Source organism: Cesiribacter sp. SM1 (assembly GCF_020178975.1).
Taxonomy (GTDB): Bacteria; Bacteroidota; Bacteroidia; order Cytophagales; family Cyclobacteriaceae; genus Cesiribacter.
Genome location: NZ_JAHXBU010000001.1, coordinates 1 through 57,671 on the forward strand (window position 1 = coordinate 1; position 57,671 = coordinate 57,671).

The 57,671-nt window shown below is 44.9% G+C and carries 47 protein-coding genes and 3 pseudogenes (1 of these 50 running past the window's edge); 20 read left to right on the forward strand and 30 right to left on the reverse strand.

From position 1 onward, the window contains the following. On the forward strand, nt 1-295 hold a 295-nt coding region (locus KWJ01_RS00005), incomplete at its 5' end, for a sensor histidine kinase (protein ID WP_255650966.1). Between the two features lie 166 nt (nt 296-461). Then, nucleotides 462-695, forward strand: a complete 234-nt coding sequence (locus KWJ01_RS00010) for a hypothetical protein (RefSeq protein ID WP_224994213.1) — start codon at nt 462-464, stop codon at nt 693-695. A 338-nt stretch (nt 696-1,033) separates the two neighbouring features. Here the strand turns inward: KWJ01_RS00010 and KWJ01_RS00015 are convergent, their stop codons facing one another. From KWJ01_RS00015 to KWJ01_RS00040, 6 genes are all read right to left on the reverse strand, one after another. Next, nucleotides 1,034-1,603 (reverse strand): GNAT family N-acetyltransferase, encoded by a 570-nt coding sequence (locus KWJ01_RS00015; RefSeq protein WP_224994214.1) that lies wholly within the window; start codon nt 1,601-1,603, stop codon nt 1,034-1,036. A 104-nt stretch (nt 1,604-1,707) separates the two neighbouring features. Beyond that, nucleotides 1,708-2,721 (reverse strand): helicase associated domain-containing protein, encoded by a 1,014-nt coding sequence (locus KWJ01_RS00020; RefSeq protein WP_224994215.1) that lies wholly within the window; start codon nt 2,719-2,721, stop codon nt 1,708-1,710. Nucleotides 2,722-2,921: 200 nt separating this feature from the next. Continuing rightward, nucleotides 2,922-3,557 carry a hypothetical protein gene (locus KWJ01_RS00025; RefSeq protein WP_224994216.1) on the reverse strand — a complete coding sequence of 212 codons (636 nt, stop codon included), beginning with the start codon at nt 3,555-3,557 and terminating at the stop codon, nt 2,922-2,924. Between the two features lie 3 nt (nt 3,558-3,560). Next, nucleotides 3,561-4,139 (reverse strand): hypothetical protein, encoded by a 579-nt coding sequence (locus tag KWJ01_RS00030; protein ID WP_224994217.1) that lies wholly within the window; start codon nt 4,137-4,139, stop codon nt 3,561-3,563. 22 nt (nt 4,140-4,161) lie between these two features. Then, a complete protein-coding gene (locus KWJ01_RS00035; protein WP_224994218.1) occupies nt 4,162-4,740 on the reverse strand; it encodes a hypothetical protein in 579 nt (192 codons plus the stop codon). 285 nt (nt 4,741-5,025) lie between these two features. Beyond that, nucleotides 5,026-5,856, reverse strand: a complete 831-nt coding sequence (locus KWJ01_RS00040; RefSeq protein ID WP_224994219.1) for an alpha/beta hydrolase — start codon at nt 5,854-5,856, stop codon at nt 5,026-5,028. Nucleotides 5,857-6,572: 716 nt separating this feature from the next. Between KWJ01_RS00040 and KWJ01_RS00045 the strand changes: the two genes are divergently transcribed. After that, nucleotides 6,573-7,631, forward strand: a complete 1,059-nt coding sequence (locus KWJ01_RS00045) for a TrkA family potassium uptake protein (RefSeq protein ID WP_224994220.1) — start codon at nt 6,573-6,575, stop codon at nt 7,629-7,631. 7 nt (nt 7,632-7,638) lie between these two features. Here the strand turns inward: KWJ01_RS00045 and KWJ01_RS00050 are convergent, their stop codons facing one another. The 7 genes from KWJ01_RS00050 to KWJ01_RS00080 all read right to left on the reverse strand — a co-directional run bounded on the left by KWJ01_RS00050 (nt 7,639) and on the right by KWJ01_RS00080 (nt 12,957). Beyond that, complete coding sequence (locus tag KWJ01_RS00050; protein ID WP_224994221.1) at nt 7,639-7,962, reverse strand: S-adenosylmethionine decarboxylase; 324 nt, start codon at nt 7,960-7,962, stop codon at nt 7,639-7,641. Between the two features lie 3 nt (nt 7,963-7,965). Continuing rightward, a complete protein-coding gene (locus KWJ01_RS00055) occupies nt 7,966-9,516 on the reverse strand; it encodes a polyamine aminopropyltransferase (protein ID WP_224994222.1) in 1,551 nt (516 codons plus the stop codon). Between the two features lie 13 nt (nt 9,517-9,529). Further along, nucleotides 9,530-10,378 (reverse strand): DUF350 domain-containing protein, encoded by an 849-nt coding sequence (locus KWJ01_RS00060; RefSeq protein WP_224994223.1) that lies wholly within the window; start codon nt 10,376-10,378, stop codon nt 9,530-9,532. A gap of 88 nt (nt 10,379-10,466) precedes the next feature. After that, a complete protein-coding gene (locus KWJ01_RS00065; protein ID WP_224994224.1) occupies nt 10,467-11,186 on the reverse strand; it encodes a hypothetical protein in 720 nt (239 codons plus the stop codon). Next, the gene (locus tag KWJ01_RS00070) at nt 11,183-11,743 is read right to left on the reverse strand and encodes a DUF4178 domain-containing protein (RefSeq protein ID WP_224994225.1); all 561 of its coding nucleotides are present in this window, start codon (nt 11,741-11,743) and stop codon (nt 11,183-11,185) included. Before KWJ01_RS00070 ends, KWJ01_RS00065 begins: the two co-directional genes overlap by 4 nt. An 8-nt stretch (nt 11,744-11,751) precedes the next feature. Next, nucleotides 11,752-12,459: a PspA/IM30 family protein gene (locus KWJ01_RS00075; protein WP_224994226.1), complete on the reverse strand. Its 708-nt coding sequence runs from the start codon at nt 12,457-12,459 to the stop codon at nt 11,752-11,754. 6 nt (nt 12,460-12,465) lie between these two features. Next, a complete protein-coding gene (locus KWJ01_RS00080) occupies nt 12,466-12,957 on the reverse strand; it encodes a YbjN domain-containing protein (RefSeq protein ID WP_224994227.1) in 492 nt (163 codons plus the stop codon). Nucleotides 12,958-13,638: 681 nt separating this feature from the next. Here KWJ01_RS00080 and KWJ01_RS00085 point away from each other — a divergent pair. Next, a complete protein-coding gene (locus tag KWJ01_RS00085) occupies nt 13,639-14,049 on the forward strand; it encodes a hypothetical protein (protein ID WP_224994228.1) in 411 nt (136 codons plus the stop codon). A gap of 92 nt (nt 14,050-14,141) precedes the next feature. Here the strand turns inward: KWJ01_RS00085 and KWJ01_RS00090 are convergent, their stop codons facing one another. The 4 genes and pseudogenes from KWJ01_RS00090 to KWJ01_RS00105 all read right to left on the reverse strand — a co-directional run bounded on the left by KWJ01_RS00090 (nt 14,142) and on the right by KWJ01_RS00105 (nt 17,935). Continuing rightward, nucleotides 14,142-14,549 carry a hypothetical protein gene (locus KWJ01_RS00090; RefSeq protein WP_224994229.1) on the reverse strand — a complete coding sequence of 136 codons (408 nt, stop codon included), beginning with the start codon at nt 14,547-14,549 and terminating at the stop codon, nt 14,142-14,144. Nucleotides 14,550-14,722: 173 nt separating this feature from the next. Next, nucleotides 14,723-15,873, reverse strand: a pseudogene (locus tag KWJ01_RS00095) (IS3 family transposase). 37 nt (nt 15,874-15,910) lie between these two features. Beyond that, nucleotides 15,911-16,237: an alcohol dehydrogenase catalytic domain-containing protein gene (locus tag KWJ01_RS00100; protein WP_370634608.1), complete on the reverse strand. Its 327-nt coding sequence runs from the start codon at nt 16,235-16,237 to the stop codon at nt 15,911-15,913. A gap of 717 nt (nt 16,238-16,954) precedes the next feature. After that, on the reverse strand, nt 16,955-17,935 hold the full coding sequence (locus tag KWJ01_RS00105; RefSeq protein WP_224994230.1) for a YihY/virulence factor BrkB family protein: 981 nt from the start codon (nt 17,933-17,935) through the stop codon (nt 16,955-16,957). A 624-nt stretch (nt 17,936-18,559) separates the two neighbouring features. On the opposite strand from KWJ01_RS00105, the gene KWJ01_RS00110 reads away from it, so the two are divergent. The 3 genes from KWJ01_RS00110 to KWJ01_RS00120 are packed head-to-tail and all read left to right on the forward strand — an operon-like array spanning nt 18,560 to nt 22,329. Continuing rightward, entirely contained in the window at nt 18,560-20,134 is a 1,575-nt protein-coding gene (locus tag KWJ01_RS00110; protein ID WP_224994231.1) for a PAS domain-containing protein, read from the forward strand. Beyond that, on the forward strand, nt 20,074-21,867 hold the full coding sequence (locus KWJ01_RS00115) for a PAS domain-containing sensor histidine kinase (protein ID WP_255650967.1): 1,794 nt from the start codon (nt 20,074-20,076) through the stop codon (nt 21,865-21,867). Before KWJ01_RS00110 ends, KWJ01_RS00115 begins: the two co-directional genes overlap by 61 nt. A gap of 51 nt (nt 21,868-21,918) precedes the next feature. Further along, a complete protein-coding gene (locus tag KWJ01_RS00120) occupies nt 21,919-22,329 on the forward strand; it encodes a response regulator (RefSeq protein ID WP_224994232.1) in 411 nt (136 codons plus the stop codon). A gap of 494 nt (nt 22,330-22,823) precedes the next feature. Here KWJ01_RS00120 and KWJ01_RS00125 read toward each other — a convergent pair whose 3' ends face one another. Further along, entirely contained in the window at nt 22,824-23,222 is a 399-nt protein-coding gene (locus KWJ01_RS00125; protein WP_224994233.1) for a PRC-barrel domain-containing protein, read from the reverse strand. 398 nt (nt 23,223-23,620) lie between these two features. Here KWJ01_RS00125 and KWJ01_RS00130 point away from each other — a divergent pair, with 398 nt between their 5' ends. Beyond that, nucleotides 23,621-24,814, forward strand: a complete 1,194-nt coding sequence (locus KWJ01_RS00130; protein WP_224994234.1) for a PAS domain-containing sensor histidine kinase — start codon at nt 23,621-23,623, stop codon at nt 24,812-24,814. Nucleotides 24,815-24,856: 42 nt separating this feature from the next. Here the strand turns inward: KWJ01_RS00130 and KWJ01_RS00135 are convergent, their stop codons facing one another. After that, a complete protein-coding gene (locus tag KWJ01_RS00135) occupies nt 24,857-25,279 on the reverse strand; it encodes a response regulator (protein ID WP_224994235.1) in 423 nt (140 codons plus the stop codon). A gap of 519 nt (nt 25,280-25,798) precedes the next feature. On the opposite strand from KWJ01_RS00135, the gene KWJ01_RS28160 reads away from it, so the two are divergent. Together KWJ01_RS28160 and KWJ01_RS00145 are read left to right on the forward strand one after the other, a co-directional pair. Beyond that, nucleotides 25,799-27,085, forward strand: a complete 1,287-nt coding sequence (locus KWJ01_RS28160; RefSeq protein WP_224994236.1) for a paraquat-inducible protein A — start codon at nt 25,799-25,801, stop codon at nt 27,083-27,085. Nucleotides 27,086-27,570: 485 nt separating this feature from the next. Next, the gene (locus KWJ01_RS00145; RefSeq protein ID WP_224994237.1) at nt 27,571-28,686 is read left to right on the forward strand and encodes an acyl-CoA desaturase; all 1,116 of its coding nucleotides are present in this window, start codon (nt 27,571-27,573) and stop codon (nt 28,684-28,686) included. Nucleotides 28,687-28,909: 223 nt separating this feature from the next. Here the strand turns inward: KWJ01_RS00145 and KWJ01_RS00150 are convergent, their stop codons facing one another. After that, nucleotides 28,910-29,065, reverse strand: a complete 156-nt coding sequence (locus KWJ01_RS00150; protein WP_224994238.1) for a hypothetical protein — start codon at nt 29,063-29,065, stop codon at nt 28,910-28,912. Between the two features lie 45 nt (nt 29,066-29,110). Continuing rightward, entirely contained in the window at nt 29,111-29,527 is a 417-nt protein-coding gene (locus tag KWJ01_RS00155) for a cyclase family protein (protein WP_224994239.1), read from the reverse strand. A gap of 236 nt (nt 29,528-29,763) precedes the next feature. Here KWJ01_RS00155 and KWJ01_RS00160 point away from each other — a divergent pair, with 236 nt between their 5' ends. The 6 genes from KWJ01_RS00160 (at nt 29,764) to KWJ01_RS00185 (ending at nt 34,879) form a co-directional block, all read left to right on the forward strand. Further along, nucleotides 29,764-30,198, forward strand: a complete 435-nt coding sequence (locus KWJ01_RS00160) for a helix-turn-helix domain-containing protein (RefSeq protein WP_224994240.1) — start codon at nt 29,764-29,766, stop codon at nt 30,196-30,198. Nucleotides 30,199-30,252: 54 nt separating this feature from the next. Then, nucleotides 30,253-30,924 (forward strand): transposase, encoded by a 672-nt coding sequence (locus KWJ01_RS00165; protein WP_224994241.1) that lies wholly within the window; start codon nt 30,253-30,255, stop codon nt 30,922-30,924. A gap of 423 nt (nt 30,925-31,347) precedes the next feature. Next, nucleotides 31,348-31,806 (forward strand): helix-turn-helix domain-containing protein, encoded by a 459-nt coding sequence (locus tag KWJ01_RS00170; RefSeq protein WP_224994242.1) that lies wholly within the window; start codon nt 31,348-31,350, stop codon nt 31,804-31,806. After that, a complete protein-coding gene (locus tag KWJ01_RS00175) occupies nt 31,803-32,375 on the forward strand; it encodes a PIN domain-containing protein (RefSeq protein ID WP_224994243.1) in 573 nt (190 codons plus the stop codon). Before KWJ01_RS00170 ends, KWJ01_RS00175 begins: the two co-directional genes overlap by 4 nt. A 1,215-nt stretch (nt 32,376-33,590) precedes the next feature. Next, nucleotides 33,591-34,061, forward strand: a complete 471-nt coding sequence (locus tag KWJ01_RS00180) for a hypothetical protein (RefSeq protein WP_224994244.1) — start codon at nt 33,591-33,593, stop codon at nt 34,059-34,061. Then, nucleotides 34,028-34,879 (forward strand): tyrosine-type recombinase/integrase, encoded by an 852-nt coding sequence (locus KWJ01_RS00185; RefSeq protein WP_224994246.1) that lies wholly within the window; start codon nt 34,028-34,030, stop codon nt 34,877-34,879. Before KWJ01_RS00180 ends, KWJ01_RS00185 begins: the two co-directional genes overlap by 34 nt. Nucleotides 34,880-34,995: 116 nt before the next feature. On the opposite strand, the pseudogene KWJ01_RS00190 reads toward KWJ01_RS00185, so the two are convergent. From KWJ01_RS00190 to KWJ01_RS00225, 8 genes and pseudogenes are all read right to left on the reverse strand, one after another. Further along, a pseudogene (locus tag KWJ01_RS00190) lies at nt 34,996-35,228 on the reverse strand (sodium/glucose cotransporter); the annotation flags it as partial. Between the two features lie 225 nt (nt 35,229-35,453). Next, on the reverse strand, nt 35,454-37,856 hold the full coding sequence (locus KWJ01_RS00195) for a glycoside hydrolase family 2 protein (RefSeq protein ID WP_224994247.1): 2,403 nt from the start codon (nt 37,854-37,856) through the stop codon (nt 35,454-35,456). A gap of 79 nt (nt 37,857-37,935) precedes the next feature. Continuing rightward, nucleotides 37,936-40,539, reverse strand: coding sequence for a cellulase family glycosylhydrolase (locus tag KWJ01_RS00200; protein WP_224994248.1), 2,604 nt, complete (start codon nt 40,537-40,539; stop codon nt 37,936-37,938). A 196-nt stretch (nt 40,540-40,735) separates the two neighbouring features. Further along, the gene (locus KWJ01_RS00205) at nt 40,736-42,220 is read right to left on the reverse strand and encodes a RagB/SusD family nutrient uptake outer membrane protein (protein ID WP_224994249.1); all 1,485 of its coding nucleotides are present in this window, start codon (nt 42,218-42,220) and stop codon (nt 40,736-40,738) included. Nucleotides 42,221-42,311: 91 nt separating this feature from the next. Continuing rightward, a complete protein-coding gene (locus tag KWJ01_RS00210; RefSeq protein ID WP_224994250.1) occupies nt 42,312-45,308 on the reverse strand; it encodes a SusC/RagA family TonB-linked outer membrane protein in 2,997 nt (998 codons plus the stop codon). A gap of 615 nt (nt 45,309-45,923) precedes the next feature. Further along, on the reverse strand, nt 45,924-49,991 hold the full coding sequence (locus KWJ01_RS00215; RefSeq protein ID WP_224994252.1) for a two-component regulator propeller domain-containing protein: 4,068 nt from the start codon (nt 49,989-49,991) through the stop codon (nt 45,924-45,926). Nucleotides 49,992-50,306: 315 nt separating this feature from the next. Continuing rightward, nucleotides 50,307-50,522, reverse strand: a pseudogene (locus tag KWJ01_RS00220) (transposase); the annotation flags it as partial. 16 nt (nt 50,523-50,538) lie between these two features. Further along, nucleotides 50,539-50,838, reverse strand: a complete 300-nt coding sequence (locus KWJ01_RS00225; protein ID WP_224994254.1) for a transposase — start codon at nt 50,836-50,838, stop codon at nt 50,539-50,541. A gap of 942 nt (nt 50,839-51,780) precedes the next feature. Between KWJ01_RS00225 and KWJ01_RS28165 the strand changes: the two genes are divergently transcribed. The 4 genes from KWJ01_RS28165 to KWJ01_RS00245 all read left to right on the forward strand — a co-directional run bounded on the left by KWJ01_RS28165 (nt 51,781) and on the right by KWJ01_RS00245 (nt 53,628). Further along, nucleotides 51,781-52,035: a transposase gene (locus tag KWJ01_RS28165; RefSeq protein ID WP_224994255.1), complete on the forward strand. Its 255-nt coding sequence runs from the start codon at nt 51,781-51,783 to the stop codon at nt 52,033-52,035. Nucleotides 52,036-52,174: 139 nt separating this feature from the next. Then, nucleotides 52,175-52,699 carry a transposase gene (locus tag KWJ01_RS00235; RefSeq protein WP_224994256.1) on the forward strand — a complete coding sequence of 175 codons (525 nt, stop codon included), beginning with the start codon at nt 52,175-52,177 and terminating at the stop codon, nt 52,697-52,699. Between the two features lie 87 nt (nt 52,700-52,786). Continuing rightward, entirely contained in the window at nt 52,787-53,251 is a 465-nt protein-coding gene (locus tag KWJ01_RS00240; RefSeq protein WP_224994257.1) for a hypothetical protein, read from the forward strand. An 11-nt stretch (nt 53,252-53,262) separates the two neighbouring features. Continuing rightward, on the forward strand, nt 53,263-53,628 hold the full coding sequence (locus tag KWJ01_RS00245; protein WP_224994265.1) for a transposase: 366 nt from the start codon (nt 53,263-53,265) through the stop codon (nt 53,626-53,628). 187 nt (nt 53,629-53,815) lie between these two features. Here KWJ01_RS00245 and KWJ01_RS00250 read toward each other — a convergent pair whose 3' ends face one another. Next, nucleotides 53,816-57,671 carry the 3' portion of an Ig-like domain-containing protein gene (locus KWJ01_RS00250; protein ID WP_224994258.1) on the reverse strand. Its footprint extends 134 nt past the window's final position, so the window shows 3,856 of its 3,990 coding nt (coding positions 135-3,990); its start codon lies off the right edge, out of view — the gene reads right to left on this strand; its stop codon occupies nt 53,816-53,818.

The following is a 57,671-nucleotide window of genomic DNA, read 5'->3' on the forward strand; positions in this document are numbered from 1 at the left end:
TCGCATTGTGCAGGAGCTGGTCAACAACATCATTAAGCATGCCGAGGCCAGCCATGCCCTGGTGCAGTTAAGCCAGCACGAGCAGGTGTTATCCATTACTGTTGAGGATAACGGCAGGGGGTTTAACATGACCGATGGTAAGGGCATGGGGCTGCACAACCTAAAAACCCGCGTGCAGGATATTGGCGGACAGCTAAACATCGAATCATCCGAAGGCAATGGCACTACCGTTTACCTGGAATTCGACATCAACCCATTCCTCGAAAAACAAATTTTTCTTTCCACAGCAGTATAAACCCATACTCATATGCCCATTCAAGTTATTGGTCGCTATGCTGTGGCAGTGAGTTCATTTAAACCCTTGGGAACTGGCCTTATGAAGGTGTAACATGATAAAATATTTTACTCTTTTGACGTTTTTGTTAAGCTACCGGTTAGATTGAAAAAGTGAATTGAATCCTATGTTGTGCTTAATCAACATTACTGATAATAAATTAGCAGACTGGATGTTTGGTAATGATTTACAGCAGCTCATTAAAAAAACCGAGCTTCAGCTTTTTATGGAGGAGAGCCCTGAAAACCAAGCAGAACTCCGAGAGCTCATTCACAAACTATCAACTTTGGTATATCCTGAATCGGGTAAGATGAGATTAACAAGTCATTTCTACTTAATTGCCGATGATATAGATGAGTAGACTAAATATATTTTCGTGCCTGTACCATTTTTCTTCAAAGACGTAAAATGTTTTTCTCAACAGTCAGCGTTATAGCATAAATGTTATCCGTATTTAGGTAGACATAAAGGGGCGGCTGTTTCAGCTTCCCTTTTTACTTTGATGGTTATCAAAGGGTACTGTAAACTTGGCGGTTAAAACTCAGTATAAATGAAGCGGATTCTCGAATACACTGAATTGCATTAGTATTCGTCAAATTATGTGGGATACTGTGCTGAAGATTAAATTTGCGGGAGAGTGAGTCCTAATAATTGATGAGACCATCCTTAAGAGGTATTTGTCAGGGATGAGTAGTTGCCTCAGCTAATCGGATCATTTTTATCTGCCGCTTTAAATTCTCTTTTTAGCATGCTGTAGATATAAAGATCAGCAAAACCAGATACCAGCAGCTCACCATCCCGCTCCACTCCTTCTAATAAAAAGCCCAGCCTTTTAGCAACACCAATACTGGCTTGGTTGCCTTTGGCAATTTTTAGCTGAACTCTGTTCAACGCCAGTTCCTCAAAGCTATATTTCAGGAGCCTGTAAAGTGCTTTGGTGATAATGCCTTTTTTCTGGTGTTGGCGGGAGAGCCAGTAACCTATCTCTGCCTTCTTGTTTTCCCTGTCCATACTTTTGAAACCAATTAAACCAACAAAATTCTGCGCTACATGAATACCCAGTACAAGTTCACCGGCCTCTGCCGGTTTGCTTAAGCACTGGGCAATATATGCCTGTACATCTTCTACAGACTGGATATGGTCCACAAAAGGGAGCCAATCTCTGAAATAGCCCCTTTCAGTATCGATCGCATCAAAGAATTGTTGTGAATCGCTGTACCTTAATGCCCGCAGGCTTACATTATCAGAAATGATAAACTCAAGCATCATTGAATATCTTAAAAACTAACTTCATTATTGTATGAGTGATGCAAAAGTGCCCTAACACCCTATTTGATTGAAGAAATCATCAGAGGTAAGAGGTGTATAGATGGTTACTTCTGTAGGGGAATAGTTGACTTAATCTCCTCTATAATCAGCTTTTGCCAGGATTCCAGGTCTTTTTTAAACAGCTGTTTATGCCACCATTTTCTTAAGTTAGCACCAATCCCGCTGATAGTTCCTTGCTCTTTGAGATGAGTCTTTAACTCATTAGCTAATCTAAGCCAGGATTGCTGACGCTCTGTTTTCAGGTCTTCGCTAAACTTAAAGCCAAGGGATTTCAGGCTTGTTCTTCTCTCCCTGGAGAGTTTGGTCTTTAAGAAGCGTTGTGATCTCACCCAATTAGCGAGTTCTCTATTTTGATGGGAGGAAGGCACATCAACGTGGCCGTGCTCCTGCTTAAACTGCTTTAATTTTTCAAGGTTACGCTTCCACTGGGTATCCCGCAGGTCGGCCATTTGTTCCTTATAGAGGAATGCAACTTCTGACAACTTCTGCTTTTGATACTCTGATAAGCTATCCTCCAGGCTTCGCTGGTTGATGACCCAGCGTGCGAGCTTTTTGTCCTTATATGTAGAAGGAACCTGGCTGTTCCCCTGCTTTTGATGGTATTCACGTAGTTTTTCAAGGTTTTTCTCCCACTCATGAAGGCGGTGAGTTTCCAGGTCATCACTGAATTCAAAACCTGATTCATGGAGCAGCTTCAACTGCCATGGCTTGAGTTTATCTTTTGCTGATCGCTGGCGGGATACCCAGGCACCGAGGCGGGGCTGCTCCTGATGGCGATGGGGAACATTACAGTGTCCGTGTGCTTTTTGGAAGTTCTTGAGTTCTTCGTAGAAATACATCCACCTGGCACGGTGGGGATTTAATTTCCAGTCAAACCCCAGCGCATCGAATTTCTGAATAAGGCTTATATCCAGTTCGTTCTTTGCTTTACGCAAAGCTGCCAGTTCATTGAACAGGTCCTTGTGGGGAGCAAAAGGAGAAACATACACGTGTCCCCGCCTTGCTTTATATTCTGCTAAGCGTTCATATACATTATGTACATCTTGCGGGTAAACCACGGGAACGGGAGTGTTGTAGCATTCAATAGTTCTATTTATGGAATTAATGTAGCGAATCCAAATAACAACTAATCAAATACTTAAACGCCACTCGAGCCCCCTCATCAACAAATCTTATGTGTATAAATGTATCTTTAAAATTCCCCTATGAAAGTTGTATGGGGTAACTGCAGGTACTCTTCATGCTGCTGTGCTTCATCTCATCTGAAATTATAGCGAAGGCCAATAAGCTGATAGTCATTCCAGGTATCGAGATTGCTTTTGACAATACCTGTGATGTTGTAGCGGTACAGCAAATTAAAATACCTGTTCAGATAGATTTCTGTCCCCAGGTAGCCTATTCCACCGGCCCTGAGAGCAGCATCTTTTCTTCTGACAATTTTAGGATCAGGCTCATGCCTTTGCTCACGCGCTACATAGCGATCATAATCAATTGTGTAGCTGTTGTAGCCTTCTAATTCCTTAAAACGTTGTACTGCTACGCCAGGTCCAAGGCCTGCATTCAAATATATATACTTGCCAATTCTTAGGAAGCTGAACTTTAGCGAGGCGTAAAGTGCATATGTTTCTGTTTTATAGTGATTGTTAAAGTTGTAGTACTGATAGCTTTGAGAATAGTTGTAGCTGGAAGTGGCATACTCTCCATTGAACATTAACTGCCATTTTCTGCCAATGAACTTGCTGTAGCCAGCAGAATAACGAGCATCAGAATCTTTGGCGATCGGTGCAGTAATGTCCATTTCAAGAAATGCTCCCTGTAATCCTTTGTAGTGAAATTGGGCATAGGTGTTCCTGGCTGCTATCAGCAGCAACAGGAACAGAAGTGCCTTTTTCATATGCTAATTTGTTCTTTCGAAAACGATGGTTACGTTGGCTTTTTCCTCTACCATGCCTGCTGATTCTTCAGGAATGATGATTGCATTAATCACGACCTTACTTTCTGTTACTTCTTTGAATTCCCAGGTGTGAGTGAATGTTGAGAATTCCAAGTAACTGTCTTCAGCAATGCCAAAAAGTTTCTGCATAGCCTCTCCTTCAATCTCTACCTCTGCTTTAGAAAAGTCACTTGTGAAGCTAAGGAACATTCCTAGATCGACATAATCCTGTTCGTTGACAGAGCATGAGGTTGTGCCTTCATCGATTGCCACAGTTGTTACTGAAACTCCAATGTCTCCGAATAAGTAGATATTATCAGTTCTGCAGGCAGCCAATTGAGTAAACCAGCTTTTAGATTTTGTATCGTTTATTACCCGCTCTACATCTGCCTCCATCTTCGTCATTAGCCACTTAGAGTTCCCATTGAAAACTCTCTCTTTTAGAAATACTTCTCTTTCTGCTGGTGATGGAGGATTTACTTCTTCCTTTTCGCACGAGAACATGAACACCAGAGGTAAAAAAAGTGGGAGGATCTTTTTCATCGCTGTTTTGTAGTTTGAAAGATTAATTATTAGCAAGTGCCTGAAGCCGCAGATGCTGCTTTAATTTTTTTTCTGCTACAGTTCGTTGTACATCCCTCTTTGCTTCCTTAGACACTGCAAAAAGGCTGTCGCTCTTTTCCATAAACTCAATGGAATAGGCCATGTACTTTTCTGCCAGACGCTGAGCCTGGATACGCTGCAAGTCGGTCATGGTAAAGCGCTTCTCTTTCAGCACAGCTTTGTTCAGTTCCATTGCTTTCAGCCTGTATGTATCTGCCCATTTTCTGTATATCTGGGAAGCAGTGAGCAACCGCTTATCAAAGTATTCGTTCAGGGAGAACAAGAACTGCTGCCGTTGTTTTGCTTCCTGCTGCATGGTGTTGTAATCAGCAGGTAATGTTTGCCCCCTTCGTGTGTAGTTAAGGATTCGGTACAGCTCTTCCGCGCCACTGGATACATCTGTTTCCTGGATGATATGCTCGAACCTTACAGCATAGGGATTTTCAGCTGAATAGTCTGCATAGGAGACAAGACCCTCCCTGAATTCCCGCAACTCGGGCAGTTCGTCCTCAACCTTAGCTATCTGCGGTTCTGGCGTCATAATAGGGATACATGGTATTGGGTTGCACGGACAATCTTAAAGCATTTATTTTCCTGAAAAGGGGTGCATTACCTGGCTCATAAAAAGACAGCTAAAGATTTATGCTGACCCAACATTGCTGAAAAGAAACTTAAAAACTCAAAAATAGATTTATTGCCGCACGCTTATGGATTTGCAGCAGGCGGTGAGGTAGCCGCTGTTTATGCTTACCACATCATACTAGCATTGTTGTGCTTTTGGAAGCGCCTAATCAGTATCATCCATCGCATATATGCATGCAATAGGTTATTTTTCCTTCCTTTTCTCCTCCTTGATACGTTGTACTTCCTTTAACAACAGGGGAAAAGCAGGTTCTGTCATTCCATGGCCGTACCCATCAAGTTCATATAGCTTTGTTTCTTGATGCCCTGATATTTTCATCATTCGCATCATATAAGCATTTTCCTCATATCTGCCCAGGAGCTCCAGTTCTCTGTCCCCTGTTATCAACAACAGGGGTGGTGCATCAGCTCTTACATGATATAAGGGAGCAAGCTCGTCTATAATGGGTTGTTTGCCATCAATGCCCCTTTCCTCTCTGATGGTGAAATGAGTAATCGTATGACCACTAAAAGGAATCAAACCTGCAATTTTATTAGCATCTATCTTAAAGTTATTAAGCCAGCGTTTATCCAGACCAACCATACTTGCCAGATACCCACCGGCGGAATGCCCAGAGACAAAAATCAATTCAGCATCACCGCCAAAAGATTCGATATGATCAAAAACCCAGGCAACGGCAGCAGCCGCATCTTCAATATATTTCGGTGATTTTACTTTAGGATAAAACCTGTAGTTCACCGCTACCACTGCAACACCCTGTTCCTTTAAGGCTGCGGGTATCTCTTTATTCCCTGAAGTCAATCCACCACCATGAAACCAAATGATTGTTGCAAAGTTCTTCGATTTAGCTGGATAATAGATGTCCAAAACACAGCGATCATTGATGTATATGTCTGATTTGTTGATGGCATCATCATAATAATGTATGTTTTCCTGTAAGGCGTATTCTGATATTTGTGCAGTAACCTGAAGGGAGAACAGGAATATCACTAATAGACATTTGATTTTCTTCATGATAAATGAATGTTGCTTTAGGTAACAGACTGCATGGAGCCCTTTGCAGGGTCGTGTCCAAAGGTGAAAAGTTAGCTGTTTAGCAACTTCTGAACAACTGTGCAGGCACGATATTAGGACGAATATGTATCTCCTACTGTTGACCACACTTCCCTGAAAGGTCTTCTGCTGCAAGGGAAGAAAGTTTCAAGGCTAATAACAAAAAAGAAAAGGACATGGTAGTAAGCGGAGAAATATCCACAATCGAATAATGTTTCTACATAGTCTTAATGCTTTTTAATGACCGGGAGTGTTTCAAACTGGGTTGCATCCTTTTTTCCGCACGAAGGGCCAGTCTTCAAAACATGGAGCATGTCTGTCCAGGATTACTCGAAGCACCCGAGGCGGTGCCATACCTTATTCATTTCCATGGAATGGAATTCGATACAATTGCGGTAGGACATGGCTGCCAGGCTAATCCGCACTTTGCACATGAGTAGTATATATATGAAATAGAGAAGCGATTTACCAGCTGTAACAGCTTTCCCCAATGAGCAGGCCGTGATACCGAGAAGCACCTGCTGGAGAAATTATAGTATACTTAGCCCATGCTATTTCATGAGAAAGTTGAGCAGAAATCATTTTAATATGGCAGCTGTAAAACTCACCACACCTGTCGCTTTCTTGCCAATGGTATTTTAGACTTTTATCGCTTAGTTTCCTATTTTGCCAACAGTATGAAGGTAAAAAAAATATACCTCTTTGTTGCGGCGCTCCTGCTACTGGCATATGTTCTTAATACGCTGCTGATCCATTTTGAGTCTGCCAGTGAAAATAGTTCCATCACCAGTATGTGGCAGGCCATGTGGTATATGTTTGTTACCCTTACCACTGTTGGCTATGGCGACCTATATCCGGTAACGCCGGCAGGTAAAATCATAGGCTACATTTATGTTTTCTCCAGCCTGGGAGTCCTAGGCTTTCTTTTTAGTGCTATTTCAAATAAAATTTATTCGATTTTGGAAAACAGAAAATTGGGCTTCCATGGCACAGACTTTAAAGACCACATTCTTTTTGTAGGCTGGAATGATTTTAGCCGGCTGGTAGCAGATGAGGTGTACCACAGCGAAAAAAGAATGGCTGTTATCACTAACCGGAAAGACGACATAGATCTGATCTACTCACAGTACAGCAAAGAGCAGGTGTTTGTGCTGTTCAACGAGTTTAGCAATTTTGATGCCCTGGAAAAGGTGAATGCACAGGAAGCTGCTGCCCTGTTTATCAGTTTCGACGATGATTCCGAGGCCCTGCTGTATGTGATCAATTTTAAAAAGCTTTATCCCAAGCCCGAAATTGTAGTAAGCCTGCAAAAGCTGCAGCTAAAAGAAACCTTCAAGGCGGCTGGGGTAACGTATGTGATCACTAAAAACGAAATAGCTTCTAAGCTTGTAGCCAGCTATATTTTCGAACCCGATGTGGCAGACATGAACCTGGATCTGCTAAGCTCCGCCCGTAAGGAAGATGATTTTGACATACAGCAGTATAAGGTACTGAGCAGCAATCCATTTTTGAACAAAGACAGTGAGGCGGTTTTTCATGAGCTGAAATCCAAACACAATGCTGTTTTGCTGGGGGTGAGTAAAATGAAGGAAGGCAGGAGGATGCTAATCAAGAACCCACCGGCAGGCACCTTCATAGAGGTAGATGATTATTTGATCCTGATGTGCAGCGGACGTTCCAGGGTCGAATTAAGGAAGCTGTTCAATACCAATGAAGGCAAGGTTTCGCGTGGTTAAGATTCTGTCAGCTAGGGGCCTGTACAGAGGCAAAGTGGGCAGTTAGCAATGATTGAAACTGCTGGTTTTTTACAGCATTGCAGCTTGTTAGCTCAACATAGCATACATTCTTTTCCGGAAAGGTATGAATGGCCAGGTGGCTCTCGCCCAGCAACCAGAGGCAGGTGTAGCCATGGGGCGTAAAATGGTGCTCTGCAATATTCAGCATCTGAAAACAACATTGCTCCAGCCATTGGGACATCAGGCTTCTAAGTGTTTTGGGCGTGGTTTCAGGTACCCATGTTTTGTAGTTTTCAATCAGGGTAAACGTATCTGTTGCCGTTAATTCCATAGTCTAATACAAATCCCAGTTACCGTTTAAATAATAGCGGTACAGCACAGGGTCATTTACTTTGTTTATTTCTATACTGTCGGTGCTGACGTCATAAATATCTTTACCGAAAGAGCTGAGCAGCGACATAGCCTCTCCATTGATCCAGCGGGTTTCTACATCTTCAAACTTTAGACGGGTAAGGGCTTTCTTTAGCTGCAGGGGCGAAGCGACTTCCTTTTTCATACCCAGCACCCAGCCCCACTCACCCATAGTGATAATCTGGTTATGCATGGGAACTGTAGAAAATCCGGCTTCCTGAATGGTAAGGTCTATGCACCTGAATGCCCGTGTGGCAAAGTAGGGGCTGCCGGCTTGTGTAATGATTACGCCATATTGCTGCAGCCTGCGGTGCACCATGCTGTAAAACTCATGGCTGTACAGCTTTGCAAGCTCAGCATTGTTTGGATCGGGAAAATCCATGATCACCACATCATAGAACGCCGTATCTTTTTGCAGAAAAACAAAGCCATCGGCATTGATGATCTTTACCTTTTTATCAGAGAGTGCTCCTTTGTTTAGGTTTTTCAGTACCGGATGGCTGGTACCCAGCTCGGTCATAAGTGGATCCAGGTCTACCAGCGTAATGGTTTCTACGGAAGGGTATTTTAAGATTTCCCGAACAGCGCAACCATCGCCCCCACCCAGTACAAGCACCTTGCGGGGATTTTGCTGTAATTGCATGGCAGGGTGAACCAGGGGCTCGTGGTACATGGTTTCGTCGAGTGTGCTTAGCTGCTGATTGCCATTGATGTACAGCCAGAAATCGTTCTGCCATTGTGTAATCACTATTTTCTGGTATTTACTCTGAGCAGAATACACAATTTTATCTTTATACCGACGCTGCTCCCCATGCAGCACAATAGGCTGGGCCAGCATAATGCCTGCAAAGAGTAGCGCAGCCACACCACCCAGCATAGTGCCATACTGCAGGCGCATGCGTGGTAATATTCCCCGCCACACTAGCCACACCATGGCCACGGTTACGCTAAAGTTGATAAAAGCCAGCACAAAAGGAGTGTAGGTAAGACCCAGGAAGGGCAGGCCCACAAAAGCAAAGAAGATACCCCCTAACAGGCTGCCATAATAATCTTTCTCCAGAATGGAAGATACATTAACCCGCAGGCTCTCAAACTCATCATTTAGCCTGATCACCAGCGGAATTTCCATACCAATCAGCAGTCCTATGATAATGCTGAAGCTGTAAATGATCAAGCCGGTATACTCTGTGTAGGCGGCAGCAGTAAAAGCAGCCAGTGATGAGAGCGAGGTAAAGATGGTGAGGAGCAGCTCTATGATGATGAACTTCTGCAGCAGGTCATGTTCAAAATATTTCGAAAGCCTGCTTCCAAAGCCCATCGAAAATAGCATGGTAGATATGATGAGCGCCCACTGTACAGTAGAATCACCAATAAAATAGGAGGCCAGGGTAGAAAGAACATATTCCGCCACCACACCGGAGAGCCCTGTGGCAAACAGGGCTGCTTTCAACACAAAGGAACTAACGTTCTTCACAAATAAAGGATAATTATATACTCCAGGTAATCAGCACCGATCCGCCTATGTAGGCAAAAGCTTCTATAAAAGCCACTCCAATGTTAGGATTTGCCTGAGCCACCAGCTCATCGTTAAAGTTTCGGCCAGGCAGGAGCAGCTTATCGGCTACCACCCTCACCACCGGCAAAAACACCAGGCCTACGGCTATCTCTATGCCTACATTGCTAAGGTTCTCCTGCCAGGATTCAAACTCGCCCGAAAGCCCATAGCGAATCAGGTTGGCAATAGCAATCAAAGCACCGGCAAAGGCCACGCCAACTGCAACATTTCCCCTTTGCAGTTGTTCCTGCAGGTTAATTTTGGTGAAAGCTGAATAAAACAATGCCGTTACGATAAGCATTAGCTGTCCGATGGCCCAAAAGGCCAGGGCTGTGACAACAGACCCCCCTTCGCCGGAAACACTGCCCAGCAGCACAAGGCCTGTTGCTACGGCTATGGCCGCTTCTGCTACACCTACTGCAACATTGCGCTTGACTGTTATTTCATCGCGGATAGAAAAACGACGCAGAATAACCTTGTCATTGATGATGAGGGAAATGTTCAGCAACAGGATAGAGAGCAATCCATAAATACTGATGTCGATAACATCCTGTACCAGTCCGTGAGAGGGGCCGATAATGGCACTGCCAATGGCCAGCAGCATGCCCAGGTAGTATCCAACATGGGCTATGATAAAAGCAAAGTTATCGTGCTCTACCAGCTCTTTGTTAATCTCGATCTTTCTGTGAAACAGCCCGAATACCAGCCTGCCCACAACGAAAAGCACAAAGCACAAAGCCAGGTAAATAAGAGAGGTGATCAATGCATCGAGGAAATCCATGATGTTGGGGGATGGGGTGTGAGATTACTTGTATCGGGTGTTGTAGCTAAAGAACTCCTACTTCATTGGTTGGTGTTTAATGCCGGGCTTATTTTCCAAACCCGCCTCCACGAGAACGGGTGCTGCTGGAGCCATTATAGCGCGTGCCTGAGCGGCTTACGCTGTTGCGCACCTTGTCTTTAAATGAGCTGCTCTGCCGGTTCCAGCTGCTGCCACTATAAACCTGGCGGGTGTAACTGCCGCCGGTGCCAAAAATACGACCACCAGATCCGGTAGAACCATAATATGGCTTTCTGCCCCAGTAGTCAGTGCGGTAAGTGTCGTAGTAGGAGCGTCTAACAGGATAGGTGGCCAGGTTAAACATGCTGTTGAGGAACATATACTGCCCGTAAAATTCCCAGAAAGAGGTGCCGTTCCTTTCTACCCATTGTCCATACTGCTCATTGCCAACAAAATTGTTGTAGCCGGGAGGAGCCGCTGTTTTAGTAAGCTTGCCATCTTCGCTTTTGCTCACCAACTCCATGCCCATATCGTCTATGTGCTTACTGAATAATGCTTCCGGAACCTGCACCCAGTCGGTAAGCCGCTTTTCCGGTGCTTCACCTTTTTTTATTTCAATGATTTCGTACTGGTGGTAATAATCCTCAAAAACAGTACCTTCTACATTCATATCATGCAGAATGATGGAGTAGGCGGGCACATCAGACAAATCTCTAATAAGGTTATCGAGCGGGCTTTTTTCAAAGTCATTACCACACGATGTCAATACAAAGGCAAGGAGGGTGAATACTGCTAATTTTCGAATCATGTAGCCGCTTGTTTTGCAGGAATAATATTACTAATCTCAAAGACTCTCAATACCTTGCCAACAGATGCCTCAAACTCACGCTCGCCCCACTGCTCAATGTTCAGGGTGTGGGTTTCGGTTTCGTCGTAATAGGTCCAGGAGATGTGCTCCACCCACTGGTCGGGCGTGTCTTCTTCATTAAAATAGCCAGGGCTTTCTCCTTCCAGGTGATATTCAATTCCTTTGAATACAATTTTTTTGGGCGGTTGCCCATGCTTGCTGATGTAATCCGACAGCTCGGGGTCTACAGAAGTTGGTTTTACCTTTTCGCAAAGCTGCAGCTCCAGTTCATCATCTTCTTCTACATGCAGAAAGCGAGTTTCCCTGCCATTAAAGACTTTGTACTCACGGGTAAAAAAATGATTGCCCCAATCGTAATTGTACACTTCTTTTACCTCCCAGGAGCTGAGGTCATAATCAAAGATATATCCCTTTTTCATTTTAGCTACGCTTAGGTTCAGGGGGTCTATCTCTTCCCGATTTTCTTTTTTACCGAACAGATTATCAAAAAAACCCATAGTGCTGCTTATTTTTTATCCTGTGCCATTTTTGCTTTGAGTGCTGCCAGGGCATCAGATTGTGTGCCACTACCTGCTGCCAAGGCAGCATCAATTTCACTGTCCAGACTTCTGGACTCGTTGGCAATCTGTCCATAGCTTTCTGCCATAGCTTCTTCCTGAGCCACCCTTTCTTTCATGCGCTCCAGCATGCTCACAGTGCCGGAGGCGTCAACCTGCGCCAGTTGCTTATTCAGGTTAATGGTTGCCTTGTTTACCTTGTCTCTTGCCTTCAGGGTTTTCAGCTCGTTTTCGTAGGTGCTGATGGTGGAGCGCAGCTGGCGTGTTTTAGTTTCAATCTGTGCTACTGATTGATCGAACTGCTCTTTATCTCGCAAGGAGCTTGCGTAGAGCTCTTCAGACTCACTTTTTCGCTGCAGGGCTTCTGCTGCCAGACGGTCTGCTTCTGCGGCATTAAGCTCGCCCCGCTGTGCTTTTTGCAACAGCTTAATGGCTTTGTTTTCATAATCTGCTGCCTGGCTTTTGTACCTGTGCATGTCGTTGTTGGCACGTATGGCCATGGCTTTCACCTCGGCTAGGGCTTCCAGGCTTCTGTTCAAATCTACCTTCAGGTCTTTGATGCCCTGTTCGGTGAGTTTGATGGGATCTTCGAGGTTATTGATGGCAGCGTGTGCCTCTGCCTGGCCTATTTTGAATAATCTGCTTAAAAGTCCCATGATGTTTTAGTTTTTAGAGAATTCAAGTAACTGATCGGTGTATTCGATCATCAGCAACTCCAGTGCCTGTAATGTTCCCTGGAGCTCGTTCAGGTCCAGGTTTTCCAGTTGTAGAGTGTCCCTGAAGATTACCTGCTTCCCTGTATCATCGAGTGCAAAAGCACCATGAACCATCTCTCTGTTCTTCTTCAAAAGTTCCTTGAAGGTGGTTAAGTTGTCGCTGTTCATGGCGAATAGGTGCTGTTCCATGATTAGGATAGGATCCGTGCAGATCAGCACCAGGTTTTTGATGCCAGCCTCTTCTTTGTCGGCTACCAGTACATTGTCATCCGGAAACTCTTTGATAATGGCAATATCGAGGTCCAGTAAATAGTCTTTAACTTTTGTATAATAGGGATCCATAATGGCTGCTATCAGAAAATAGATGAGAGTGTCACATTGAATCTGCTGCTGTTGCTGTAGAGCAGTCTGCTCTCCAAATTCTTCCCATATTATCATATGTTAAGGAAAGCTCCAAAACTGATAAAGTAAACTTTGTTAAAAAACAGGGGAATGGTTCAATGAGTTGTTGTTATGCAACAGCCACAACAGAATAAAGTAAGGGGCTTTCAACGCTTTTTTTCATTGAACAACATAACAGATATTTTACGTCCATCAAGTATTGGCGGCGAGCAGCCCCTGCTATATTTTAATCAGGTTGTGTCTGATGAGTCAAGCGAGAGGGTGTTCTTTTGCAGTTTCTCTAAATGAGAAGATATGAGCTATCAGTTGAACAGTGGGAGAAAATAGGTAGTTTATATCCAGATAGTAAAGGTAAGCCTGGAAGTCAATGGAGGGACCATCACATGGTATTGCACGGGATGTTCTGGGTGTTCAATAGCGGGATCTTCCGGAACACTATGATAAGTGGAAAATAGCATATGATTGGTTTAGGCAGTGTCGTATAGACGAATTCTATAATAAGCTACTGGCATGGCTTTAGCTAGAGCGAAAGAGGAAAGTCTGATAGATTAGAATTCATGGCAGGTTGACTCCATCGCAGTAAGAGCGCAGAAGTCAGCTGCTGGCGCTGGCCTAAAACGAGGTTCATGCCCGACGAATATCATCTAAGAGAGCAGGAACCATAGATCACGATGTGAGTACATTGGAAAGGAGCAAGTTAGCAGCTAGTAGCGACACTTGCTCGAGAAATATGGCTCAGGAACGGCTCCACTGCCGACCCCGCTCGATCTATACCGGGAGCTGCTAACGGCAACGTCAGATTCACTCCAACACCTGCTGCACGACATTTTCGCGGCACACACCTTTTGGGAACTCGAAACGAATAAAGCTACTGCCAGACAAAATAATGCAGGAAAATGTGAAGTGGACCTCGATGTGAAGGCAAGTAAGGTGGTGGTGGATATGAATGGTTTGGAGGCCCTTGTCCCGATGAATGACTGGATAGAGATTAGGGAATTTGCTCCCGCTGAGAAGGGTTTAGCGTCCGACAAACCAATCTACTTGCAGAAATATGGCATCCACTCTGGTGCGCAGACAACTGTGGTGACGGTGCTGAGCAAACTTGTACACGCTGCCATCAATTCTTAGTATCTGCTAATTGATTTTGAGATTGGCATAACCTGGTGGAAGTCACGAGAGTGAGATATAATCTATGACAATACTGTCCTACATCCCGAATACTAGTCAAACTTCCTGAAGGGTATTAAAGCCAGGGATACGCTGTTGATGTCTACTGAAATATCGTTTGTAGGATGCATGTTGGATATTGAATGAAAGTATCTAAGGGTCACGCCCCCTGTCAGCTTCCAAATAGGTCTGTACACGCCTACCCCACCCCAAAAGCCATGTTCATTATCAGAAAGTGCTAAGGCTTCTCCCTCACTCTTTTGAACAATATTTTGGTAAACCATTTCGCTTTCCCTTCTGGTGCTGGTGTGGAGGTAACGACTGAAGTAGCCTCCTGCATTAAAAAATATTGTGCTTTTTCTTCTAAAGAAGGAATATCGCAGCGATACAGGTATCAGCAAGCTCGAAAGATCGATATAGGTGTTGTGATAGTGTTGTCTGAACCCCTCATCAACGATCACAAAATTTGAAAAGCAGATTAAATTTAAGGCAAGTGGACACTACCGGCTTGATTGTAAACTTGTAACGGTTGCAGCGGTGGCTTGTAAGCTCCCCCTTTTTAGGACTATCTAGAAGTAGAGAATTCTACTCATTTTCAAATAAAGGTCGATAGCTACTACTATCGTTATGGGTGTTAATTGTGGGTAACTCCGCAGGGGTTATCCACAATTAACACCCTGGTTGCTCTATGGGCATACTCCACTGGACTCATTCCATTTAGACTGTCATGAGGCCTGAAGTGGTTGTAATCCTGCATCCATTTTTCGGTGATTGCCCGTACTTCATCTAAGGTATCGAAGATATAAACATCCAGTACATTTCTTCTGTAGGTTCCGTTGAATCGTTCTACAAAAGCATTCTGCGTTGGCTTGCCAGGCTGAATATAGCAGAACTCGATACCATGCATTTTGCTCCATTCCTCCATGAGTGAGGCGATAAACTCTGGTCCATTATCCATTCTGATTTTTCTGGGCTTTTGCCTTCTTCTGATCAGGTGGTTGAGCACCCAGACCACTCTGTTGCTCTTCAGGGAATAGTCGATTTCGATATGCAGTGCTTCTCTATTGAAGTCATCCATCACATTAAAAGATCTGAACTTGCGGCCATTATCCAGTGCATCACTCATAAAGTCAATCGACCAAGTGTCATTAAGCTTTGAGGGAACCTCCAGAGGCTCTTTCACCCGCTGGGGAAGCCTTTTCTTCACTTTCCTTCTGATGCTTAAGCCAAAGCTCTTATAGATCCTATACACCTTTTTGTGGTTCCATGGATTTCCTTCTTTGCGCAGCCTATCGTAGGCTTTCCGCGCGGCGGCCGCCAGAATCCCTCCCTTGGAAAGTCTTCAGCTTTCTGCCGCAGCGCATCCTGCACAGGGACATCATCTTTTTGGCTCTGATAGTAGTAAACTGACTTGCTTAGATTCAATACACGGCATGCCCTGCTGATACCGCACTGGCTTTCTTTGACGACCTCTTCTGCTATTTGTTTCTTTTGGCAGGGCGCTAGAGCTTTTTTTCGATGATCTCCTTGGCAATCTTTAGATCCAGCGCCAACTCAGCATACATCTTTTTAAGCCTGGTATTTTCCTCCTCCAGTTCCTTGAGGCGTTTCATCTCTTTAGCATCCATGCCGCCGTAGCGTTCCCGCCACTTGTAGAAGGCAGCTTGACTTACGCCATGCTCTCGGCTGATCTCTGCTGCACTCTTCCCTGTCGCACCGGCGCCCCGGCTCAAACTCCTTGAGGATCTTGGAAATCTGTTCGGGGGTAAAGGTCTTTCTTTTCATAGTCTACAGTTTAAAGTTAAGGTGATTTCCTCTACTTTTAAACTGTCCTATTTTCAGGGGAGCTTACACCATCTCTAGTAAGATCTCCTGCATAAAATACCCTATCACCTTTTTTAAAGAGTGCAACATCATCGCCCTTAGCCTCTACTATGCCGATTGCATCCCATCCGATTACCTTCGGAGTATCCTGTTGTTTATCTTTAAGGCTGTTTTTTCTTATTTTATAATCAACAGGGTTGACCGATATAGCTTCAACTTTTACCAAAAGGTCTTTTCCTTTGGCCGTCGGTATCTCTTTATCAAACTCAATAAAGCTATCAGCTTCATCAATGGGTAATGACGTTTTAAATCCAATTGCTTTCATAAATCTGTTCCTTTGCATTTGTAGTCTTTCTAAAAACTGCTTCCATCAACTCTTGTGACCTGTATTGATGGATCGTTTAGGAAACTGTCGTTATAAATTTACGGAAGTCTCTTGAGGAGAAAAATGTTTCCAAAACTGATCCTGTACATATTCCATCAGGAGATTATTCAGCGATATTTACTTGTTCCATAATTCAATAAGCCTGATTTCTTGATTTTACAGCGGTCCTAAATCTAGGAGGGGGTCAGACTACAAGTAAGCTATTTATTATTGCTCCTATCCTTCTACCACAGTTGCTTTTACTATCTCTACTCCCCTAAACCCACACAGTTGATTGAGGAGAACACAAAGGCCCATAATTATGAAAAAAGGTCAAATGAACTATAGGAAAAGCCGTGAAATTATGAATAATTTTTGTACCCCATTTGTACCACAACCCGTAATTGCAATATACATTCTCCTGATATACAATGATATATCAAAATATGTTACATTCTGTATCGGTAAATAAATTGTACTATTATATGATTTCGTAATTAAAAGCACGTAATAAATAGTAGTGTATATGGGAAAGAGCCCCCTCATAAAATTGTTCTAAATTCGGTAAGGAGACTTTCTGATTCTATTCAGAACTAGCCTTACCTTAAGTGGAACAGGGACCAAGGAGTTATTGCTAACAGCAGGTTAGGACTGGTTTAGCAGCTTATTTTTTTATATTTACCGCCTTTTATCATCTCCTCTATCTTCTCCGGCAACATGATCGGCATGATAGCCGCCACGCTGTCCCATGGGTTTATCTTCACCGGTTGTAGTATCCCGGCTGGTTTGATGTTCCATTTCAGAATTGATTTCCGCACCGAGGAGGATAACAAATGCTGTAAGATAGAACCATAACATAAGTATGATTACTGCCGCAAAACTGCCATAGGTTGCATCAAAGCTGCCAAAGTTTTTTACATAGAGGGTAAAAAGCAGCGATCCTGCAAGCCATAATACTGTAGCTATTATAGCTCCCCAGCTGGTCCATTTAAATTCAGGACTTTCACGATAGGGTGCCACTTTATAAACCACAGCCAACGCAGATATTACTATCAGTGCCAGTATGGGCCATCGTACTAATTGAACAATCGTTTCTAATGTTGAGGGCAAACCGATCATATCGATAACAGCGGGAAAAACCACAATCATTGCAATAGCAAGAAAGCCTATAATAATGCCACATATAGTAAACAGTAGTGTAAGGGCGTTTAACTTAATAAAGCCGCGTTCATCTTTTTCATTATAGGTAATATTAACTCCTTCAAAAACTGCCTTTGTACCTTTATTGGCACTCCAAAGACTGATCAGTATACTCAAAACTAAACTCCAGCCTAGAGATGATCCTGACTTTTCGGATTGCTGTTCTAAAATTTTGCTAACCATTTGGTGTGCCTGCTCAGGAAGGGCATTTGCAAGCTGGCTCATCTGCTGCTCTACCTGTGCCGGCTCCATTAGCAGCCCATAAATAGATAAAGCAGCTGCAATAGTGGGAAAAATTGCCAGGAAAAAATAAAATGCAATTCCTGCTGAAATGATAGTTACATGATCCTTTGTCAGCTGATCCTTTACTCGTGAGGCAATATCTTTCCAGCCTTTCTTTGGTATTTGTGTCGGCTTTTTGGCGTTGCGACCTCTATTTTCTGCTGATGTATTGCCCATAATAATATTACTACCTGCTAAGATTAAAAGATAATGACCGAAAGAGATAAAAAATTTAATCTGCTCCAGTCAGATATACTTAAAAAAACAGGATGTTACATTAAATGTTCGATGATTGTCTACCTGTGATGCTCAGCAGTATTTAAGGTGGCACCTATAATACGGGCATTATTCAATTCCTATTCAAACAGTGTTCACCTATAAACCAGCTACGCCAGTGGTCAGGCATGCCTCCTGATGCTAAAATTGAGGAGGAAGCTGGAGCATTTCTTTAGAAATCACACAAATGAAGATGCGGAAGTTAAAGATGTAGCGCAGAGATTCAGAGCTGCAGTCGTTTATGAAACAGAACTTACAGGGTGTGAAAGTCTAAAAGCTAGGAGTGCGGAAGCTGACTGCATTCTATCATAAAAAAAATTCCACTGGAAGCTTCCTGTTTATGTTGGAGAAATCTGCCTTTGGGTTACTCCTCTCCTATTTTTTTGTGAGTCGGCACATCTAAATCTTTTCCCCTAGTGAAACATCTACAGGCAAGTAGCTAATCTGAACCTATGATTCATGTAATGGTTATTAAGAATTAGCTTGAAAAGCTCTATATTACTCAATTAGCCAATCCAATACCTCATGTCCAGGAAGATAAGCATCAATGACGATCAGCTCAAGATATTTGAAACTGTTCCTGACCTTTATTTGATTCTCTCACCTGAACTACACATTCTCACTGCCAGTGATGCATACCTGGAAGCTACATTCACTCTTCGGGAGGAAATAGTAGGCAAGTTTATATTTGATGCCTTTCCTGATAATCCTAATACACACCAGGCAAATGCTGTTTCCAATGTGTATGATTCTTTGAAGAAGGTATTAGCTACTGGAAAGCCAGACAAGATGGCACTGCAGCGATATGACGTTCCCAAACCTGATACAAAGGAAGGATTTGAAAAGAAATACTGGCAGCCAATACATACGCCTGTTCTCGATAAGCAAAAAAACGTGCTGTACATTATTCAAAAGGTAAACGATGTAACCCAGCAGGTAGAACGTAAAGCCAGGATTGAAATACTTGAAGAGCAGCAACAACAAGACAGGGAGAAACTTGAACAGCAGCATAACTTGCTAAAGATGTTGCTCGAACAAGCTCCTGTTGGGATTAGTCTATTCCAGGGAGAGGATTTGGTGATCACTTCGGCAAACGCTATGATCTGTGATATGTGGGGACATAGCGCCGAACAGACCCTTGGTAAGCCACTGCTGGTCGCAATTCCTGAACTAAGGGGACAGGGTTTTGATGCCTTGCTTCAAAACGTACTGCGTTCAGGCATACCCTATCATGGAAGAGAGCAGGCTGCGCAGCTGCTGACAAACGGTAAGCTGGAAACCAAATATTTCAACTTTTCTTACCTGGCCCTTAAAGACCGGAATGGTGCAAAAATAGGTATTTTAACTGTTGCCGCTGAGGTTACTCAGCAGGTACTGGCGCGTCAGCAGCTTGAGCAGAGTTTCAAAAAGGAGCAAAAACTTAATGAAGAACTAGCGGCTCTCAACGAAGAGCTCAGAGCTACAAATGAAGAATTGGCCTGGGCAACGAAAGCACTAGAAAAACTTAATACTGAGCTGGAGGAACGGGTTCATGGAAGAACTAAAGAGCTAAAGCTTGCCCAGCAGGAAACGGAACGCCAACGAAAAGTATTACACGATCTTTTTATGAATGCTCCGGCTCCCATTGTTATTCTTGATGGAGAGGAGATGGTTTATGAACTCGTTAATCCGGCCTATCAGCAAATCTTTCCGGGAAGGGAGCTTTTAGGAAAAACACTGCTGGAGGCACTGCCTGAATTATCAGAAACCCAGATTCCAGCTATGCTGGATCATGTTTTTACTACCGGTGAGACCCTTGTTGCTAATGAGCTGCTCCTAATGCTGGTTCGATATGAAGGGGCACCACTAGAGGAGATTTACTGGACCTTCACTTGCCAGGCTCGCCGCAATCAACAGGGGGAAGTGAATGGCATTATAGTGTTTGCTCACGAGGTTACCGACTATGTACTAGCCCGCAAAAAACAGAAGAAAGCGAGCAACAGCTGCGTTCCATTATTGAAAGCTCTCCTTTCCCCATTGGTGTTTTCTTTGGAAAAGAAATGCGCATACAATTTGCCAATAAGGCTATTCAGGATAGCTGGACTAAAGGTCCGGATGTGATTGGTAAACGATACAGAGATGTGTTGCCTGAGCTGGAGAATCAGGCAGTGTTCGAACACTTAGATCGGGTATTTGAGACAGGTATTCCTTATCATAGCAGAAACAATCCGCTATACCTGCTTATAAATGGAAGGCCGCAAACGTTTTACTATAACTATAGTTTCACGCCTCTTTTTAATGATGCTGATGAAGTGTATGGCATTATCAATTCCGGTGCAGATAATACAGAATTGATACTTGCCCAGCAAAGAGTGAAAGAAAGCGAATCCCGCTACCGCAGCATGATTGAACAAATACCGGTAGCCATTGCCCTTACCCGTGGCAATGATCATGTGTTTGAAGATATGAACCCTCCAATGCTACGCACTATAGGGAGGGAACATAAAGGGGAGGTGATCGGAAAGAAGGTAATTGAGGTAATGCCAGAGATCAAAGGCCAGGCAGTGGTGAAGACTTACCAGGATGTTCTGGAAACAGGTGAGGCTTATACTGGAAATGAAGTGCCTGTTACCCTTAGGCAAGGAGATAAGCTGAAGCAGCACTACTTAAATATTTCTTATACACCCCTTCTGGAAGAGGGCAAGGTTACAGGTCTTATACATGCAGCCGTTGATGTTACAGAACAGGTAGAAGTCCGTAAAAAGATAGAAGAAAGTCAGAAAGAGCTGAAGCGGTTTAAATTCATGGCCGACCAGGCCCATGATTTATTTGTTCTTATGCAGGAAGATGGATCTTTTGCCTACCTCAATAAAAAAGCTTTATGGGCATGGGGGTATAGTGAAGAAGAAATTCAGCACTTACGGGTACCTGATGTAGATCCTATCTTGAATCAAAAAGCTTTTTTACAACTCTTCGCAAAGGCACAAAAAGAAAGTATTCTACAATTTGAAACCCAGCATAAAACTAAGGAAGGGCACATTTTCCCCGTAGAGGTTAACGCGGTTGGGTTGACCATTGGCGAGAAACCTTACCTGTTTGCAGTAGCAAGAGATATCTCTCATCGCAAACAATCAGAAGAAGAGATAAAAGAAAAAAACGCACAATTAGTCAGGATCAATAACGATCTGGATAACTTCATCTATACAGCTTCACATGACTTAAAAGCACCTATCTCCAACATTGAAGCGCTTCTTAATGCTTTGCTTAGAACGCTCCCCCCGGAAAGTTTATCTCTGGAGCGCCCCAAGCGCATCACTTCTATGATGCAGGAGTCGGTGGAACGCTTCAAAAAGACCATTGCTAACCTCACGGAGGTAGTAAAACTCCAGAAGGAAAATAACGGGGAGGCGGTAATGGTAGAGCTTTCGGAGGTGATTAAGGATGTACGACTGGATCTGGAGCAGTTAATACAAAGCGCGGGTGCTGAAATAGAAGTAGATGTAGCTGACTGCCCTTGTATTCACTTCTCGGAGAAAAACCTGCGATCAGTGGTATACAACCTGCTCTCTAACGCAATTAAGTATCGTGCACCAGAGCGGGTGCCACGGGTGCAAATCACTTGCAAAAGTATTTCTGACTATAATGTGCTCTCGGTGAAAGATAATGGCCTGGGCATGGAACCAAGCCGTATCGACCAGCTCTTTACCATGTTCAAACGCTTCCATTCCCATGTAGAGGGCACCGGCATCGGTCTTTATATGATCAAGAAGATGGTAGAGAATGCCGGAGGGAGAATTGAAGTGGAAAGCCAACTTGGAGAAGGAACTACTTTCCATGTTTACTTTAAATGTTAATGCCCTTTCCTTATTTACCCAACCTTCTACCTACACAAATTACCCTGTTCAATGAATAAGCTTAGCTGCATCCTATTAGTGGATGATGATGATACAACAAACTTTATAAATCAATTGCTGCTGGAAGACCTACAGGTGACTGAGCAGGTGCTGATTGCTACTAATGGTTGGGAAGCACTCCAGTTGATAAAGCTGCAATGGAGAGATGGTGACTGCCCACAACTGATCCTGTTGGACCTTAACATGCCTGAAATGGATGGTTTGGAATTTCTAAAAGCCTATGAAGAGCTTGAATTTGACCAGAAGCAGGCCGTGGTGATTGTGGTTCTTACCACATCAGAAAATCCGGGAGATGTAGAGCGACTTCAAAAATCACCCATCAAAGGCGTTATTAATAAGCCTCTTACTGAAAAAAAGGTACAGGATCTCCTACGGCTGTACTTCAATGAGGAGATTGGCTAAATCAAGAATTGAATTAGCGGATCTGCCTTGATTTTATGTATAAATTTTGTACCTCATTTGTACCTCAAGCATATTAAATACCAATTAAAGTGCTATTATACAGCTGCTTATGTAAGATTATTACATTCTGTATCGGTAAATAGTTATAATATTTATTTATTTATTCATATATAACAATTCAGAGTTTGTTTTTGAGAAAAGATTGTCAACTGGTGGCAGGGTTTGAACCGTGCCTATAGCGCAAAAAAGCCATTTCGGCATCAGGAGGTCATTTTTTTAAGCCCTAAAAGATTCTTCTGAAAGCTGCCAGTTCATATAGGAGAAATCTAGCTTTGAGTTGTCACTCTCCTATTTTTCGGTGAGTAATTTCTAATGATGAATAGTTAACTAACTTGGATTTTTCAGCAATTGGTTGATTAAAACAAGTTTGAAGTTTCTGGCAATCCTTTAAAAGCTTAGCTCTATTTTCAAGGAAGCTTACAATTTTATTAAAACTAATTTCTGTCCCAATATTCGTTCACATCTTTTAGGTACAGCCCGATATCATCAGGCCAATGGTTTTGATGATAAAAAGGGGCATCAGTAAGCGTTTCAAGACCAACTGGCAGGAAAGTAACGTTACTGGGATTTTCTGTATTAAATTTACCCCATGGAAGAAAATAATTTTTTTCACCTAACCCAAAAATGCGGTCAAACTGAAAAACAACATAGTCTATTATTCTTGTTTCTGAGTTTGTGACTACAGATTTTATTTCCCCTATTTTTTGGCCGGTTGTTGAATAAACGTCACTCAGCCCAGCACTCATGCGATACATCCCGAAAGTATTCAGTTGTATATTATTCAAATCCTGCTCAGGCCTGAAAATGCTGTTGTTATTATCGTATCCGTTCATAATGTTGTAATTAATTTCAAAAATTTCACCCTCAATTTAATAAGCCTGAAACCGAAGATATTCAGATAGTCAATATTTTAATCAACACCTAACAAGCATTACTAATGTTTAAATGTAGTCTGATTACAAGTCTCTTTCATTACATAATCTTTGATATGAGTTACATAAATCCCACATCATTATAATTATATATTGACCTATTATGCGATAATTGTCCGTCTTCGAGCGCCAAACTCTCATTAAGCAGTGATCTTATAACCCTTTACAGCAGTGGCTAAAAAAGTAAAGGAAGAACGCATTCTCCTTTATTGTTTCAATGCAAATTTTTAATACTAACTATGTGTCTTAAATTGTGAAAGGGAACAGCACCTTTTATCAGAACAAGGTATACTCTGGCTATGGAAGCAAGCAATCCCGATAGGGAAAGACAGTTAGAATTAGAAATTCAGAAGTTAAAAAAGGAAATCTCCTCCTGTAAAGCGTTAGTTGAGAAAAATAAAGTTCTGGAAGAGAAACATACGCAAAGCCAAATCCGGTTTAAAACAATATTTGAGCAGTCGCAATTAGGAAATAAAATCTTAGGCCCTGATTTAAAAATTCTTGAAGTCAATGATGCTTTTATTGCATTGTTGGGTTATGCTGATAAAAACGCTCTAATCAACAGGAGGGTAATTGAGTTTGCACATCCCGATTTCGTTCAGCACTGGCATGCGCTTCAGGTAAAGCTATGGGAGGAAAAGATCCCCTCCTTTTCACTGGATACCTGCCTGGTGAGGAAAGATAAATCGATCGTTTGGTGCCATGTTACCTCCATTCTTTTCGAAGACGATGAACGAACGCTAGGCTATACCATACTAGAAGATATCACCGAAAGAAAAATTTTAGAGAACAGAGCCAAAAGGCTGTATGAGGCACAGGAGCTGGTCATGAATACAGTGGCCCATGATTTAAAAAGCCCGTTAAACACTATACAGCTATTAAGTGGCATTATCAGAAGTAACATAGAAGCACAGGAAGCAGACAAAGCTTTGCTACACCTGTCGCTGCTTGATAAAACCTGCAGGCGAAATGAAGTTATCATCAATGACCTGCTGTTAATTGGCGAACTGGAGCTGGAAGACGGATCTTTGCAGAAGTCAACTGTTAATGTGGTCGAAATTGCCAATACCATTGTTGAGCAACTTGGTGCAGCAGCACAAAAGAAAAACCTTGTGCTTGTACAGAGATCGCCAGAGCCTGTAGTGTTTGCACATGTTGATAGAGAAAAGCTGTCGCGGGTAGTAGAAAATCTAGTATCTAATGCCATAAAATTCACAAAATCCGCTGGCCAGGTAATAGTATCTGTAAAGGAGGAAGAGGAGCATATGCTTTTGCAGGTTGAGGACCAAGGCATTGGCATTCCTGAATCTATACAGGCTTCCATCTTTAATAAGTTTACAAAAGCTAAGCGAAAGGGTACCCAGGGAGAACAAACCACAGGCCTGGGACTCTTCATCGCAAAACGAATCATAGATATGCATGAAGGAAAAATCTGGTTTGTAAGCACTGAGAATTCAGGTACTACCTTTTGTGTGCGTATCCCTTTGTATTGATTAGAATGGTTCCTTGATAACAGGTTACCTTTTAAGCTTATGCTAAGAAGCCTGTTTGTGATAGGCCTCCATTACACTCTTCAGCTTATGCTCAGTCAAAGGCTTTTGTACATAGGCCAGCACACCGAGTTTATTGGCTCTTTCTACATCCCTAGGATGTATTGATGAAGTATACATAATAATGCGCTGAGCACATAACTCCCCTACTCTTTCAAGCTGCTTTACTTTTTCAAGCAGCTCAAAGCCATTCATGATGGGCATATTAATATCTAAAAGGATCAGATCAGGCCCGCTCTCGTCATAGGAGCCGCCTGAACAAAGATTCTTTAAATAGGTGAAGGCTTCATCAGCATTAAGCAAGCATTCCACATCTTCTGTTACCTGCATTTCCTCCAGGAATATCTTGTTAAGATAGCAGGTAGTTTCATCATCGTCTATGATTAGAATTTTCTTGAGTATACTCATGGCTATACTGCCTCTCCAACAATTGTAGATGTAGGAAATTTAATTATACGTATAACACCCGCTAATAACTGACCACATAAACTTAAATAGTTTCTTTTATTTATTGGTATACGTCAGCCAACCTGCGTGGGGCCTGCTCCACAAGGATTTTGGAAGGAGCCTATTACTCACAGCTTCTTTACATCCAGGCTTTACACGGGTATCATTTACCCTTCTGATAGGCTTTCAGTTAATTAATCAAAAGAATAACAGCGAATTGCGTTTGTTTGCAGTTTTAAAACGTTTAACAAAAGGATAGCCCAGGCAGCATAACAAATTTACAGTTCCCTTTTACAAGCTGTTTATAAAATGACCTGGGAAAAGGCAGAAGCTCCTCTCTAATTCATCTCCATTATTTTCTCTTTTCAGGCATTTCCCGGCTGTTAATTATCAGTTGAAAAGCCACTATTTACCGTTCTTAATAAACATAGCTTACTGATTAACAGCCTTTATATGCCACATATTCTTCAACGCATCCTCGTGATACTTTTTGCTGGCGCCTTACTGCTCATTGCTGGCTGGAGTAGCTTTCAGGTATATACTCATTCCAGCAGGCGAGCAGCAATAAAAAAGGATTACAGTGAAGTCAACAGCATTACCTATGGGCTTCTCTCGGTCAACACCTGGCGTGATCACCTGACGAACATTGCCATGAAGCGAATCAGCGACTTTGAATTTACCCCTGAACAGGAAGAGGTCTTAAAACTTCAGGTGGGCGGACTTTTGAATGCCGGTATTGATAAAGCAGATAGCCTTGTAAATCTGAAACAAAAGACCGTTAAAGGCAAGCTAAAGAAGTTTGTGGTGAGGGCGCTGGTAAAAGAAGAAAGTATCCGTGAAATGGTGCCGGTGTTTTCTGAAACCATCGTAAAAGAAATTCTAAAGCCAGAGAACAAGGAGGCCCTAAAAGAACTTGTCAGCAGCAAGATAGGGGAATACAGCGATCTAACTCATGCTGACGCACCCGAAGCCCTGCTTGTAGATTCACTGTACAGTAAATACGGGGCAGCCAGCCTGGCAGATTTCAACCAGAAAATAGCGAAGCAGCTCCAGGGCCTACAGGCTACAACCTACTTCTATACCTACATTATACTGGCCGTAATCCTGGCATTCTTGCTCCTTTGGCTGATTCTAAGGAATCAAAAGGCAGTGCAAAAATCCCTCTTTATGATATCTGTTATACTGGCACTGGTGATCCTTGCTGCAGGCATTACAGCGCCGATGATAGAGATTGATGCCCGTTTTCAGGAAGTAAGCTTTTTGCTGGTAGGAGAAAAAATAGCTTTTAATGATCAAGTGATATTCTTCCAGAGTAAAAGCATCATAGATGTCGTTATAATTCTTTTAGAGACCCGACAGGTGGATTCTGTATTGGTTGGAATTCTAATCCTGGTGTTCAGTGTAGTCTTTCCGCTTGCTAAGCTGCTTTCTACCCAAATTTACCTTGCCGGCGGTGAGCGGACCAGGAAAAATAAGGTGTTGAGCTTTTTTGCTTTTAAATCTGGCAAATGGAGTATGGCCGATGTATACGTAATCGCTGTTTTTATGGCTTATATAGGCTTTCAGGGAATCCTTGATAACCAGTTATCTATTCTAAATGTAGAAACCGAATCGCTAATTAGTATATCTACTAATAAAACTTCGCTGCAGCCAGGGTATATACTCTTTATCGCCTTTGTTTTATTTAGTCTGCTCTTATCCCTGATCCTTCAGAAGATAACAGCAAGTACTCAAAAAGTAGTAGCCCCTGTTGGTACACTCCTATAGTCCAATATCCACTATCCGATTACATATACATACAGGCACTGGAGCGTTTCAGGGTAAGCACCTCTTTTAGAAGAACTCTTTCAGAGACACAGGCGTTGTTATATAAACAGCAGAAGCAAGTTTAGACTGATAGTTGACAGTTATGGGGTAAGCCACCATGCTGGCGTACCGTTCAAGGCATTGCAAAAACAGAAGCAAATTTATTATTATAATAAAGCAGGTTACAGGCTGCTGTTTCATGCTGAACTGAAAATGAAATAAATCATTAACATCCGTGGGCTTAGTTTGATACTCACTGCAAGGAAGCCCACTTTATCGTCAAGGTAGTAGTACCCTACCCTCTCTTCAATACTTGTACAAGGACTCTGGTGGTACTTTATTTCCTTCCTGATTCGTGTTATTACAGTGACTGAGGCCCTGGAATTTCAAAATCAACAAGAAGTATTCCGGTAATTATTCACCTCAGCCGAAAACACACGACAAACATGAGACAGAAGTTAAAATTTATAAATAAAGACCAATCAGCTTTCTTCGCAACAGTGCGTAAAAGGGTTGATTCCTATTTTAAAGAACAGGGAATTTCCAAACATGCCAATAGTCTGATGTGGGTCAAAACAGGGGTTAACCTACTGGCCTATTTCTCACTCTACGGCCTGATTATCTCTGGTTTCTTTGGTAGCTGGGCGATCTTGGGCATGGCTATGTTGCTAGGGGTATTTGCAGCCTTTATCGGTTTTAATGTATGCCACGATGCCATTCATGGTTCTTTTACTAAAAATGCCAGGTTGAATAGAGGCCTAAGTACAATTTTCCACCTTATTGGTGCAAACCCTTATCTGTGGGATATATCACATAATGTGGTGCACCATACCTATACCAACATACCCGGTCATGATGAGGATATTGAAATAGCTCCTGGACTGATCCGTTTGGACGAAAGTGAAAAGGTAAATAAGATACAGCGTTACCAGCATTTTTACGCTTTCTTACTCTATGGATTTGCCTCGCTTTCCTGGGTGTTGCGCAAAGACTATATAAAGTTCTTTCAGAAACAGATTGGTCAGCATCAGGCAAAGCATCCTCGGAAAGAGTACTTCAACCTTTTTTTCTTTAAGTTTCTGTATTACTTCCTGTTTATTGGCTTACCTATACTACTATTGCCCTTTAGCTGGTGGCAGGTATTGATTGGTTTTCTACTCATGCACATGGCCGAAGGTTTTGTAATAGGCCTTGTCTTTCAGTTGGCACATGTGGTAGAGGGTACAGATTTTCCAGTGCCCAATGAAGAGGGTAATGTAGAGGAAGCCTGGGCTGAGCATCAAATGAGAACAACGGCCAATTTTGCACCTAAAAGTGCAGTGGCAAGCTTTCTGCTGGGTGGGCTTAACCGACAGATTGAACATCACCTTTTTCCAAAGGTATGTCACGTACATTACCCGGCCATTTCAGAAATAGTAAAACAAACGGCTAAAGAATTTAACCTTCCTTACCTGGAGTGTTCAAGTTTCTTTTCTGCACTGCAGTCGCATTACCGAACCCTAAGAAAGATGGGTAAAGATGCCTATCATGCTAAAAAACGTATGCTGGCGTTGCAGGCTTAATATAGACTTCAATAGCTAGGGCACTGTATTGTCCTAATAAAAGAGATTCCGGCAGTGTTGATTACTGCCGGAATCTCTTTTTTATTGCCATTCATGTACGTCAATCGGTATATTACACTGTTTGTTACGATAGGTGCTGATGCTCTTATTTATCGTACTCACGCACAAGTGTTTGAATAGTCTTTTCAGCAGATTATTTATTAAATGCGGTGAAAACTATCCATTATAAGCGGCTGGCCATCTGCTGAAATCCTTTAATCAGCATAATATTTTTGATGCGTTTCAGCATTACTCTGGCAGGAGAAGAAACAGCATTTTCAATGTTCAGAGGACAGCAAATCATTTTGTAATATCCTTCTTCCACAGCGCTGAGATCCATGCCCTCTATCAACCAAATGCCTCTGCTAAAAAAGGAGTGATATACTTACTGTTCCTCATTGCCTCCGCTAATGGCACCTGCTTCGGCGCCCACCAGCGATACCCCTTTTTCTGCCAGCCAGTCTGCAGTATCAACTGAAAAACGAGCTCCTTTTTCTGAATGGTTTGTTCTCAGTAGTACCCTTGCTCCTGTTTCAATCCCACCAAACCGCTCTTCCAGTGCTTCAAGAGACTCTCTATTTATTTCTTTAGGAATATTGGCAACTAATACCCTGCCTGTTAAAAGCTTGATAGGGAAATCAGTAATACCCTTAGCATTGCTTAATAGTAAACGCGGTGACAGGAGCTGAGTACCATAACGGGCACCTTCATTTTGTGCCAGCTTTTGTATCATTCCTTGCCTGAGCACCTGACTTACTTCCAGCCAGGTATATTTTTGTTTTGACTTTAATTGCTTTTCCATTAGGTTTCGTTTGTTTAAGTCTTTTCGGATCCGTGAAAGTTTAGCCACCCATACTGCACAGGTGATGTTTACTCACAAACCCTATAAATTCATTTTGCCTGCTTTTCTATTTTACTGCATGGTAGTATAACAAAAGAAAATTTATGGCCTCTCCCCAAAAAACAGCTAGTGTTTCTCCAAAATAGATATTAGAACTAAAGTGTGAGGTTTTGCCTTTTCCTAAAAAAGGAGGCAAGATGGGTAAGCTATTAGAAAAGATAGAGTTAAGTACAGCTGAGCAAAGGGAGCTTAATGAGCTAATAAGCAAAGGGAAGCATTCCTCTCGCAAGATTAGGCGAGCGCAGATATTACTGAAGATGCACCAAGGCAAGGAATATGGTACTATAGCAGAAGATACAGGTGTAAGCATGGCTACAGTGTATAATATTCATCACAGCTATGTTAAGGGCAAACTAAATGCACTGGAAGAAAAGCCCCGTCCTGGACAACCACGGAAAGTTACTCCCCAGGTAGAAGCAGCTGTAACTTCTATAGCCTGCAGCGATGCTCCTGAAGGAACCTCTCGCTGGACAGTATCTCTCATTAACGAAAAGATAGTGGAGATGGGCTATCAGGTACATGATGAATCTGTGCGGCTGATTTTAAAAAAAGCAGGCTTAAGCCTTGGCTAAAGCAGCAATGGTGCATTGGTACCATAGATGGTCAGTACCTGGCCAACATGGAGGATGTTCTGGATTTATATGCTCAGGGGCCCTGGCAAGGAAAGGCAAGAATCTGCTTTGATCGCGGCGGTGAACCGTGAAAGACCCTGCCAGTTGCTCGATGAAGTCATTGCTCCCCTGCCAATGAAGAAAGGAAAACCTAGAAGAGAAGATTATGAATGTGAACGTAAAGGTACAGCAGTAGTGCTCTTAGCTTATGATATGGATACTGGACAGCGATATGTTCAGGTGAGAAAACAACGTACCAAAAAAGATTATGCTCAGTTTATGCACTGGCTAATCACAGAGCACTATGCTCATGTAGAGCAAGTAGAACTGGTGCAGGATAATCTTAACACTCACAGCTATGGCTCTTTTTACGAGCATCTACCCGCAGAAGAAGCCAGAGGTCTTGCTAAAAAAGTCAACTTCCACTTTACTCCAAAACACGGCTCCTGGCTTAATATGGCAGAAATAGAATTTTCCTCATTGGCCAGAGAGTGTTTAGCCAGAGAGTGTTTAGATAGAAGAATTGACACAATAGATAAACTGCAAAATGAAGTCCTAGCTTGGAGTAAAAAGCGAAATGAACGAAATGTAAAGATCCACTGGAGCTTTACCGTTGACACCGCAAGAGAAAAACTATCACGACAGTATCAATCTGTAAACCAAGAAAATAGCATTTATAGTAATTAAATTGGAGAAACACTAGTTACTTTTCATAATATTATAAGCAGTGAAATTTATGAAGGTTGGTAATGGATCTACCGCAAATCTATGGATAAATTTTGTACCCCATTTGTACCTCATGCTTCAATATAAATAATTATTAAGTTGATATACAATACATTATAAAATTATATTACATTGTGTATCGGTAAATAAATTGTATTATTTGGCGATACACTAAAAGAAGATCTTTATATATAGGACTACATCATGGGACTTGTCCTCTAATATTAGAAGTGACCGATATCTTCAGAATGCTTCCCCCGAATATTAACATGAAGTAATTGAGCGGAAAAGGCCACACCACAAGATGATCGATTCCCAGTATCAATTAAAAAAACTTTTGTTTCGTTTATTTCGTTTAATATATTTGATTAAAATAATACAGCCATGGAAGCATTAATACAAAGAACTACTCTTCAGGACCAAAAAGTTGCTAATGAATCCCTTTTCACGCTGACCAGGAGCGTAAATAACCTTTCAAAAGGAGGCACTGAGGTTGCCAGAATTAAAATTCAGGAAGATGATAAATTCGTGGAGGTTCCCAAAAAAGCCCTTGACTTTCTTTTCTATATTCTTTCCAATATGGCAGAAGGGAAATCTGTTTCCCTTATTCCTTCCGACTCTGAAGTGAGCACTCAGCAGGCAGCTGACATGCTGAATGTTTCCCGTCCCCACATTGTAAAACTATTAGAGAAAGGCGAAATTCCATTTAGGAAGGTTGGCAGCCACCGAAGAATTCTTTTGGAAGATTTAATGAAATATGATGCAGCCATGAAGAACCAGCGGAGCAAGAGCCTGGAATTTTTGGCAAAGCAGGCTCAGGATTTAAACCTTGGGTATGAATGATACATTCTCCTAAGTTTACTGCGGTTCTGGATGCCTGTGTCCTCTACCCTGCCCCAATCCGTGATTTACTCCTACACATTGCCAGTTCTGAACTCTACGAGCCTAAATGGACTGATATTATTCAGGATGAGTGGAAAAGAAACCTCCTGAAGAATAGGCCGGACCTAAAACAGGAACAGCTACAAAAAGCTATTGATGAAATGAATAAAGCCTTTCCGGATTCAAATATTAGGAACTACGAAGTTCTAATTCCATCTCTCCAATTACCAGATAAAGATGACCGGCATGTCCTTGCAGCAGCCATTCGGTGCAATGCAGATGTTATTGTCACTTCAAACCTGAAAGATTTTCCGGCTACCTATCTTCAGCAATTTGATGTTGAACCGCAACACCCCGATCATTTCATTTCCAGTCTTATTGATTTAAATCCGGACCGATGCCTAAGCGCTTTTCAGCGGCAGGTTTCTTTTCTAAAAAATCCACCTCTAACCACCGCACAGGTTTTAATTAAACTGGAAAATTCGGGGCTAATTGAAACAGTTAAGAAGCTGAAGTCATTAGGAGGATAAAGTTCTGGAACTGTTGTTTGTGTACCCTGTTTGTGCCTCAACAAGCACATAGGTATTACAAAATGCTGCAAAACAGCGCATTATGAATATATGATACATTCTGTATCGGAAAGTAAATTGTACTATTTTATGGTGTAAATAACCATAATTGTGGTGGAAATTGAGACTGCCATGGTCTTGGTCCCTTTTCCCCGTTTAGTCTTGCCAAGAGACGCCCTTTTTGGCCATGCTGGCGGACGGCTAGTCAATGAGCCATCAATAAAACACTCGCTCAGGTCCATGCGGACGGCCAGTCACCGCCTTTTTCATGAAGGTCTCTTGCCAGAGTCTCAACTAACTTCTGCATCACTCCCTGTTTTTGTCACCGCTTAAATCTCCTGCGGTCCACCGGGGGCATCCAGCCACTGCGGTGGCAAGTTTGGTACGAAGGATAATAGCTGGTAAATGGCTCCATTGAACTCCAGTCTTTGAGACCCAAAGCACACCCTTTAGCTCTTCTCATTTGTCTCTCCAAGGCCTGACTTTACCTTCTGATCTCTTAGGGCCATCAGGAATCAAATCCTTTATCTTCTCCCACTGCTTATCCATCAACTTCATAGTAAAAAATCAATCTCCAATTACATAAGATCCTTATGTAAGGAGATAGCTTCTACTTTTTATGCTTTGGCCTGGAAATAGATTCATGCTTTATTAATCGATTTTCTAATGAGCTATCTTACTTCCTTCGTTTTCACATAAGCAGTTTATCGATTATATTCAGCTATTCTGACTAACCCTAATATTTTTGATCATGCAGCTTGTTCGTCAATTTTTCATAAAAAAATAAATGAACCTCAGCAGTGTTTTGGCTGTAGCCTATGGTTTCAGCCATTTAAGGGGATCTTCTTTTTTCTGCTGATCAGCACTGGCATTAATGTTTCAGCGCAACAAGTCATAAAAACGCCCTCTGAAAATGCAGAGAGAACTTGACCTCCCCCCAATAAATCGGACCGTTATAAAGTAGAGAAATCGGGGGGAGATCAGGTAAGGTAAGCAGATTGAACACAATTTTTTACTCCAGGAGAGCTATTGGCAATACTGCTTCCATTTTTCCTGCAGTTCTTAATATTCAGCCCCACTATTGTCCGACAAAATAATTCCCATAATTCACAAACTAGTAATTTATGAACTGGGAATTATTTTGCTAGCTTCAACCTGAAAATTCAGGATCTCCCCATGCACACAGCCCCCGATGAACAAATCCTTGATGGACTCCCCGCAGCAGAAGGATCACAGCTGCCCCGGCTACACAACCCAATAGATTCCCTGGGCCCGGCCAAAGCAGCGACCCATGTACTCACCCTTGGCAAAGCCATTAAGCTCTACACGGGCTGGCGCCAGAAGCAGCGCCAGGAAGCCAAAACGCCTTGTAAGTACCTGCGCATTGCGCGCGCCTACCTGGAGTGGTGCCTGGAGCAGGATTGCAGTATTGACCCCATGAGTGTAAACCTATACACCGCTGACAAAAAGGGAAACGTGGTCTTCGGGGTAAGAAACTTTCTGGCTTTTGCCCAGTTGCTGCAACTTGAACGGGTGGTGCCCAGCCAGCGGGAGGACCACCAGCAGTCTTCCCGGCATGCGCTTATACTATATTATATAGGGCAAAAAAAAACTTGCGCGGTGAGCTCTCCCACCAGACCTACCTGACGGGCCTCAACAGGTTCTTCGACTATATGGATATGACGGGCGGATCATTTGACGGGCGTACGCTGGATGCCTTTGTCCGGGATATGCTGACGGGCCGGCTGCCGAAACAAGAAGGAGGCATTTCTGTAGAAAAAGAGTTTTCCGCCTTCACCATCAACTGCTACCTGTCGGCGGTCAGGGTGATGGCCAAATGGATTCTGGAGGAGCACCACCTGCTCTCTTCTCCCTATCAGTTTACAGAAGAACAGTTAAAGCAGGTAGAGAGCTGCCTGCTGGTCAAAGGTTTACAGCAGGAAAAGCGCTTCTACAAAGATGCCCTTGATGAAGGAGAGCGGGATCTCCTGCTGCGGCAGGCTGAAAACAGCAGGGAGCAGGCTGTGCTGGAGCTGATGGCTTTCTGCGGCCTTCGTACCGTGGAAGTCACCCGTTTATATGTAGAGGACCTGGACTTCAGAAAGCATGTGCTGCAGGTAAGACGGAAGGGGCGGCACAGCAAGAGCTACATCATGCTCTTTGAAAACTGCCATGCTTCGCTGAAGGCATACATCGGGGAAGAACAGCCCAGGGGGCTCCTGTTTGGGGAGCTGAAAACCTGGCAGATCCGTAAGCTGGTAAACAGATGCTTGGCATCAGCAGGACTGAAAACCAGGTTGCTCTCTGCGCATAGCCTGCGCCACACGGCAGCCCAGATCATGCTGAATAAAGGCTTTAGCAATACACAGGTCCAGCTGCAGCTAGGGCACAGCTCCTATGAAACCACCCTCTTTTACACCAGGAAACAGGAGGAAAAGCAGTGGAGGACAAGGACCAGTATTTGATAATACCTGCTATTGAACAGAATGTATTCTGGTGACGACCACCAGGTATGCTGTGATTAGTTTTCAAGCTTAATCGTTTAAAGGGAGAGTGACATGTGATCTGCTGGCGCTGTACATGAAATGCCCAGCTCTATCGCATAGCCCGAGCCCGACATACAAACTGCTCGGCCGAGATATTAGAGGCAATCAGTGAGGTACCTTTAGCCCACCAGGGTAGCGAAATGGACGCCAGGAAGTAGTCACTAGCATTTTTTTGGCCTTCCTCTTCGCGGCTCACCCAGATACCAGTATCTATAATGAGCAGGCAGTAGAGAACAAATATTACAATGTCTACGGTTGAAAATACCATCTCGATTTAAAATTCAACTTGCGCACCTGAACGCTGCAGCAACATTGTCAAGATGCGTCAACTGATATTTTATTACTTATAAAAATTTATTGGAAGGCAGGCTCATTGGCATCACTATACCGGCGCACGCCTTTAGACTAGCGCGCTCAGCAGTATGCAAGCAGGAAGACTTGATGAAAGTCTTCCTGCTTGCACAGCCCTATATCGGGAGCACTGCCGGTTGTGCTACAACTTAGGTTTGCCTTCGGTGGAAACGGGTATGCTGAAGCTTGCAAGTGCCAAGCCCGGTGCCGTAGCATTGATCCTGATATCGCCCTCTTTTTTACCTGCCTTCAGTAAAATGGTGGCAATACCCGCTTCTGCCGGCATTGGATTAAGACCAATCAATTTACCATCGCCAGCTTCCACGGCAAAACGAATGACATTGGTCGCCTCCGGCACCACGGTTCCTGCTCTATCTACAACAGAGGCATAGACAAACACCACATCATTGGTGCCTGCTTCCAAGTCCTTGCCGCTGCGGTCGTAGCGCAGGCTGATGGCATGTGGCTTAGCAGGTGTGGTAGCAACTGTTTCTACAACCTTCTGCCCCTGCAGGTAACCCACTGCTTTTAGACTACCAGGCACGAATGCAGAGACACTAAAGGTAAAGGGCGGATGAGGCAAATGAGTGGAAAAAGCATTCCGGTCTGGCTTTTGGCGTGCCACCAGCTGATCGTTCAGGTACAGGGCTACCTCTTCCGTATTGCTGTATACCACTACTTCAGTAGGAGATTCAGTGGTCCAGTAATTGGCAATAAAGATAATGGGCCCGCCAAAACCCCGCATATCTGGTTCAGGCCCGGCCTGGCTCTTGTAGAAGTAATATGCAAACTTGGGCAGGCGGAAGATGTCCATGATACCGGATGCCTCAATATCGGGAGCATAGCCGCGGTTGTAGTCGAACATCAGCCAGTTGGCATCGCCTACAGCCTTGCCCTGCAGATTGGAGTTTAGGGCTTCCTGGTAGTTGAGGGCCTGCTGGGCCAGGCGTTTTTCGCCATGGCCTCGCAACTGCCTGGAGGTTCTTTCTTCCTCCTTCAGGTCGTTAAAAGCCTTCTGATTAAAACCAGCATTCTGGGCATAGTACTCCCAATCTCCATATTCTGCAATGAGCAATGGTTTATTTTTGTTGTACCGGTTCCAGTAGTGAGGTGGCTTGGCATGCTGCCGGGCCGGGATAAAAACATCAAAGGCCTCATCCAGCCACCCACTGGTGTATACCTCTGGGAAGGGAAGTTCTTCATGTACAATTGCATGGGCTTTTTCCATAAAAGCCCTGTCCATACCGGATTCGTTGAGCGAGGCCTCCCACAGAATCACCGAAGGATGGTTCCGATCGCGGCGCACCATGTCGCGTATATCCTGCAGGGCATTTGCCTGAAACGCCTCTCCACCAAAAAACTGCCAGCCGGGAATGGCATCCATCACCAGCAGCCCCAGCTCGTCGCAGGCCCTCAGAAAGGCTGGTGCCTGCGGGTAGTGCGAAAGGCGCACGAAATTAAAGCCTGCTTCCTTAATTTTCCAGGCATCGCGGTAACGGGCACCATCCGATAGCGCATAACCAATGTAGGGGTACTCCTGGTGGCGATTAGTACCCCTGATTTTCAGCTCTTCTCCATTCAGGATAAAGGCATCGGCCGTGAAACGAATGCTGCGAATACCAATCTTAAGTTCTTCCCTATCAACAGGTTGCCCCCCATTCAGTACTTCTACTGCAAGAGTATAAAGATATGGACTTTTAGGTGACCACAGCTGCGGATTTTGCACCGCCAGTATCTGCTTAAAAGTTCCATAGTCCCTCTGGTTAACGGACTGCTCTGCAGCGAGATATTGCGCTACCTGCCTGCCGGCGGTGTCCAGCAACGTGAGCCGCAGTTGTGCTGACTTTGGTACATCATAATTGTTCAATACCTCTGTTTGCACATGCACGTTCGCTGCTTCTTTGCTCACGTCCGTGTAATGTACCAGAACGCCTCCCCCGGCGGTACGATTGGCCGATACAGCATCAGGAATGTGGAGTTTATCCTTTACAACCAGCCAGGCATTGCGGTACAGGCCGCTGAAATAGTTGAAATCCAGGTCTTTCATGGGTTTACCGGGCGGAATATGTGGGTTGTCCTCGTTGTTCAGCCGGATGAGGAGCACATTTTCCTCGCCCCACTTGAGCCGGTCGGTAAGGATTATTTCGAAGGGCAGGTAGCCACCCACATGACTGGAAATAGGTGCTCCATTGAGGTACACATCAGCTTCGTGCATAGCAGCCTCCAGGAGAATGGCGATGTGCTTGCCTTGCTGTGAGGGGGGCAGTGTAAAGAATTTCCGGTAAAAAGCATTTCCCTGCCATTGCTCACCCGTAATCACCAGGGGCTCCAGCTGGGCGGTGTGCGGAAGAGAAACCTGCTGCCAGTCATTGGTATCCTGGCTGGTTTTGCTAAACAACTGTGGGCTCACCACTGTATCAGCTGTTTTTACAAATTCCCAACCCTTGTTGAATAAAATGGTAGAACCAGCGGCTGCTGCTTGCGGGTTGGCTATATCGCCCGTCTCTGCAATCGGAGGGTTACAATAGCAGAGGAGTGCTGCCATTGCGCATAAGAGAAGGTTTCTATGGATATACATAATCATCTTGTTATAGGCTGTAAGTCAAATAGATGCTGTAGCAAGTTTATTCAAGCCGCACGCTTTCAATAAGCAAAGTATAGGCTTGCTTGCGGGCATCTTCTGTCAGGCCGGGCCCCACAGAAAATTGCAGGCTCTCCACGGCATTCAGGTCCAGTGCTTTGGCAGATTTGTTTTCGAAGTAATAGGGCAGAAAGCCCGGGTAAGGCCGGGGAAGGTTTATCAGCTTTACAGGCTTTAGGTCTTCCAGCGAAAGCTTATAATCGCCAAGCTGCGGTGCTACCTCTAGCACAGCGCCCCAGGCCGATCCGTCTTTCATCACCAGGGCTAGCTGCATGGGCAGTGTTTGATTGCCCATAGCCATGCCCCTGAAGATCAGCTGCTGCGCTTCTTCCAGCTGCTCCTGCCGTCCCTTCACTCTGTCTCCAAAGTAGAAGCGCATGGAATAATCCCTTTCTTCCCTGCCCTCATTGCTTAGGGGGTCAATGGCTGGAATTTCCTGCAGATTTAGGAAATAATAGGCGTTTCCAATTTCCGGAGCAGGCACCAGGCTGGTGCCCCTCACCCATGGCCGCATCAGCTTGTCCGTATCGCTGGCAGCATCAAAGAGATAGAGGGGCGAAGCTTTCTCAACCACCCGCAATTGATATGGAGGTGCATCATGAAAGTCCCAGTCGCCGGGGTGCCCTTTATAGCCCGCAGGGAAAGTTTGGAAATCTTCTATATCTTTCAGCACAATGTGGTAGTTCAGGAATCCGCGGTGTACAAGTGCTGCAGGGATGGACGCTACATAGGTGTAGCCCCGGGTCTTCTTCATCTCCAGCACATTGTTGCCAGCGGAACCATTGACCCAAAGTGCTACTGAAGCCGGGGCATCAGCTGTTATGATCTCGGCTTCTATCAGCACAGAATCTCCTGTGTTCACTTCTGCAAGTGGCTGATGCAGCACATAGGCCTTCTCCAGGCTGGTGGCTGGCGCCACAAACTCCTCCAGGCGAATGTTTTTCCAGAGGCTGCTCCCCTTCCACCGCGACTTGACCCCTTTCTCTTTGAGCAGGTAAACCCCAGGTTTTACTCTAAAGGTACCACCTCTGGCCTGTGCTTCCAGGCTGTTGCCTTCATTCAGGGGCTCCACTACATATTCAGTCCCCAGATCGGGCAACCGTATGCTGATGGGCCAGGAGCGCCAGTTTACCACCGATACAGTTTTGCGGGGGCTTGTTTTGCCGTACGGGTCTGCCACCCAAATTGCATCAGGCATTACCTCCAGGCGCCATATCCCCCTATCCAGTTTATCGAGAAAGTAAGCGCCGCTGCCTTCGTATTGCACCACAGCCGAACTACCCCAGCCGGCCACTTCCTTCAGCTTTTTAGGTGCCGGTGGCACAGCAGTGGTATGGTTGGTATAAAAGAATTTATCTTCCGATACCAGCTCGGCCAGGTCCTGGGCATGGCTTACCCTGAAATTGCCAAAAGTGGTATTTACCGGATAGTTGCCAAAGTCTTTGTAGAGTGGAACCTGATGAAACACCTCTGAAGCTATCTTAAGGCTCAATGCTTTTTGCGGTGCGAAGGGCAGGTTCATGTAATGGGTGCCGTACTCAGTATTGTACGGGGCCATAGCCATGGCGTCGTAGGCAAAGTGAGCTGCCAGCTGTAGCCCTGCCTCCCGAAAGCTGCGCACCATGGCCGGATACATATAGGAACCACTTACATCTGCCGGATCGAACTCATAAACAATTTTAGCCATCTGCTTAAACCGGCTACTGTCGGCAAAGGGAATGGTGTACTCGTCTACATGTGGCAGGAAGTTGCCTTTCAAAGCATGTCCAGCCATCAGGTTAGTTGGGTACCACTGAAAGGTGCCCCCCTGCACATCGGCATTCAGGTAGGCATTCGCCAGGTGCACACTGTGGCTCATGTTGTAGAATATCGGTTTTTGTGTACCTGTGCGGCGCATAGATGCTGACATGCGGTTGATAAATGCTGTTACCTCGGTCTCGGTGCCCCCGTGGTGAGGTTCGTTGCTGATCTCAAAGGCAATAACATCCGGATCATCTTTATAGGCCAGGCCGGTGTAAGGATTAACATGGTTCAGAAACTGGTACAGGTAGTTTTCCTGTGCCCTGATGGCCTCGGGATGCGTAAGACTCGGGCCTTTACCATATTTATGGGAAAAACCTGGAGTAGGCTCATCGGGTTCGGGCCAGCCATTTCCCCAGTAAGCAATAGGGGTAATGATAAACTTCATGTCCCGCTCTTTCATTTTGCTGATGGCATAATCAAACAGGCGGAGCTGCTCTGTTTGCAACAGGTTGCCAACAGAGTCGCTGATCTCAGTATCCCATACATGCACCCGGTACAAATCGAGCCCCAGGCGCGCAAAGTGATACACATCCTCATCAATGGCCTTTTCATGTGAGACACCTTTTTTTGCCAGACTACGATAGGCATGGGCAAAAGGGAGTGCGTAGTTTACGCCAAATCCCTTCACCTCTTCCTTTGTTCCTGACCAGCGCATAACACCCTTGCTATCTACATATATGTCAGCCCCGTTTTGGGCAAAAGTAAAAAAACTGCTGCATACGAGGATAGCTCCCAGTAAGCTGGTGGCAAACCACTTCCGCTTGATGTTTAGTTTTAAAATCATAGATTTTCTAATGTCTGAAATTCCTTGTCTGCATTGCAGAATAGGGTTTCAGAGCTTCTTCTTTGCGTAAATTTTGGATAGGCTGGCAAACCAGCTGTTACATTTGATAGATAGGCAGCGCAAAAGCGTAAAGAAGGGGCGGAGGCCTATCAAACTCCACCCCAATAAACCAACCAATCAACAACTTTATCAAACCTTAATACCCCTGTGTCTGACTCAGCGTACCATCACTCACATCGATGGCATACTGCGGAACAGGAAAGAGCGCCGGGCCAGGATTTTTACCTGCCTGCTGCAGGGCAGACTCCCATTTACCATGTCGCACCAGGTCCATTTTACGAACGCCCTCAAAGTAAAGGTCAAAGGCTCTTTCGCGGAGTATAGCTTCATTGAAGGCTTCCGGACTTGCAGTTTCGGATTCACTCAATCCGGCTATGCCCCCATGTACGCTACGTACTTCGTTCACCAGGTCAATGGCTTCCTGAGTAGGGCCTTCAGTGTTATTGATGGCCTCTGCCAGCATCAGGAGCACATCGGCAAAGCGCAAAATCGGTATATCGTTGCCCTGGAATTCCGGTCCGCTCTCGTCGGGGTATTTGGCCAGTACCGGCCCGGGCATGTTGCTGCGGTCTTTCTGGGTACCATCCTTGGCCAAATATGATTCGACCATCAGCGCTCTTCTTTTATCGGCCGGATCGAAAGAATCATAGAATTCCCAGCTAGGAGTAAAGACTCCCATAGGTGGCCATCCCCCATTTACATTTTTGCCTTGAAAGTCAGAAGGCAGGTTGTACAGCGGCCAGGCATTAAAATCACCTTGCAGGTTGTTACCGGTGGCAGCAGGATCTATACTAACTGCCCAAATCGTTTCTAGATTCTTTTCAGTGATTTCGCGGAATAGGCCTGCATAATCGTTGTAGAGGCTGTACCCCAGCCCCTGTAGCTGGCGACCTGCTGCCTTGGCGGATTCCCAGTTCTTTTCGTTCAGATGCAGGCGCATGAGGATACCTAGCGCCAATCCCTTGTTAAAACGGCCGTACTGCTCCGGCGATACCGCCAGGTGCTCGGCGGCGTAAGTCAGATCGTCTTCAATGTAACCTACAAAGGTTTCTCTGTTTGGTCTGCTCAGATCGCTCTCTGCGGCGGTACCAATTTCAGCAGGATCCATAATTACGGGCAGCGGTCCATACATATGCAGCAGGTAGTACATTGTCAAGCCACGGCCCATACGGGCTTCGGCAATAAACCTTTGTTTTGCCTCTTCCTCCAGTGAAGAAGCCTCAATATCAGCAATTATCTGAGTCATGCGGGTTACGTAACGCACCTTTTCAAAATGGCTGGTTTTATCCTGGTTTTTCAGAAAATCAAAATCGGCCTTGCTGAAAAATTCAAAGAAGCCCCCCCAGGCGGTAAAGGGAATAAAAAGATCGGTGGGCAGATCGAACATGATTACATGGCCGTATTCGTAGCCATGGAACATGTTTTGCCAGGCCACATCGGCATAGCCCCATTTGGCGCCGAAAGGCTTATAGGCCTGCAGGGTATACAGTTCAAAATCGGCTTCAGTTTTAGGAAAGTTTGCCGGAGCAAGGGTTCCGGTAATGGTGGGATCAAAGTTATCCTCACAGCTCCCCAGAAGAATTCCGCAGCTCATAAGAGCAAGGATGAATATTTTTTTCATGGATTAATTCTTTTAAACATTCAGGTAGTAATAGGGATCAACCTCCTGCAAGCCCTCGCCCATGTAGGTACGGCAGCTGCACGTTTAGCGGTTAAAAATTTGCATTCAGACCCAGGGAAAAGGTTCTGGCCATGGGGTAAGGCGCAGGCCCTCCCTTGATGGCAGCAGCCTGAATCTCAGGATCAACACCCTTGAAGCCAGTCAGGATAAAGGCATTCTGCACATCTACATACAGCCTGAGGTTGTCTAGCAGCTTATCTGTGAATGGGGTTTTTACATTGTAGCCCAGGGTAATGTTTCGGCAGCGCAGGAAGTCTCTTCTCGCCAGGCGGGTGTCGATGCCGGCATCCAGGGCCACGGCAGACTCGTTAAAGGCTGCCCCAGGACGCGTTCCCGTAGGATTACTGGTGCTCCAGGCTTCTTTTACCTGCACTGTAACGTTCTGCAGGTTGGAAAGCAAGGCTATCGGATCTCCCCACTGGGTGGTGTAGTCGTATCCCCAGGCACCGTACTGGCCATAGAAGAATACATTCAGATCAAAGTTTTTGTAGCGGAACTCGTTTCCCAAGCCAATAATCGCCTTAGGTACACCCGAGAAAGAAGTTACATCCCGGTAGTCTAGTTCCTCATCGCCATTACGGTCTACAAAGAGCGGAGAGCCTGGTACACGGGCACCCTCTGGCTGCCACACGGGCACCTCCTGGTCCTGCTGCAGAATACCATTGGTTCTATACACATAGATAATGCCCAGCGGATCGTTGATGCGGCCATACTGCGGAGGCGGATCATTGGGGTAACGCTCTGTCCACCTGTTGTCGTAATGCGTGAAATTAAAGGTAGAGTTCCAGCCCCAGTTTTGCTTTTCAATATTAACAGTGTTCAGTGAGAATTCGTAACCGGTTCGTTGCTGGCTACCCGCATTGATGGGTGCCGAAGAGATAAAGGAAAGCTGCGGCGTAGTGGTGTTTACCAGCAGGCGCTCGCGATTTTCCCTGTACCAGTCGAAGGAGCCTGTGATGCGGTTTTTGAACAGGCCAAAGTCAAGGCCAATATCAAGCGTTTTAGTGATAGGCCACTGCAGGTTAGGATTATCGAATGCTACTAAACTGTAAGGGATGTATACAACAGAGCCATTGTTGAAGGTAATGGCAGTGTTATCGCCACGGAAAGCGCCATAAGCCAGGTCACCGGGGCGCTCGCCGGTAAGGCCGTAGCTGGCACGTAGCTTCAACATATCCAGCTGATCTATGCCCTGCATAAAGCCTTCGTTCGATAACTTCCAGCCCACTGATACAGCAGGAAAGTTCTGGTATTTGTTATTCGGGAAGAACCTGTCGGCACCGTCACGACGCAGCGTAAGCGTCACCAGGTAACGGTCCAGCACATCAAAAGAACTTCTGATAAAGAACGAGCGGTATTTACGGATATCTCTATCGGAGAAGATGTTCTTAGGGCCGGTGGCTGTTTCCAGGGCATCGGTGTTAATAGCATCTTCGATATCAAAAGCCTCTACACCAAATCCCTGGTATTTATCGATGTACTGACCCACCCCTGTTACAGCATTGATGCGCATAAAATCCTTTATCTTTTTATCAAAGGTCAGGGTAGCCTCCATGGTCTGGTTTTCACGGCGGGCTTCGGCAAGAGAAGCCCGGGCACGGTTAATTTGGCCCCAGAATACTGTTTTAGGTATGTAGAAATCACGCACGGAATATTCATTGTTATTGCCGAAAGAGATTCTGCCGCTTAAGGTGTTGGGGATAATGTCGATATCGAGTGAGGCGTTAGCAATAAGGCCGGTAGCTTCGGTTTGATCTTTGATGGTAAGCAGTGAAAGCGGGTTACCAATTAAGCCAAACTGCGAGAACTCTCCATTTTGATCATGAGTTGGTACCCAGGAAGGATAGCCTAGCGCCGCCTGCAGTGCATTAAAGCCCTGGGTACCAGCGCCACCTGTCTGCCAGCCTGCCTGTGGATTCGTATAGTTGTTACGGTTGGCATTCAGACTGGTATTCAGGGTAAAGATATCGTTTAGCATGAAAGATACGTTCAGGCGACCGGAGTAGCGGGTCATGTCTGAGCCTGCTACAGTACCTTTCTGGTTGTAATAGTTGCCAGAAAAGTAGTATATAGTTTTATCGGTACCACCGCTTACACTTAGGTTATGGTTGTCGATACTGCCGGTGCGCAATACCTGGTCCAGCCAGTCGGTGCCCTCTCCAGCCGCCGAAATCTCTTCTTCCGTAAACCGGGGCTGATACCCGGCGGGATCTTTGGTGCCAAAGGGCTTCATGCCATTATCGGCCAGGTATTTATCTAAGCCAAGCTGGTTATAGTACGTCATATAATCGCGGGCATTCAGGGGCTCCAGGTAAGGCATATTGCTCACCAGCGAGCGGCTTGCGTCGTAGCCGATGTTCATGCCACCTGCCTTGCCTTTTTTAGTGGTGATCAGCATTACACCGTTTGCTGCTGCTACGCCATAGATAGCCGCACTGGCATCTTTCAGAATTTCAATAGACTCAATATCTCTGGGATTCAGACCAGCGAGTGGGCCGCGGTTTACACCCTGCAGTTCCACACCGCCATTATCGGGTTCCAGGCTGTTGGAGGGATAAACCACCCCGTCGATTACGATGAGCGGTGCACCTTTGCCGCGAACGGAAATATCGATGTTACCTCCTGGCTGTGAGCTTTGCTGGTTTACCTGCAAACCGGCAGCCCGGCCAAACAGCAGTTCCGTTACCGATTGGTTGGCTGCTGCAGGCACTTTCTGAGGATCAACCTTTGCAACCGCTGTGGTGATGTTTTTACGCGTAGTTGTGCCATAGCCTACAACAATTACTTCATCCAGCGATTCGATATCCGGGTAGAGGGCTACATTGATTTGGCTTTGGTTTCCTACAACTATCTCTTCGGTGATGTAGCCCAGGAATGAAAAAATCAGCGTTGGGTTTTGCATCCCCTGCGGTAGTACCAGGTTGTAGTTGCCATCCAGATCAGTAACAGTGCCGGTGGGGGTGTCCTTTACTTTCACGGCCACCCCCATCATTCCCTGTCCGTTTTCATCCGTGACCTTCCCCTTCACGGGGCTTTGAGCATAACCGCATACGATTGCGGAAAAAAGTAAAATAAAAGCGGCCAAATACCGCGCCTTAGTAGATAAAATATTCTGCATCTAAGTTTTTTTGGTTTAATAAACCTCGTTAGTTGGTAAAGTGACTACAGCCTTTGCTGTAGCGGGGAAAGCGCCTTCCAGGTCAAAAATTTTGTGTTAGCCCCTGGCAGCAGCGCCGCTTGTCTGTTTAGCCTTTCCGCTTTGTTACTAAAATTTGCTCGGTTTCTACCCGGTGGTATAAAGGGGCATCAGGTGCAGTGTTGAAAGTTGAGTAGTGGTGAATCATGAGTATAGGATATTGGTTTATAGCAATGCGACAAACAAGAGTACCATCAAAATAAGTAAGAGATAAACGATAAATCTTTTTAAAGCGAGTATTTTCATTTTTCCAATACGATATACGAAACCACAGCCTAGACCTCCTCCTTTACAAGGGTCGAAGCCGGAGCTAAAACTTGCCCTATAGCTAGCAGCAGAAGGCAGATGACCATACTTTTCAGGAGCTGATCAACAGGGGCAAGTTAGCAGCAAGGCGTGCAAAAGAAGGGGGAAATATTGGTTTGAAGAGGGGGGTAAATTCGTTTTTTAGGCCAGAGAGCTATCTGTATCCTCTATTTTTGACCATTCAGAAGGAGATTTACCAAATCGCTTCTTAAACATCTGGCTAAAATACTTGCGGTCGGAGAAGCCAACCTTGACACAAACATCCACAACTGGCAAAGCATACTGGCTCAGCAGCCGGGCGGCACACTTGAGCCGGTAGTCACGGATAAACTCCACCAACGAAAGTCCTGTAAGAGATTTGATCTTTTTATAGATAACGGAATGGCTGATCCCGATCTCGCGGGCAATCAGTTCTGCTTTGAGCTCCGGGTTATCCAGCTGTTCATCCAGGATGCGCGTCAGGTCGGCCAGGAACTTCTGGTCGGATGTGGTGATGGCAATGTCACCGGGTTCGGTAACCAGTTCCAACTGAAACTTTTCCCGTAGCAGCTGCCTGTTCTTCAGCAGGTTGATGATGCGGGTTTTCAGCAGTGATTCGCTGAAGGGTTTCGTTACATAATCATCAGCACCGGTTTCCAGTCCCTCTTTTTTAAAAATGAGGGAGGTTCTGGCCGTAAGCAATACCACCGGGATGTGGCTGGTACGCACATCACTTTTCAGCGCCTTCACCAGGCTGATGCCATCCATCTCAGGCATCATCACATCGCTGATGATCAGGTCCGGCATTTGTGCAATAGCAATTTCATAAGCCTCGCGTCCATTCGCAGCAGCTCCTACCTGAAAAAGGGGGCTTAGTAACTGCTGCAGGTATTTGCGGATGCCTTCATTATCTTCCACCACCAGAAGGCTGGCACCGGCAACGCCTGCTGTTATAACTTGTTCTGCCTGCACAGAAATCCCCTCCAGGATGCCTTCATCGAGGGTGTAGTGTTCCAAGCTCTCACTGTCCCTGAATGTAAGAAGCTGCTGATCGGGCGAGAGATGATCGGCACCAGGCAGTAGCTTTACCACAAATTTACTGCCCTGCCCCTCTTCGCTTTCTACAAATATTTCACCTCCATGCAGCTTTACAATTCCCTTGGCAATAGACAGGCCAATTCCAAAGCCCTGTTCCATTTGGGGATTTGCCCCACCTTCATTCTGTTTAAAACGTTTGAATATTTTTTGAAGCTTATGGGCGGGAATGCCTTTACCGGTGTCTTCTACCATCAGGTGCACATGCTGATCATCGCGTGTGATCATTACTTTGATGCGCCCCCCGGCATCGGTAAACTTAAAGGCATTTGAAAGCAGGTTATACACCACCTTTTCCATCTGATCCCGGTCGAACCAGAGGGAAATCTCCTCCGCATCGGCTCTAAATTCGTACTGTATATTAGCACTGGCCGCATGGCTACTGAAGGAGAGATAGACCTCATGTACAAAGCGCACGAAATTACCGGGAGCAGCCTTTAACTTCACTCCCTTAGATTCCAGCCGCCTGAAGTCAAGCAGCTCGTTCATCAGGTGGAGCAAATGGCTGCCGTTTTTTCTGATCTGCTCGGCTGCTTCCCTGCTACTGCCTGTATGTGTCTTTTCGGTAATCCGGTTTACGGCCCCGATCATCAGGGTAACCGGGGTGCGGATCTCATGGGAGATATCAGTAAAGAACTTTAGCTTAAGCTTGCTTAGCTCCTGCTCTTTTTCGCGCGTGATTTTTTCAAGTTTCAGTTTATTCTGCAGCTTTTCCCACTGAATGGTATAGCGGTAAAACAGGTACAGTAAAAAGGAAAAAACCAGCACATACACCACATAGGCCCACCACATTTTCCAGAAAGGCTTATGCACTAGTACCGCCAGGCTTTTGTAGGAATCGCCCCAGCTGCCGCCTGGTATTCTGGCTTTCACCTTAAAGCTATACTGGCCCGGTGCCAGGTTGGTGAAAGTAGCAGAACGCTGATTGCCAATTTCTCTCCAATCCTCATCCAGACCTTCCAGCTTAATAGCATATTCATAATTGGCGCTGGGAAACGCCAGTGCTGCAAAATCAAAAGTCACGACTGAATGATCATGCGCCAGCTCAATAAAATCTTCCTCCAGCACAGGCTTGTCCAGCACCCCTTCTTCGCCGAGTTTCAGCTCTTTGTTAAAAAGCTTAATGCCTGTAAAATGAATAGGCACAGCTGCCTCCACCACTTTAAGGGCCGCAGGTTTAAAGGCAACCACGCCTTCATTTTTTCCAAAATACAGCCACTCCCCGTCGGCAAAGGCAGAATTGATCCTGTACTCGCCATCCAGCTGCGGAAAGCGCTGAAATAGCCCGGTGTTAACATCAAACTTATAGATGCCGCTTTTGGTACTCACCCAGAGTGCATCCTGCTGGTCTTCAGCCAGCGCCATGATGGTTTTATCGTGCAGGCCCTGGGCTTCGGCATAGCGTACAAAAGTTTGGCTGGCGGCATCGAAGCGACACAAACCCTGATCCCAGGTACCGATCCACAGATTTCCCCTGCCATCCTTCAAAAGGCTGATGATATTGTTGCTGCTGATGGTGTTCGGATCATCCTTGGAAGAAAGAAAAGCAGTAAACCTACCGGTGGTAGGATCAAAGAGGTTTAAGCCACCGCCAAAGGTGCCTATCCAAATCTTGCCATCCGTTGCCTCCTCTAGGCTAACAGCATTATCGCTGCTGATAGAAAGATGGTTCTTGCTGTCCTTACGGAATGACCTGAATCCTTTTTGAGTGTGATCATAATAAGACAGTCCGCCTCCCCAGCTGGCCACCCAGAAATTCCCCCCTTCTTCTTCTATGATATCCCGCACATCATTAAAACTTAAGGAGCCAGCATCCTGGGGTCTATGTCTGTAATGTTCTAAAATGCCCTTTTTCGGATCATAGATAATAAGGCCGTTGGCAAAAGTTCCTATAAAGTATGCCCCTGCCCTGCGCTTCTTGACCATCTGGATGTAATCACCTCCAATTTCACCTTTTGCCAGACGGCTGATCTGCCCGCCTTGCCCCTGGCTGATATTCAGGCCAAAGCCATCGGTGCCGAACCACAAGCGTTCTTGTTCCTTGTAAATGGATAAGACAGGCGAAAGGTTAGTACCTTCAAAGTCGCTATAGTAGTGCTGAATACCCTCATCCTGCCGCACCAGCACATTGATGCCATGCCAGGCTGTGCCCACCCAAACATTAGCTTCCCTATCCAAAAAAACAGCATAAATGGCATTGCTGGAGAGTGATCCCTGTACCTGGCTGTTTTTTACAAAACGTGTAATTTTCGGCTTATCCGCCAACGGATTCTCAATTTTGATCAGCCCATCGCCGTCGGTACCCACCCAGAGACTGCTGTCCTGGCTCTTAAAAAGAGACCTGATGATAGATACTGAATTTAGCTTTTGATCAGGCTGGTTTACGAAGAAAGGCTTGAATTCTCTGCTGCTCCTGTTATATATGAGTAGGCCATTGCCTGCGGTACCGACCAAAATCCTTTCACGGTCAAGGCCATAGAGCACATAAATATGACGTGGCGCAAGGCTGCCTGCTGCATTGTTGCTGCTTTGGTAGTAATCAAAACGCTGATTTTTCCTATCGAATCTATTTAGTCCTCCCCCAAATGTGCCAATCCATAACCCTCCTGCCGCATCTTCAAAAATGCTTTTTACACTGTTATGGCTCAAAGCACTGCTATCTGCTTTGTTGCTTTGATAGCTTATAAAGGAGCTGTCCTGCTCTACAAATTTATTGAGACCGTTTTCCGTACCAATCCAGATGGTACGATCGATGGTTTCGTAAATGGTATTGATCTCATTCGAAGAAATTGACTGAGCATGTTCTGGCAGATTTTTAAAAGAGATAAACTTATCAGTGCTGGCGTTAAATAAATTTAGTCCATCAATGGTGCCGACCCACATCCTTTGCTTTGAGTCAATGAAGATGGTGGACACATCATCGGCGCTTAGCCCCCCGCTACTTTCTGCATATACCTTAAAGGTACTGCCATCATAGCGACTTAAGCCACTTTTGGTAGCAATCCAGATAAAGCCATCACTATCCTGCGTAATACTGGTAACAGAGCCGCCCGATAGATCTTTAGATTTATTGATCTTAAAAAAGTCCTGCTGTGTCTGGGCAAACGCGCCGGTACTGCAAAACACTCCAGCCATCGTTGCGCATACAAAAAATGTCAAAAGACAAGCGTTAAACTTTTTAAGCAGGGGCTTAAACATCAGGGTAGCGATGATTGAGTGTTATCTTTTGATTAGCTATTGCAAGCCTGTTACTATGAAAAATAGTTATAAATTAAACTATCAAGGCAAAACATAAATACAAAGACTGATACCAAAACTCAGCATCCTATAATAGCCTATTGAAGGCATTAATAAAGTACGACAATTTAATTTGACTAAAAAATTATGATATAATGTTACTGATTAAAGACTGTTCGACATGATAATTGTGTGACTGACGTCCTCCCAGATTTAGGACCGCTGTAAAATCAAGAAATGGGGATTAATTGTCACGGTCCGCCGCTGCGGTCTTTCAATCGCCTCTTCGGGTGTTAAATTTCCTAGGGCACTGTGGGGCCTGAAGCCATTATATTCCTGTCGCCAGGCTTCAATTTTTTGCTGGTCATCTTCCAGAGATAAAAACCAGTTCACGTTCAGGCATTCATCTCGGAAGCTCCCGTTGAATGACCGCGATTTCTATGGTTTAAGCAAGAGCAGTTGTATAGTTTTTTTCATATCGCCAGGCGACCCTGTTTCTGTTGTCTCTGACGCAGGCAAAGATTCGGTGAATGATCTTGTTCCTAATAGCATTGATTACTGCTATCTTGCTTTTACCTTCCTCTACCTTACGAAGGTAGTAGTCGGCCAACTCACCCTCTTTACAAATAGCTGCCATAGCTCCCATATGGAAGAGCTTCTTCATTTTCTTATTAGCATACTGACTGATCCTAGTTTTGCCTCTGATGCTTGTACCTGAAGAATGCGGCGTCGGCCGTCCGATCAAAGGGAGCTACGCCGGCATAGCAGCGGACGCCGCCTTTAGCTTTGGGAAGTAGTACAAAACCAAGATAGGGAGTAGTATCTTTAAAACATACCGGCTTAGGTGAACTATGGCCGCCGCTGGATAAGATCCAACCCGCGATTTAGTACCTAAGCCGGTTGATAAGGACCGGGCCCCGGCGGCAAGCTTCAGCCGGGTGCCGGTGCCATAGAAATTCAGGCTTAAGGCCTATTAGCAAGCCGGGCCGCCGGGCGGTTTTGAAAGTGTCCCTATCCTTTTGGTTTTACCCTTAAAAGTGAAGTTATGAAATTTTCTTTTTTCATCGGTGCGGCCGCCGCCCGGTAGACATCAGTAAAAAGACCTTAGACTTTGCTGTAAGAGATCACTTAAAGCACTTACTCCACCTAAGGGTAGATAACTCTCCAGCTGGCCTGGCTGAATTCAAAGCTGAATGTAAGGCACAAGGAGTGGATCTAAAGCAAAGCCTGATATGCTGTGAACACACCGGTCTTTATAGTCAGTGTTTGCTTAGCCTGCTTACTGGAGAAGGTTGTGCTATATGGCTGGACCGGGTCGCCCTTTAGATTTGTAGAACATAGCAAGTCTTTGTAAAGTACTAATATTAGAATAACCGAAAGTGTGGGTGGTGAACTACCGGGTCGCTTAGGATTAACAGACTTATCGCCCGAATTAGTCCCCTTCACTTTTTGTATTGAAAAGCACCAGTTAGAATATTAAGAACGACTTACTAAAGGGATTAGTGATTCAATACTTTCGGTTTTTGATGTTTCACTCCAAGCACAAAATTATGAAATCAACTTGGTTCATCGGCATTGACGTCTCTAAAGCTACCCTGGATGTTGCTCTTTGTCACCAGGATAGTCCAAATCAGTTTTCTCATCAACAATTTGCTAACACTGCCGCTGGATTCAAGCAGCTATTGACTTGGCTGGGGCAGCCCCGCTGAAAAGGCAAAAAGGGGATGGTAGCGATAGTTTCTTTTGCATGGAGCATACAGGTTCTTATACGCTGGCATTATGCTGCTTTTTACAAGATCAGGGGCTATATTATACGTTGGTTAGCCCTCTCCATCTGAAGAAGTCTTTGGGCATCACCCGGGGTAAAAATGATCGTGTTGATGCTCAACGCATAGCTGGGTTTGCCTGTTTGCACGGGGTGCCCCGCACCAACGTACCCTAAAACCTATCCAATTGCCCTCATCTTGCCTACTGAAGCTCAAGAAATTAATGGCCTTCCGTGATCGGCTCACTAAAACTAAGGTAAGTGCCCGGCACCCGGTCTGAAGCAAACTATCGCTGATTTAAAAGACACCGCTTCTTTGGTAGATAATAGCTTCATTATCTACCAATCAGAAAAGCAGCTAAAGCTCGTAGAAGAGCAAATTGCTCACACCGATAAACAAATGGGAGCTACCTTACAGGAGGACGAATATATACAAAAGCACTTTCGCTTGATCACCTCTGTGGTAGGTATCGGTATGATCACCGCAGTAGCTTTTCTTATTTACACGCAGGACTTTACCGCCTTTAACAACGGACGCCAATTCGCCTGCTATGCTGGTGTAGCCCCATTCGAGTATAGCTCGGGAAGTAGTATCAGAGGTAAGACCAAGATTAGCCCATTAGCTAACCGAAAGATGAAAGCCTTATTAAGTAATTGCGCTAGTGCCGCAGTACAACACGACCCGGAACTGAAAGCTTACTATCAGCACAAAATCAAACAGGGGAAAGCCAAATTATCTGCTCTCAATGCCGTTAGGGCTAAGTTGGTCAATCGCGTGTTTGCAACAGTAAATCGGGGAACAGAATATGTGGTTATACCACAGTATGGCAAGGCTGCCTGATAAAACTAATATTTTTCTTTCTTAATGCCCCTCACCTGAACTGGGGGTATTGAGAAAGAAAAATATGGCACATGAAGTAAAGCATACATGCTAAGAAAAATTATAGCGCTTTGTCTTGCTGTTATCTTAGAATTCGGGCGATCCTCTCTTAGAATCAAACGATTTATAGGCCTTCAGAGAGGAAAGAATGATAAAGTTGATGCCATTAGAATCTCTGAATATGCTTTTCGCCATGCAGATAAAGCCCTGCTCTGGCAGCCAGAGCGAGAGGTGCTGCTGGAGATCAAACAGCTTGTTGCATTGAGAAAAAGGCTACTCAATGCTAAGAATGCACTGAAGGTGCCTTTGGGAGAATTAGCTGGTTTCCAAAACAAGAAGCTTTTGAAAGAGCTGGAAAAGCTCAATAAAAAACCTGTTGAGGCTCTGGAAAAGCAGATTGCAGATACAGAGAAAAAGATCAGGAACCTTGTAAAGAAAGATGATCTACTCCATAATTTGTTTACTCTGGTTACCTCTGTAGATGGTGTGGGTGAGGCGGCAGCCGCGCTGTAATCTTCTGGGAGATAGTCACCACCACTAATGAGTTCAAGCTTTTTAGCTGTCCCAGGAAATTTGCCTGTTATGCAGGGGTGTCTCCCTTTGAACACTCTTCAGGAACCAGCATCAGGGGCAAGACCAGGGTGAGCCAGTTTGCTAACAAAAAAATGAAGAAACTCTTTCACATGAAGGCTATGGCTGCCATTTGTAAAGAAGGTGAACTGGCAAACTATTACTATCGAAAAGTCGAAGAAGGTAAAAGCAAAATGGCAGTACTTAATGCGATCAGAAACAAGATCATTCACAGAATCTTTGCCTGTGTGAGAGACAATAGAAACAGGGTCGCCTGGCGATATGAAAAAACTATACAACTGCTCTTGTTTGAACCATAGAAATCGCGGTGAACTTCGATTTTTTCATGACAATCTGCTTTTGTTTAAGTTAGTAAATTGCCCGATTTCTCTACTTTACAATGGTCCAATTTATTGGGGGAGGTCATTTGGCTGGGCGAATATTCCAGAGCAATAAGTAATTGAGGTGTTAGACAGCATAAGCATCTGGGCCACCTTTGAATTTTAGTTACTTTTTCACAATTCTATGACTGCTAACATCCTTATCACGCTTTAGCTGCAGCACATAAAGACCAGCTTCAGCATCAGTTAGGCCAACACTAATCTCCTGACTGACCTGCTCCAGACTTCCTTTTGCCTTCAATAGTATTTTACCCTCCAGGGTAAGCAGGACGACTTCTACCTCTTTGCCAGCTGGATGATCTTCAATAACAAGCATGATGCTGCCGACAGACGGATTAGGAAATATGGCAATCTTTTCCTGGTCTTCCGGATCTTTGATACCTGTAGGGCTCACTACTTTGATGACTAACTGCTGCTCCCTTGCGGCTAAACCATCAGAAACAATTAGGGTAACAGGGTGATCACCCTCACTATCTATGGCGGGTGTGCCACTAAGCAACTGTGTTGCTGTATCAAAGTTTAACCAGGAGGGTAACTCCACTGCTGAATAAATAAGCGTGTTTGCGGGGAGATCTGCATCAGTAGCAATCAGCTGGTAGATGTATGCTTCGCCGACTATGGCCGACACAGGAGGAGCAGAGGTAATTACAGGCGCTTGGTTTACCTCATGCACAACCACTGTTACAGTTTGCTGAACCGTTAAAAGTCCATCATGAAGCAATACATCAAATGTATGTATACCATCCTGATCTTCTGCCGGCTTCCAGCTAAACTGGCCTGTGGTACTGTTAATAGAGGCTCCTGCTGGTGCATCTTGCGAGAGTAGGAATTTTAAACTGGTGCTCCCATCTGCATCTGAACCACGGGCTGTAAATCGGATTGCCTCCTCCTCGTTTCCGGATACCTCGGCGAGGGCCGCCAAAACAGGCGCATTATCATTCAGGTTCTTTAATCTGATTTTTACAGAAGCGTTAGCAGCATTGCCGGCCTTGTCAGATGCGCTAAGCTTCAGCACAAATTCTCTGCTGGTTTCATAATCTAAGGCAGCAGTATTTTGTATGCTAACTACTCCGCCTGTACTAATCATAAAGGCATTTGCTTTATTTCCTTCAGTTATCTTCCAGCCTTGAATGCTGCAGTTATCAGAAGCGCTTATTGTAGCTGCCGCTGTGCCTGCAGGGCTGTTTTCGTCTATTTCAAATACCTGGTTAGGTGCTATTACTGGTGCATGAGGATCAACGACTGTTACAGTGGCTACAGCAGATGCAGTATTTCCGCCTCCATCGCTTGCTGTTAGTTTAACTGTATTAACCCCAATATCACTGCAGCTGAAAGTTATTCTATCTAACCTTAAGCTGGTTAATTCACAGTTATCGGAGAAGCCATCATTGATGTCTGCAGCAGCAACAACGGCCTCTCCATTCTTATTGAGCTGCACGCTTATGTTTTTAGTACGTGCCACTGGGGTAGTAGCATCAAACACTGTCACTGTGATATTTTTTTGGGTTGTGTTTCCACTGGCATCTTTTGCCGTTACAGTTACGGCTGTGGGTTTGCCCACCTCTGCACAGCTAAACCTGGTTCGGCTGAAGGTAATCCCGGGGGTGCTGCAGTTATCGCTTTTAGCAGTTACTGCCGCGGCTTCAGTTAGGGTAGCAGTGCCGTTCTCATCAAGTGGCAATCTTACATCCTGTACACGCAGAATGGGTGCCTCCTTTTCTTCTAAAGTAACAATTGCCTTTTGAGTAGCCGTATTGCCAGAAGCATCTTTTACAGTAAGCACTACCTCATTAGTGCCCAGAACGGAGCAGCTAAAGTTACCTCTGTTAAGGGATAATGTAACAGTACTACAGTCATCTGATGAACCATTGTCAACATCTGCAGCCTTGATAGAAGCCTTTCCGCTGGCATCCAGGAAAACGGTAATATTTTTAGTGAGGGCAATGGGCGCTACTTTATCTTCTACATAAACCGCTAATGGTTTCTCTGTTTTATTGCCTGCGGCATCTGTAGCTGTAACTGTTATGGCAAACGTTTTACCGGCATCAGCACAGTCAAAGGCGGTACGGCTTATGCCTATGGCAGGGTCGCTGCAGTTATCAGATTTTGATATTACTGCAGCTGCCTCTGTTAAAGTAGCTTTTCCATTAGCGTCCAGCTGCAGGTTCACATTCTGTACCTTAAGGTCTGGGGGAAGCAAATCTTTCACCACAACGTTTGCTGTACCTGTAGCTGTGTTGCCTGCCTGATCTGTAACACTTAGTGTTAGCTCCCGGCGCTGATCCAAATCCTGGCAACTGTAAGTTGTGTGGCTTAGTGAAAAACGCAGTGCACTTGCAGCAGTAAAGTTATCTGAAGAGCCATTGTTTACATCGGCTACTCCAACAGATGCATTGCCTGTGGCATCCAGTGCAAGCGTAACATCTTTAACCCGTACTCGTGGGGCCTGACGATCTACAATAAAGCTAAGGGCTTCGCCAGTAGTACTGGTATTGCCTGCCGCATCGCTGGCAGCGGCTTTTACCTGGTAGCGGCCATCAGTCAGTTCTTTATCCGCTGGTATTACATAATACCAGCGTCCATTGGCATCTGCTGTGGTGGTAGCCAGTAAGCTTTCGTTGAGGTATATCAAAACCCTGCTGCTGGCCTCCGCGGCTCCGTTTAGCTGCGGCCTTGTATCCGAGGTAATATCATCTGTGTTGCTGTTGCCCGTATCACTATTGCCTCCTAACGAAGGCTTCTCGGGAATGGCAGGAGGTGTGACATCGTAAACAAATCCTGATACTGCATTTGATGCGGCGCTATTTCCTGGTTTATCCCGATAAGAGACAGTTACGGCATAGGTGGCGCCACTTACCAGTGCATCATTCGGGCTTGTACTAACCGAAACAACACTACTGTGAGATCCAAGTCTGTTCCCTTTGAGAGTAAAAGTGTGCCGACCGGATGTTTCCGCAGCAGAGTTAAAAGTAAGCATGTGCGGGGAGTGCCTATCGCTGTTACCTCCCGTTCTGGTAAAGGTAAGGGTTACAGTGCCAGCCATGGCCGCTTCGGGCAGGCTGAATGCTACCGCAATATCGTTGCTGCTGGTTGTATTTTGCGCCGGCTTATATAGCTGGGGCGGCTCAGTGGTATTATCGGTTTGTGTTTCTTCTGAAACCCATACTATTACCGCCTGCGAGATTGCTTTTGCGCCAGCGGCATCTGTAACCCTGGCTTCCAGCTTAAATTCCCCTGCCTGGGCAGGAGTCCAGTTGATTTCAAACGGGCTGCTGGCATCTTCGCCTATCTTTTTGCAGTTTGCAAAAAACTCCACAAGCTTTACAGCTCCCTCCGGATCAGAGGCCGCTGCAGCTACTTTTATGCTTTGCCTTACAGTATGCTCAGTACCCCCGGCAGGTGCACTAATACTCACGGTGGGCGACTTTGTGTAGCTGCTCAAAACTTTCTCCAGCACTTGAAACCATTTGTCAGCCATCTTGATTGCTCCCCTTCTGTTGACATGAATACCATCAAAGGTATCTTCGCCTGGGGCAGCATTAAAGCCTGTATACTGATCTACCATGATTACCGGTGACTGCGCTGTTGTCAGCTCCTGTACAAGTCCGGGAATTTCATCATTAAAAAGGCGTACGTTGGTTTCTTTATTTGCTCCCACCGTTGGTCCATGTGCCGGAATCAGTGTTGCCAATAGTATGACCACCTTTGGGTTATCCTGCCGTAGTACCTTCACAACCTCCCGAAGCTCAATGATGGTACCTGTAACAGATTGATTTTGGAACATATCATTGCTACCCAGGTGCATCAACACAACATCAGGGGTGTAATTCTGTAACCACACAGATAGTTTGCCTGGGTCATCACCTGATTTACCATTCAATATCTGATCTGCCCGCCAGCCTCCATGGCCTTCATGTGCAAGAACAGGAATTGTACCAGGCTCCTCTATACAACTTTGTACC

What these genes read in the sequence shown, in the direction of transcription:
- KWJ01_RS00105 (WP_224994230.1), bottom strand. Translation starts at nt 17,935, where the DNA reads ATGGGCAATACATCAGCAGAAAATAGAGGTCGCAACGCCAAAAAGCCG.
- KWJ01_RS00015 (WP_224994214.1), bottom strand. Translation starts at nt 1,603, where the DNA reads ATGATGCTTGAGTTTATCATTTCTGATAATGTAAGCCTGCGGGCATTA.
- KWJ01_RS00075 (WP_224994226.1), bottom strand. Translation starts at nt 12,459, where the DNA reads ATGGGACTTTTAAGCAGATTATTCAAAATAGGCCAGGCAGAGGCACAC.
- KWJ01_RS00060 (WP_224994223.1), bottom strand. Translation starts at nt 10,378, where the DNA reads ATGGATTTCCTCGATGCATTGATCACCTCTCTTATTTACCTGGCTTTG.
- KWJ01_RS00205 (WP_224994249.1), bottom strand. Translation starts at nt 42,220, where the DNA reads ATGAAAAAAATATTCATCCTTGCTCTTATGAGCTGCGGAATTCTTCTG.
- KWJ01_RS00100 (WP_370634608.1), bottom strand. Translation starts at nt 16,237, where the DNA reads ATGAAAGCAATTGGATTTAAAACGTCATTACCCATTGATGAAGCTGAT.
- KWJ01_RS00045 (WP_224994220.1), top strand. Translation starts at nt 6,573, where the DNA reads ATGAAGGTAAAAAAAATATACCTCTTTGTTGCGGCGCTCCTGCTACTG.
- KWJ01_RS00010 (WP_224994213.1), top strand. Translation starts at nt 462, where the DNA reads ATGTTGTGCTTAATCAACATTACTGATAATAAATTAGCAGACTGGATG.
- KWJ01_RS00080 (WP_224994227.1), bottom strand. Translation starts at nt 12,957, where the DNA reads ATGATAATATGGGAAGAATTTGGAGAGCAGACTGCTCTACAGCAACAG.
- KWJ01_RS00110 (WP_224994231.1), top strand. Translation starts at nt 18,560, where the DNA reads ATGTCCAGGAAGATAAGCATCAATGACGATCAGCTCAAGATATTTGAA.
- KWJ01_RS00035 (WP_224994218.1), bottom strand. Translation starts at nt 4,740, where the DNA reads ATGACGCCAGAACCGCAGATAGCTAAGGTTGAGGACGAACTGCCCGAG.
- KWJ01_RS00150 (WP_224994238.1), bottom strand. Translation starts at nt 29,065, where the DNA reads ATGGATCTCAGCGCTGTGGAAGAAGGATATTACAAAATGATTTGCTGT.
- KWJ01_RS00200 (WP_224994248.1), bottom strand. Translation starts at nt 40,539, where the DNA reads ATGATTTTAAAACTAAACATCAAGCGGAAGTGGTTTGCCACCAGCTTA.
- KWJ01_RS00135 (WP_224994235.1), bottom strand. Translation starts at nt 25,279, where the DNA reads ATGAGTATACTCAAGAAAATTCTAATCATAGACGATGATGAAACTACC.
- KWJ01_RS00025 (WP_224994216.1), bottom strand. Translation starts at nt 3,557, where the DNA reads ATGAAAAAGGCACTTCTGTTCCTGTTGCTGCTGATAGCAGCCAGGAAC.
- KWJ01_RS00195 (WP_224994247.1), bottom strand. Translation starts at nt 37,856, where the DNA reads ATGGCAGCACTCCTCTGCTATTGTAACCCTCCGATTGCAGAGACGGGC.
- KWJ01_RS00070 (WP_224994225.1), bottom strand. Translation starts at nt 11,743, where the DNA reads ATGGGTTTTTTTGATAATCTGTTCGGTAAAAAAGAAAATCGGGAAGAG.
- KWJ01_RS00040 (WP_224994219.1), bottom strand. Translation starts at nt 5,856, where the DNA reads ATGAAGAAAATCAAATGTCTATTAGTGATATTCCTGTTCTCCCTTCAG.
- KWJ01_RS00160 (WP_224994240.1), top strand. Translation starts at nt 29,764, where the DNA reads ATGGGTAAGCTATTAGAAAAGATAGAGTTAAGTACAGCTGAGCAAAGG.
- KWJ01_RS00120 (WP_224994232.1), top strand. Translation starts at nt 21,919, where the DNA reads ATGAATAAGCTTAGCTGCATCCTATTAGTGGATGATGATGATACAACA.
- KWJ01_RS00175 (WP_224994243.1), top strand. Translation starts at nt 31,803, where the DNA reads ATGATACATTCTCCTAAGTTTACTGCGGTTCTGGATGCCTGTGTCCTC.
- KWJ01_RS00165 (WP_224994241.1), top strand. Translation starts at nt 30,253, where the DNA reads ATGTTCTGGATTTATATGCTCAGGGGCCCTGGCAAGGAAAGGCAAGAA.
- KWJ01_RS00115 (WP_255650967.1), top strand. Translation starts at nt 20,074, where the DNA reads ATGCGCATACAATTTGCCAATAAGGCTATTCAGGATAGCTGGACTAAA.
- KWJ01_RS00240 (WP_224994257.1), top strand. Translation starts at nt 52,787, where the DNA reads ATGCTAAGAAAAATTATAGCGCTTTGTCTTGCTGTTATCTTAGAATTC.
- KWJ01_RS00065 (WP_224994224.1), bottom strand. Translation starts at nt 11,186, where the DNA reads ATGATTCGAAAATTAGCAGTATTCACCCTCCTTGCCTTTGTATTGACA.
- KWJ01_RS00130 (WP_224994234.1), top strand. Translation starts at nt 23,621, where the DNA reads ATGGAAGCAAGCAATCCCGATAGGGAAAGACAGTTAGAATTAGAAATT.
- KWJ01_RS00180 (WP_224994244.1), top strand. Translation starts at nt 33,591, where the DNA reads ATGCACACAGCCCCCGATGAACAAATCCTTGATGGACTCCCCGCAGCA.
- KWJ01_RS00170 (WP_224994242.1), top strand. Translation starts at nt 31,348, where the DNA reads ATGGAAGCATTAATACAAAGAACTACTCTTCAGGACCAAAAAGTTGCT.
- KWJ01_RS00050 (WP_224994221.1), bottom strand. Translation starts at nt 7,962, where the DNA reads ATGGAATTAACGGCAACAGATACGTTTACCCTGATTGAAAACTACAAA.
- KWJ01_RS00155 (WP_224994239.1), bottom strand. Translation starts at nt 29,527, where the DNA reads ATGGAAAAGCAATTAAAGTCAAAACAAAAATATACCTGGCTGGAAGTA.
- KWJ01_RS00145 (WP_224994237.1), top strand. Translation starts at nt 27,571, where the DNA reads ATGAGACAGAAGTTAAAATTTATAAATAAAGACCAATCAGCTTTCTTC.
- KWJ01_RS00125 (WP_224994233.1), bottom strand. Translation starts at nt 23,222, where the DNA reads ATGAACGGATACGATAATAACAACAGCATTTTCAGGCCTGAGCAGGAT.
- KWJ01_RS00215 (WP_224994252.1), bottom strand. Translation starts at nt 49,991, where the DNA reads ATGGCTGGAGTGTTTTGCAGTACCGGCGCGTTTGCCCAGACACAGCAG.
- KWJ01_RS00030 (WP_224994217.1), bottom strand. Translation starts at nt 4,139, where the DNA reads ATGAAAAAGATCCTCCCACTTTTTTTACCTCTGGTGTTCATGTTCTCG.